Annotated in this window: 51 protein-coding genes, 1 tRNA gene and 1 pseudogene (2 of these 53 cut by a window edge); 30 read left to right on the top strand and 23 right to left on the bottom strand. The window is 62.8% G+C overall.

The window, feature by feature from the left end; translation table 11 throughout:
- A protein-coding gene (locus NKI59_RS14475; protein ID WP_352704926.1) for a Gfo/Idh/MocA family protein crosses the window boundary here: on the bottom strand, positions 1-546 show its 5' portion. Its footprint begins 450 nt before the window's first position; only the first 546 of its 996 coding nucleotides appear in the window; it begins with the start codon at positions 544-546; the stop codon falls past the left edge of the window.
- The gene (locus NKI59_RS14470; protein ID WP_352704924.1) at positions 543-1,514 is read right to left on the bottom strand and encodes a Gfo/Idh/MocA family protein; all 972 of its coding nucleotides are present in this window, start codon (positions 1,512-1,514) and stop codon (positions 543-545) included. The genes NKI59_RS14475 and NKI59_RS14470 overlap by 4 nt, the downstream gene beginning before the upstream one ends.
- Before the next feature lie 97 nt (positions 1,515-1,611).
- Between NKI59_RS14470 and NKI59_RS14465 the strand changes: the two genes are divergently transcribed.
- The 7 genes from NKI59_RS14465 (at position 1,612) to NKI59_RS14435 (ending at position 8,777) form a co-directional block, all read left to right on the top strand.
- Positions 1,612-2,325 (top strand): FadR/GntR family transcriptional regulator, encoded by a 714-nt coding sequence (locus NKI59_RS14465; protein WP_352704922.1) that lies wholly within the window; start codon positions 1,612-1,614, stop codon positions 2,323-2,325.
- A gap of 32 nt (positions 2,326-2,357) precedes the next feature.
- Entirely contained in the window at positions 2,358-3,938 is a 1,581-nt protein-coding gene (locus NKI59_RS14460; protein WP_352704920.1) for an ABC transporter substrate-binding protein, read from the top strand.
- 66 nt (positions 3,939-4,004) lie between these two features.
- Complete coding sequence (locus tag NKI59_RS14455; RefSeq protein ID WP_023678169.1) at positions 4,005-4,964, top strand: ABC transporter permease; 960 nt, start codon at positions 4,005-4,007, stop codon at positions 4,962-4,964.
- A complete protein-coding gene (locus tag NKI59_RS14450; protein ID WP_502901061.1) occupies positions 4,961-5,866 on the top strand; it encodes an ABC transporter permease in 906 nt (301 codons plus the stop codon). Before NKI59_RS14455 ends, NKI59_RS14450 begins: the two co-directional genes overlap by 4 nt.
- Before the next feature lie 18 nt (positions 5,867-5,884).
- Positions 5,885-6,802, top strand: a complete 918-nt coding sequence (locus NKI59_RS14445) for a dihydrodipicolinate synthase family protein (RefSeq protein ID WP_352704916.1) — start codon at positions 5,885-5,887, stop codon at positions 6,800-6,802.
- Entirely contained in the window at positions 6,799-7,809 is a 1,011-nt protein-coding gene (locus NKI59_RS14440) for an ABC transporter ATP-binding protein (protein WP_352704996.1), read from the top strand. Before NKI59_RS14445 ends, NKI59_RS14440 begins: the two co-directional genes overlap by 4 nt.
- Complete coding sequence (locus NKI59_RS14435; RefSeq protein WP_352704914.1) at positions 7,809-8,777, top strand: ABC transporter ATP-binding protein; 969 nt, start codon at positions 7,809-7,811, stop codon at positions 8,775-8,777. The genes NKI59_RS14440 and NKI59_RS14435 overlap by 1 nt, the downstream gene beginning before the upstream one ends.
- A 15-nt stretch (positions 8,778-8,792) precedes the next feature.
- Here the strand turns inward: NKI59_RS14435 and NKI59_RS14430 are convergent, their stop codons facing one another.
- Genes NKI59_RS14430 through NKI59_RS14420 form a run of 3 tightly spaced genes read right to left on the bottom strand, consistent with a single transcriptional unit; the run spans position 8,793 to position 10,304 of the window.
- Positions 8,793-9,683 (bottom strand): haloacid dehalogenase type II, encoded by an 891-nt coding sequence (locus NKI59_RS14430; RefSeq protein WP_352704912.1) that lies wholly within the window; start codon positions 9,681-9,683, stop codon positions 8,793-8,795.
- A complete protein-coding gene (locus NKI59_RS14425) occupies positions 9,680-10,000 on the bottom strand; it encodes a DUF167 family protein (protein WP_352704910.1) in 321 nt (106 codons plus the stop codon). Before NKI59_RS14425 ends, NKI59_RS14430 begins: the two co-directional genes overlap by 4 nt.
- Before the next feature lie 13 nt (positions 10,001-10,013).
- Complete coding sequence (locus NKI59_RS14420; RefSeq protein WP_023678162.1) at positions 10,014-10,304, bottom strand: YggT family protein; 291 nt, start codon at positions 10,302-10,304, stop codon at positions 10,014-10,016.
- Between the two features lie 165 nt (positions 10,305-10,469).
- Between NKI59_RS14420 and NKI59_RS14415 the strand changes: the two genes are divergently transcribed.
- The 4 genes from NKI59_RS14415 (at position 10,470) to NKI59_RS14400 (ending at position 16,123) form a co-directional block, all read left to right on the top strand.
- Positions 10,470-10,545: transfer RNA gene (locus NKI59_RS14415), tRNA-Ala, on the top strand.
- A 239-nt stretch (positions 10,546-10,784) separates the two neighbouring features.
- On the top strand, positions 10,785-11,243 hold the full coding sequence (locus NKI59_RS14410) for a hypothetical protein (protein WP_352704908.1): 459 nt from the start codon (positions 10,785-10,787) through the stop codon (positions 11,241-11,243).
- Positions 11,244-11,363: 120 nt separating this feature from the next.
- On the top strand, positions 11,364-14,561 hold the full coding sequence (locus tag NKI59_RS14405; protein ID WP_352704906.1) for an AfsR/SARP family transcriptional regulator: 3,198 nt from the start codon (positions 11,364-11,366) through the stop codon (positions 14,559-14,561).
- 224 nt (positions 14,562-14,785) lie between these two features.
- Positions 14,786-16,123 carry an LGFP repeat-containing protein gene (locus NKI59_RS14400; protein ID WP_352681853.1) on the top strand — a complete coding sequence of 446 codons (1,338 nt, stop codon included), beginning with the start codon at positions 14,786-14,788 and terminating at the stop codon, positions 16,121-16,123.
- A gap of 381 nt (positions 16,124-16,504) precedes the next feature.
- Here the strand turns inward: NKI59_RS14400 and NKI59_RS14395 are convergent, their stop codons facing one another.
- From NKI59_RS14395 to NKI59_RS14370, 6 genes are all read right to left on the bottom strand, one after another.
- Complete coding sequence (locus NKI59_RS14395; RefSeq protein WP_352704904.1) at positions 16,505-18,559, bottom strand: M3 family metallopeptidase; 2,055 nt, start codon at positions 18,557-18,559, stop codon at positions 16,505-16,507.
- An 89-nt stretch (positions 18,560-18,648) separates the two neighbouring features.
- Positions 18,649-19,059, bottom strand: coding sequence for a nuclear transport factor 2 family protein (locus tag NKI59_RS14390; RefSeq protein ID WP_352704902.1), 411 nt, complete (start codon positions 19,057-19,059; stop codon positions 18,649-18,651).
- 10 nt (positions 19,060-19,069) lie between these two features.
- Positions 19,070-19,714, bottom strand: a complete 645-nt coding sequence (locus NKI59_RS14385) for a carbonic anhydrase (RefSeq protein ID WP_352681849.1) — start codon at positions 19,712-19,714, stop codon at positions 19,070-19,072.
- Between the two features lie 169 nt (positions 19,715-19,883).
- The gene (locus tag NKI59_RS14380; protein WP_352594108.1) at positions 19,884-20,909 is read right to left on the bottom strand and encodes a transporter; all 1,026 of its coding nucleotides are present in this window, start codon (positions 20,907-20,909) and stop codon (positions 19,884-19,886) included.
- Between the two features lie 86 nt (positions 20,910-20,995).
- Positions 20,996-22,600 (bottom strand): inorganic phosphate transporter, encoded by a 1,605-nt coding sequence (locus NKI59_RS14375; protein WP_352704900.1) that lies wholly within the window; start codon positions 22,598-22,600, stop codon positions 20,996-20,998.
- A 144-nt stretch (positions 22,601-22,744) separates the two neighbouring features.
- Positions 22,745-23,281 carry a TetR/AcrR family transcriptional regulator gene (locus tag NKI59_RS14370; RefSeq protein WP_352704898.1) on the bottom strand — a complete coding sequence of 179 codons (537 nt, stop codon included), beginning with the start codon at positions 23,279-23,281 and terminating at the stop codon, positions 22,745-22,747.
- 149 nt (positions 23,282-23,430) lie between these two features.
- Between NKI59_RS14370 and NKI59_RS14365 the strand changes: the two genes are divergently transcribed.
- Together NKI59_RS14365 and NKI59_RS14360 are read left to right on the top strand one after the other, a co-directional pair.
- A complete protein-coding gene (locus tag NKI59_RS14365) occupies positions 23,431-24,708 on the top strand; it encodes an efflux RND transporter periplasmic adaptor subunit (protein ID WP_502901060.1) in 1,278 nt (425 codons plus the stop codon).
- Positions 24,705-27,839 (top strand): efflux RND transporter permease subunit, encoded by a 3,135-nt coding sequence (locus NKI59_RS14360; protein ID WP_352704896.1) that lies wholly within the window; start codon positions 24,705-24,707, stop codon positions 27,837-27,839. Before NKI59_RS14365 ends, NKI59_RS14360 begins: the two co-directional genes overlap by 4 nt.
- 47 nt (positions 27,840-27,886) lie before the next feature.
- On the opposite strand, the gene NKI59_RS14355 is transcribed toward NKI59_RS14360, so the two are convergent.
- The gene (locus tag NKI59_RS14355) at positions 27,887-28,351 is read right to left on the bottom strand and encodes a L,D-transpeptidase (RefSeq protein WP_352704894.1); all 465 of its coding nucleotides are present in this window, start codon (positions 28,349-28,351) and stop codon (positions 27,887-27,889) included.
- A 600-nt stretch (positions 28,352-28,951) separates the two neighbouring features.
- Here NKI59_RS14355 and NKI59_RS14350 point away from each other — a divergent pair.
- On the top strand, positions 28,952-29,119 hold the full coding sequence (locus NKI59_RS14350) for a hypothetical protein (protein WP_352451255.1): 168 nt from the start codon (positions 28,952-28,954) through the stop codon (positions 29,117-29,119).
- A 77-nt stretch (positions 29,120-29,196) separates the two neighbouring features.
- Here NKI59_RS14350 and NKI59_RS14345 read toward each other — a convergent pair whose 3' ends face one another.
- Positions 29,197-29,883, bottom strand: a complete 687-nt coding sequence (locus NKI59_RS14345) for a winged helix-turn-helix domain-containing protein (protein WP_352704892.1) — start codon at positions 29,881-29,883, stop codon at positions 29,197-29,199.
- A 46-nt stretch (positions 29,884-29,929) separates the two neighbouring features.
- Here NKI59_RS14345 and NKI59_RS14340 point away from each other — a divergent pair, with 46 nt between their 5' ends.
- Complete coding sequence (locus NKI59_RS14340) at positions 29,930-30,709, top strand: response regulator (RefSeq protein WP_198023578.1); 780 nt, start codon at positions 29,930-29,932, stop codon at positions 30,707-30,709.
- Positions 30,710-30,755: 46 nt separating this feature from the next.
- Entirely contained in the window at positions 30,756-32,843 is a 2,088-nt protein-coding gene (locus tag NKI59_RS14335) for a PAS domain S-box protein (RefSeq protein ID WP_352704890.1), read from the top strand.
- Between the two features lie 90 nt (positions 32,844-32,933).
- Here the strand turns inward: NKI59_RS14335 and NKI59_RS14330 are convergent.
- A pseudogene (locus tag NKI59_RS14330) lies at positions 32,934-33,337 on the bottom strand (hypothetical protein).
- A 421-nt stretch (positions 33,338-33,758) separates the two neighbouring features.
- Here NKI59_RS14330 and NKI59_RS14325 point away from each other — a divergent pair.
- Entirely contained in the window at positions 33,759-34,961 is a 1,203-nt protein-coding gene (locus NKI59_RS14325; RefSeq protein ID WP_352704888.1) for an aromatic ring-hydroxylating oxygenase subunit alpha, read from the top strand.
- A gap of 12 nt (positions 34,962-34,973) precedes the next feature.
- On the opposite strand, the gene NKI59_RS14320 is transcribed toward NKI59_RS14325, so the two are convergent.
- The 3 genes from NKI59_RS14320 to NKI59_RS14310 all read right to left on the bottom strand — a co-directional run bounded on the left by NKI59_RS14320 (position 34,974) and on the right by NKI59_RS14310 (position 36,948).
- A complete protein-coding gene (locus NKI59_RS14320) occupies positions 34,974-35,741 on the bottom strand; it encodes a DUF429 domain-containing protein (protein WP_352704992.1) in 768 nt (255 codons plus the stop codon).
- Between the two features lie 62 nt (positions 35,742-35,803).
- The gene (pdxY, locus tag NKI59_RS14315; protein ID WP_352470715.1) at positions 35,804-36,688 is read right to left on the bottom strand and encodes a pyridoxal kinase PdxY; all 885 of its coding nucleotides are present in this window, start codon (positions 36,686-36,688) and stop codon (positions 35,804-35,806) included.
- 8 nt (positions 36,689-36,696) lie between these two features.
- Positions 36,697-36,948: a hypothetical protein gene (locus tag NKI59_RS14310; protein ID WP_023678142.1), complete on the bottom strand. Its 252-nt coding sequence runs from the start codon at positions 36,946-36,948 to the stop codon at positions 36,697-36,699.
- 161 nt (positions 36,949-37,109) lie between these two features.
- On the opposite strand from NKI59_RS14310, the gene NKI59_RS14305 reads away from it, so the two are divergent.
- The 6 genes from NKI59_RS14305 to ppa all read left to right on the top strand — a co-directional run bounded on the left by NKI59_RS14305 (position 37,110) and on the right by ppa (position 41,579).
- Positions 37,110-37,754, top strand: coding sequence for a LemA family protein (locus NKI59_RS14305; protein WP_352569494.1), 645 nt, complete (start codon positions 37,110-37,112; stop codon positions 37,752-37,754).
- Positions 37,755-37,921: 167 nt separating this feature from the next.
- On the top strand, positions 37,922-38,764 hold the full coding sequence (locus NKI59_RS14300) for a TPM domain-containing protein (protein ID WP_352704885.1): 843 nt from the start codon (positions 37,922-37,924) through the stop codon (positions 38,762-38,764).
- A 76-nt stretch (positions 38,765-38,840) separates the two neighbouring features.
- Positions 38,841-39,659 (top strand): TPM domain-containing protein, encoded by an 819-nt coding sequence (locus NKI59_RS14295; RefSeq protein ID WP_502901062.1) that lies wholly within the window; start codon positions 38,841-38,843, stop codon positions 39,657-39,659.
- A gap of 10 nt (positions 39,660-39,669) precedes the next feature.
- Positions 39,670-40,308 (top strand): TPM domain-containing protein, encoded by a 639-nt coding sequence (locus NKI59_RS14290; protein ID WP_352618232.1) that lies wholly within the window; start codon positions 39,670-39,672, stop codon positions 40,306-40,308.
- Between the two features lie 117 nt (positions 40,309-40,425).
- A complete protein-coding gene (locus NKI59_RS14285; protein WP_023678138.1) occupies positions 40,426-40,932 on the top strand; it encodes a GNAT family N-acetyltransferase in 507 nt (168 codons plus the stop codon).
- A 116-nt stretch (positions 40,933-41,048) separates the two neighbouring features.
- Entirely contained in the window at positions 41,049-41,579 is a 531-nt protein-coding gene (ppa, locus tag NKI59_RS14280; protein ID WP_352451245.1) for an inorganic diphosphatase, read from the top strand.
- A gap of 17 nt (positions 41,580-41,596) precedes the next feature.
- On the opposite strand, the gene NKI59_RS14275 is transcribed toward ppa, so the two are convergent.
- Complete coding sequence (locus NKI59_RS14275; RefSeq protein ID WP_352569497.1) at positions 41,597-42,187, bottom strand: hypothetical protein; 591 nt, start codon at positions 42,185-42,187, stop codon at positions 41,597-41,599.
- 98 nt (positions 42,188-42,285) lie between these two features.
- A complete protein-coding gene (locus NKI59_RS14270) occupies positions 42,286-42,891 on the bottom strand; it encodes a TetR/AcrR family transcriptional regulator (RefSeq protein ID WP_352704880.1) in 606 nt (201 codons plus the stop codon).
- 82 nt (positions 42,892-42,973) lie between these two features.
- Here NKI59_RS14270 and NKI59_RS14265 point away from each other — a divergent pair, with 82 nt between their 5' ends.
- Positions 42,974-44,257, top strand: coding sequence for an MFS transporter (locus NKI59_RS14265; RefSeq protein ID WP_352704878.1), 1,284 nt, complete (start codon positions 42,974-42,976; stop codon positions 44,255-44,257).
- A 280-nt stretch (positions 44,258-44,537) separates the two neighbouring features.
- Positions 44,538-46,112 carry an alkaline phosphatase D family protein gene (locus NKI59_RS14260; protein WP_352704876.1) on the top strand — a complete coding sequence of 525 codons (1,575 nt, stop codon included), beginning with the start codon at positions 44,538-44,540 and terminating at the stop codon, positions 46,110-46,112.
- A gap of 46 nt (positions 46,113-46,158) precedes the next feature.
- Here NKI59_RS14260 and NKI59_RS14255 read toward each other — a convergent pair whose 3' ends face one another.
- Positions 46,159-46,440 (bottom strand): hypothetical protein, encoded by a 282-nt coding sequence (locus tag NKI59_RS14255; RefSeq protein ID WP_352704874.1) that lies wholly within the window; start codon positions 46,438-46,440, stop codon positions 46,159-46,161.
- Positions 46,441-46,638: 198 nt separating this feature from the next.
- On the opposite strand from NKI59_RS14255, the gene typA reads away from it, so the two are divergent.
- Together typA and NKI59_RS14245 are read left to right on the top strand one after the other, a co-directional pair.
- On the top strand, positions 46,639-48,468 hold the full coding sequence (gene typA / locus NKI59_RS14250; protein ID WP_023678130.1) for a translational GTPase TypA: 1,830 nt from the start codon (positions 46,639-46,641) through the stop codon (positions 48,466-48,468).
- Positions 48,469-48,484: 16 nt separating this feature from the next.
- On the top strand, positions 48,485-48,694 hold the full coding sequence (locus tag NKI59_RS14245; RefSeq protein ID WP_352474675.1) for a hypothetical protein: 210 nt from the start codon (positions 48,485-48,487) through the stop codon (positions 48,692-48,694).
- Between the two features lie 46 nt (positions 48,695-48,740).
- Here the strand turns inward: NKI59_RS14245 and NKI59_RS14240 are convergent, their stop codons facing one another.
- Entirely contained in the window at positions 48,741-49,367 is a 627-nt protein-coding gene (locus NKI59_RS14240) for a DUF1062 domain-containing protein (protein ID WP_352704872.1), read from the bottom strand.
- A 394-nt stretch (positions 49,368-49,761) separates the two neighbouring features.
- Between NKI59_RS14240 and NKI59_RS14235 the strand changes: the two genes are divergently transcribed.
- On the top strand, positions 49,762-50,376 hold the full coding sequence (locus NKI59_RS14235; protein WP_352618209.1) for a LysE family translocator: 615 nt from the start codon (positions 49,762-49,764) through the stop codon (positions 50,374-50,376).
- Positions 50,377-50,385: 9 nt separating this feature from the next.
- Here the strand turns inward: NKI59_RS14235 and NKI59_RS14230 are convergent, their stop codons facing one another.
- Entirely contained in the window at positions 50,386-50,709 is a 324-nt protein-coding gene (locus NKI59_RS14230) for a YciI family protein (RefSeq protein ID WP_023678126.1), read from the bottom strand.
- A 137-nt stretch (positions 50,710-50,846) separates the two neighbouring features.
- Positions 50,847-51,410 carry a peroxidase-related enzyme gene (locus NKI59_RS14225; RefSeq protein ID WP_352681815.1) on the bottom strand — a complete coding sequence of 188 codons (564 nt, stop codon included), beginning with the start codon at positions 51,408-51,410 and terminating at the stop codon, positions 50,847-50,849.
- A gap of 130 nt (positions 51,411-51,540) precedes the next feature.
- Between NKI59_RS14225 and NKI59_RS14220 the strand changes: the two genes are divergently transcribed.
- Positions 51,541-56,361, top strand: coding sequence for an NAD-glutamate dehydrogenase (locus tag NKI59_RS14220; RefSeq protein WP_352704869.1), 4,821 nt, complete (start codon positions 51,541-51,543; stop codon positions 56,359-56,361).
- A gap of 189 nt (positions 56,362-56,550) precedes the next feature.
- Positions 56,551-57,204, top strand: the 5' portion of a protein-coding gene (locus tag NKI59_RS14215; protein ID WP_352451235.1) for an MFS transporter. The gene runs 723 nt beyond the window's last position; 654 of the gene's 1,377 nt are visible here — the first part of the coding sequence; the start codon lies at positions 56,551-56,553; its stop codon lies beyond the right edge, outside the window.

The following is a 57,204-nucleotide window of genomic DNA, read 5'->3' as shown; positions in this document are numbered from 1 at the left end:
ATCGACCGCGTGGATGCCGGCCGTCAACAGCATGCCGCCGCCGGTCGCCTTACGCAGATGCCAGTCGCGGCGATTGTGCTCCATCCACAGCTTGATGATCCAGCTCGATCCGGCGAGCGGCCGGCCGAGCTCGCCTTCCTCCAGAATTTGGCTGGCCGCCATGCAGGGCAGGGCGAAATGCATGAGGTGGGCGACCATCAGCTTGACGCCACCCTTGGCCACGGCGGCGTTGATCGCATCGCAGGCAGCCACCGTCGGCGCCATCGGTTTTTCGAGCAGGATATGCTTGCCGGCCTTTGCCGCGCCGATGGCCATTTCGGCATGGAGATGGTGCGGGCTGGCAATGAGGACCGCATCGACCTCCTTGTCGTCCAGCAGCCTTCGCCAGTCCGCGTAGCCGCGGCCGCCATGTTCAGCGGTGAATTGCTGCAGTGCGTCGGCATTTCCTCGAGATGCGGCGACGAGGCGAATGCCGCCAATCTCACGGATTGCCCGCGCATGGGCTGCGCCGAAATCGCCGGCGCCGATAATTCCTATTCCAATCATGGTCCTGCCTTTTGATAAGCGGCGTCGATCAGCGACATCGCCGCAACATAATCTTCGATGGACACCGGCGGAGGCGCCTTTCTGGCCAGCCGGTCAAGCGTATCGCGCATGAACAGACGATAGCGCGTTGCCGGCAGTTCGACCGGCAAGTCGACGATTGCCGCGTCGTCGAGCGTTGCGCAGATAACATGGTCGCCATGATCGATGAGGGTGGCATTGGCACTGACGATGCGCCACTCGAAGTCACCGCCGGGGCGCATCGAAGCAAAGGTGTAACCGGCCTCGACGATGAACAGCGCGCCGGCCTCGTCTTCCAGCACCAGAAGTGCGTGATCCTCGACCGGGCCGGGATGGATGCGGTTCGCGATCGAAACGCTTTTCAGTCCGAGCTTGCCGGTTGCGAGGCTGAGTGCCGCGTCGACGCCGTGTATGCCGAGATTCCTCAACGCACCCCCGCCACCAACCGCCGGGTCGAGCACCCAGGCGACACCGTCGGCGATGTAGCGTTGCGGCGGGCCGTTGACCAGCCGGAACTGGCAATGCGCCACGGGGCCGGCGCGACCTTGCCGGCGCAGCCGTTCAAGGCCGGCAACGGCCGGCCCGAAACGGTTGGGCAGGGGAACAGCGACAAAACCCTGGTACTGCCTGGCAAGGTCGCGCAGCGCCATCAGTTCCCTCGTATGGCTGGCCGCCGGCTTCTCCAGGATCAGCGGTATCCTTGCCGCGATGATCGCACGTGCCCGCGCCGGCACCATCGAAGGGTGCCCCATCAACAGGATCACATCCGGCGGGCTGGAGAGTATCTCCTTGAAATCTTCGATAAACGGCAGGTCGTGGTGCGCGGCGAACGCTTGCGCTTGGCCAGGATCCTCGTCCCAGATACCGGCGATCTCCGTGCCGTAAAAGCGTGCGGCGTCGAGGTGTATTTCGGCGTGCCAGTGGCTCGAGCCGGCGAGGGCAATCTTCATTCGGAGGCAGCAGGTTTGTTATGGGCTTGCAGGATATCCTACAAGTGGCTATACGACAAGCGGCGGGCAAGCTTCAGCGGATGATGAAAGCAGTGGGATGGCGGAACTGAAGTCGATCGAACCGTTGAGCAGACCGCCGCTGCTTCACGTCACCGTGCAGGAAAGCCTCAGGGCCTATATCGAAAGCAACCAGCTCAAGGCAGGCGATCCCCTGCCGCCGGAGACGTTCCTGGCGCAGCGGCTCGGCGTCGGCCGCAACTCCGTGCGGGAAGCCATCAAGGCGCTGGAATCGATCGGCATCCTGGAGACGCGACGCGGCATCGGCGTGTTCGTCAAGGAGTTCTCGTTCAAGCCGCTGCTGGATAACTTGGCCTACGGTTTGCAGGATTCGCTGCGCGATGTCGAAGAGCTGCGCGAAATCCGTCGCGTGCTGGAAACCGGCCTCATCGCCAAGACGATCGAGATGATCAGTGCCGAGGACATCGAGGAGCTGCGCCAGTTGACCGAGCGCATGCGGCAACGTGCCGAGCGCCATGAGAGCTTCGCCGAAGAGGACCAGCAATTCCATCAGCTGCTGTTCCGCTGCCAGAACAATCACATGCTGAGCGCGCTGATCGACATCTTCTGGACGGCGTTCAACAAGGCCTCGAATTTCACCAATCTCGATAATCCGACGCCGCTGGCGACATGGCGCGACCATCACGAGATCGTCGAGGCTGTCGCCGCCAAGGATGTCGACCAGGCGCGTCGGCGGCTCGACGACCATTACCGGGGGATCCAGCAGGTTATCGCAAAAAACCGAACAAGCTGAAGAACAACCTGACTATGCCAAGGGAGGAAACCATGCGTATCAGGACCATCGCATTCTCAGTCGTCGGGCTGCTGCTCGCCAGCATTGCCCCATTGACCAGTGTCCAGGCACAAAGCGCCAAGACCATTGCGGGCGGCTTCGACGTCGGCCCCGGCGGTTTTCCCAAGAACTTCAACCCGCTGGTGGCGACCGGCGGCTACACCTGGCTCAGCACCTATTTTGAACCGCTGGTCATCTACAATGCCGGGCTGGCCGATATCGAAGGCGACCTCGCCAAGGACTACAAGATCAGCGACGACCAGCTGAGCTATACGTTCAACCTGGTCAACGAGACCTGGCATGACGGCAAACCGTTCACCTCGAAGGACGTTAAGTTCACCCTCGAGCTTGCCAAGAACAAGGCCTCCGGCAGCCTGTTTGCCGCCCGCCTCGCCAACATCGCCTCGGTCGATGCCCCGGATGACCACACCGCAGTGGTGAAGCTATCGAAACCGAACGGCTCGTTTCTATCCATCCTCTCGCAGCTGATGATCCTGCCGGAGCATGCCCTGGCCGCTCTGCCGCCGGAATCGCTGGCGACAAGCACCTGGTGGTCGACCACTCCGGTCGGCACCGGCCCGTTCAAGTTCAAGCGCTACGTGACCGACCAATATGTCGAACTGGCAGCCGATGACGATTATCGCGGCGGCAAGCCGAAGATAGACGTGCTCATCAACCGCTATTTCGAGTCGCCGGCGGCGGCCGTTGCCGCGCTCCGTGCCGGCGAAATCCAGTTCACTTATGTCGAGCCCGACGATGCGGCATCGTTCAAGAGCGACAGCAATTTCAAGGTGATCGAAGGTGCCTCGTACGTGGTCAACTATATCGGCCTGAACCAGAAGGTCGACCTGTTTAGGGATATCCGTGTCCGCCAGGCGATCATGTACGCGATCGATCGCAACGCCATCATCGACAGCCTCTACGGCGGTGCCGCCGAGCCAGCCAATTGCGGCTATGTCGCGCCGCATCTCGTTCCCGCAGGCCTCGAACCCTATGCCTACGATCCGGCAAAGGCCAAGGCGCTGCTGAGCGAGGCCGGCTGGGACAAGATCAACGGCGACAAGCCGATCACCTTGCTGACCTATTATGGCTCGCCGCAAGCGGCCAATGTGATGGCCGCTGTCCAGTCGATGCTGGCCGAGGTCGGCATCAATGTGGTGCCGCGGGTCGTCGATACGCCGACCTACAACGGCATCGTCTACAAGCAAGGCACGCCGGACTGGAACGCCTTTCCGATGGTCTATGCCGGCCTGCAGAACGGCCCCAACCCGGCCAGCCTCAATCCCGGCCTCAACAAGTCGCAGATCCCGCCGGCAGGCTTCAACACCATGCGCATCGAGTTCGACGATCTGAGCACCGCATTGGACGCCGCGCTAGGCCAAACCGATCCGGCCAAGCTCGATCAATCCTGGCAGGGGGTCTGCAAGGTCATGAACAAGGAGCTACCCTGGGCGACGTTGTGGGTGGCCAACCGCTATGGCGTAGCCTCCAACAAGCTGCATGACTTCGTCTGGACGCCGGCGCCGGGCGGCGGCCCCTACGCAGCTCACCCCGAGCGCTGGGACATCCAGTAAGAAACCCGCAACCAAGCGAGCAGGCGGGACCACTTTGGCGCCGCCTGCCACCGCCACGGAAAGCCCATGTTGAGCTTCATCGCCCGCCGCAGCGCCACAGGATTGCTGATGCTGGTCGCGCTCAGCGTCCTCATCTTCATCCTGTTGCGGCTGGCGCCGGGCGATCCGATCGACGCCTATATCAACCCATCGGTCCCCATGTCGGCTTCCGACCTCGAGGGCCTGCGCGAACGGCTCGGGCTCGATCGGCCGCTTCCCGTGCAATATCTCGCCTGGCTGCGCGCGGCGCTGAGCGGTGACTTCGGCTATTCGATCCAGCGCAGCGGCGTTGCCGTGCTGCCACTGGTCATGGAACGCATCGGCCCGACGGCGCTGCTGATGGGTACGGGCCTGGCGATCGCCATCGTGCTCGGCATTTCCGCCGGCATTTTCAGCGCGGTGCGCCGTAACGAACCATCCGACATCGCGCTGTCGGTGCTGTCGTTTATCGGTATCTCCAGCCCGGCTTTTCTGACAGCGCTGCTCGGTCTCTATTTCTTCTCGGTGCTGCTGCGCTGGGCGCCGTCCGGCGGCATGCAGACCGCGGGTGCGCCGTTCTCGGCGACGGATGTGCTTGCGCACCTCGTCCTGCCCGCCTGCCTGCTGTCCGTCGGCCATGCCGCGCTGATCATGCGTTACATGCGCGCCTCGCTGCTGGAAGTGCTCAACCAGGATTACGTGCGGACGGCGCGTGCCAAGGGCGTGCGCGAGTTCTGGGTGATCATCAAGCACGCGACCCGCAATGCGCTCTTGCCGGTCATTACCTTGATCGGCTCGACTGTCGGCATCGCCATCGGCGGCGCCATCTTCCTGGAAAGCGTGTTCAACTGGCCGGGCATGGGACTGCTTCTGGTCAACGCCGTCGGCACCCGCGATTACCCGGTGATCATGGGCGCTACCCTGGTGATCGGCGTTTGCGTCATCCTGGTCAACCTCTTGACCGACGTCGTCTATGCCGTCGTCGACCCGCGCATTCAGGTGGCATGATGGCAATCACGGCGCCGGATCCTACAGTTGACCCGACAGCCGTGCCGCAAACCAAAGGCCCGCTTCGCCGCGCGCTCGACCGCTTTTTTGAAAACCGCGCGGCGCGTGCCGGGCTTTTGATCGTCATCCCGATCCTGCTGGCTGTTTCGACCTATCCTTTGTGGTGGCCGTTCGGTCCTAACACCATCGACCTCCGAGCAATGAACAAGGCGCCGTCGGCCATTCATTGGCTGGGCAGCGACGGCGTCGGGCGCGACGTCATGGCCCGGTTGCTGCAAGGCGGGCGGATCTCATTGCTGGTCGCCGTCTGCTCGGTCACCATATCGACCGTCATCGGCTTCCTGATCGGCGCCGTCGCCAGCTTTGGCGGGCGCCTCGTCGACGGCACGGTGATGCGCCTGGTCGACCTGGCGATGACGCTGCCGCCGGTGATCTTCCTGCTGGTGCTGGCTTCGATCGCCGGCACCGGCATCGCCCCGACCATCCTGGTGATCTCGCTGCTCTCCTGGCCGGTGCTGTCGCGCATGGTGCGTGCCCGGCTGCTCGAACTGCGCGAGCGCGACTTTGTCGTCGCCGCCCGCGGCATGGGGGCAGGGCTGCCGCATCTGCTGTTCCGGCACGGCCTGCCCAATTGCATCGATATCCTGGTCGTCTACGCCACCTTGCAGATCGCCAACGCCATCCTGCTCGAGGCCGGCCTGTCCTTCCTCGGCCTCGGCATCGCACCGCCCGAAGCCAGCTGGGGCAACATGCTCAATCTCGCCCGCTCCACCGTCGTGCTTGAAAATTACCCCTGGCAATGGATGTTCCCGGGCGCCGCACTGGTGCTCACCGTGCTCGCCATCAATTTCATCGGCGACGGCTTGCGCGACGCATTCGACCCTCGCTCCGATCTCAACTGACCTCAAAGGTTCATCAAAATGCCCCTGTTTACCGGCGTCGTGCCACCTGTCGTCACCCCGCTCAATGCCGATTTCAGCATCGACTTCCCGTCGTTCACCCGCACTATCGAGAACCTGCTCGACGGTGGTGTTCACGGGCTGTTTGTGCTCGGCTCGACCAGCGAGGTGGTCTTCCACGACGAGGCGGGCCGCAGGGCCATCCTCGAGCACGCGGTCAAGGTCAATAACGGCCGGGTTCCGATCTTCGCTGGGGTCATCGACCCGACTACCGACCGCGTCATCAACCACGCCCGGATCGCCAGATCGGCCGGCGCCGACGCCATCGTCGTCACCGCGCCGTTTTATACCCGCACCAGCCAGCCAGAGATCGGCGACCACTTCCGCTATATCAAGGATGCGATCGACATTCCGGTCATCGCCTACGATATCCCGGTCTGCGTTCACATCAAGCTGGAGCGCAAGACCACGGTCGGCCTCGCCAGGGAAGGCGCCATCGCGGGCATCAAGGATTCCAGCGGCGACGACGGCAATCTGCGTTACGTGCTCAAGGACATGGCCGACGACCCCGGCTTCTTCGGCATGACCGGCTCCGAGATCCTGGTCGACAGCGTGCTGGCCATGGGTGCGCACGGCGTCGTGCCGGGGCTCGCCAATGTCGATCCGCACGGCTATGTCAGGCTGTGGAAGCTGATGCAGGCGGGCCAGCATGCCGAAGCCCGCCTGGAGCAGGAGCGGTTGTTGAAACTGTTCGAGATCGTCTGGATCTCGCTCGGCAGGACCAGCGCCGGCTCGGCCGGCGTCGGCGCCTTCAAGGCGGCGATGAAGAGCCTCGGCATCATCGCCTCGAACACCATGGCGCGGCCGCAACGCAGCCTGAACGAGGAGGAAACCGCGAAGGTCGACATGATCCTTCGCGACGTGGGGCTGCTCCGCTGAGTGTCGCGCCGATCCTCTCGATTTCCGGCCTGCGCGCGGTGTTCCGCATCGCGGGGCGCGACATCGCGGCGGTAAGGGATGTCGACCTGACGATCGGCTCCGGCGAGACGGTGGCGCTCGTCGGCGAATCCGGATCCGGCAAGTCCGTCACCAGCCTGTCGATCATCGGCCTGTTGCCGAAAAGGGTCGGACATATTGCCGAGGGATCGATCGCGCTGCGGCGCAAGAACGGCACGGTCACCGAGCTGACCAGCCTCGATGGCGAGTCGCTGCGCAAGATACGCGGCAACGAGATCGGCATGGTGTTCCAGGAGCCGATGACCAGCCTCAACCCGGTCTACACGATCGGCGAGCAGATCGCCGAACCGATCCGCATCCATCTCGGCAAATCGCACCGCGAGGCAGAAGCAGACGCGGTGCGGCTGCTGGAACAGGTCGGCATTCCCGATCCGAAGCGGCGGGCGCGGCAGTATCCGCACGAGCTGTCAGGCGGGATGCGCCAGCGCGCTACCATCGCCATGGCCCTGTCCTGCGATCCGGGCTTGCTGATCGCCGACGAGCCGACAACGGCATTGGACGTCACGATCCAGGCCCAGATTCTCGCTCTTTTGGCCGAGCTGCAGGCGCAGCGCGGCATGGGTATCCTGTTCGTCACCCACAATCTCGGCGTGGTCGCCGAAATCGCCGACCGGGTAGCGGTGATGTATGCCGGGCGTATCGTCGAAACAGGTCCGGTGAGCGAAGTGTTCACCCGTCCGCGTCATCCCTATACGGCAGGGTTGATGCGCTCGGTGCCGCGGCTCGGTGAGGCCACGTCACTGAAGGTGGCGGGGACGCCGCTGCCGACCATTGCCGGCAATGTTCCCTCGCTCGCCTTGCTGCCCAAGGGCTGTTCTTTCGCGCCGCGTTGCCCGATGGCCATCGCCGCCTGCCGTGCCGCGGTGCCGCCATTGTTTGCGGCGACGCCGACCCAGCAAAGCCGCTGCCTGCGTTGGGAGGAGCTCTGATGGCCGACGTTCCCTTCCTCTCGGTCAAAAACCTGACCAAGCATTTTTCGCCGACTGCATTCTCGCGCGGACCCGTCGTTAGGGCGCTGGAGGATATTTCCTTCGATATCAGGCGCGGCCAAGTGGTCGGCCTGGTTGGCGAATCCGGGTCCGGCAAGACCACGATCGGCCGCTCGGTGCTGCGTCTGATCGAGCCGACATCCGGCCAAATCAACTATGACGGCACCGATATCACGAGGCTGAGTGCCGCCCAGTTGCGCCGCCAGCGCCGCAAGATGCAGTATATTTTCCAGGACCCCTTCGCCAGCCTGTCGCCGCGCATGACGATAGGGCAGATCCTCACCGAAGGCCTGGACATTCAAGCCATTGGCAAGAAATCCGAGCGGCGGGCGAGGGCAGAGAAGGCACTTGCTGCGGTCGAGTTGCCGGTCGATGCCTATGAGCGCTACGCCCATGAATTCTCGGGTGGCCAGCGCCAGCGCATCGGCATCGCGCGGGCGCTGACGCTCGAGCCGGAATTCATCGTCGCCGACGAGCCGGTCTCGGCACTCGACGTCTCGATTCAGGCGCAAATCATCAATTTGTTGCGCGACCTGCAGCTCCGGCTCGGCCTGACTATGCTGTTCATTTCGCACGATCTGGCTGTCGTCGAGTACATCTGCGACACGGTCATCGTGCTCTATCTCGGGCGCATCATGGAGGTTGCGCCGGCGGCCGAGCTTTATACCCGGCCGCAGCATCCCTACACGCGCGCGCTGCTGTCGGCCATTCCGTCGCTCGATCCGCTGGCCAGGCAAGACCGACAAGTGCTCAAGGGCGATATTCCAAGCCCGGCAAACCCGCCGTCGGGCTGCGTTTTCCGGACCCGTTGCCCGTTCGCGCTGGAGGCTTGCGCCGGGGCTGTACCGCCACTGAGGGCGACGGCCGAGGGCCATCTGAAGGCCTGCATTCGCGACGACATCGCTTAGGTTGCTGGCCTCTGCCTACGGGAGGACTTGGGCGAGATGGACAAGGTCGTCGGCCAGGAAGTCCCAGCTCTCAAGAGGCGAGAGGTCGGTCGTCTGCGCCGGGCCATGCTCTTTTGGCCGAGCAACAAAGGCGGTTCCGATGCCGCATTTTCGTGCCGCGGCCAGGTCGTCATTATGCGCGGCGACTAACACGGCCTCCGAAGGTCGCACCACCAGGATCTCCACTGCGCGGAGATAAGCCTGCGGCGCAGGCTTGTAGGTGCCGAACACATCCGAGCCAAGGACGGTGTCCCAAGGCAGGCCGGCGCGCTTGGCCATATCCAGCAACAGCCGGGTATTGGCCCCTGACAAGGGCACGATGATGAAGCGTTCCTTTAGCCTCGCAAGGCCTTTCAGCGAATCGGGCCACGGCTCCAGCCGGTGCCAGGCGAGGTTGAGTTCCTCAAGTTCGGCGGTCGGCAGCTCGGATGGGGCCAGCCCGAACTGGACGAGGGTGGCGTCCAGATTCTCCCTGTTGATCACGTCAAGTGAAACGAAAGGCCGGTGCCCCGTCCGCACCGCCTCGGTCGAGGCGTCGTAGCGCGACGCCCACGCATCGGCGAATTCACCGGGATCGACCTGCTGTACACCATTTCGCGCGAGGAAGGCGCCGGCCTCCCTTGCGATACCGCTGCGCCAGTCAACGACGGTTCCCAGAACATCGAAGAATAGAACTCGAGTAGTGGTCATTGAGCTTTCCTCCGACCTCATTGAAACGTCGCCGACGCCAACCCATATGCAATTGGCGTCGGATGTTTCCTCCCATTCGTCCGGCGCGTTCCCCTCTGAAGGTTTTCGACCTTCACATCTGGCCGGGCTTTGCAGCCCGGCCTTTTTTTGCGGGGTAAGTGAGCGAGCCGAGATCATGGCGCAGGGGTGCCCAGCGTATCGATGCGTTTCGCCAGCGCCGCGGGATCGCCAAGCACGCGCAGCGTCTTCAGCCGAGCTGTGCCGCCGGCGGCGATCGAGACGGCCGATGCCGGCACGCCAAGCGCCTTGGCGACCAGCCTTTCCAGCGCTCGATTGGCGGCTCCGTTTTCCGGCACGGCGCGGACGCGGGCTTTTAGATAGCTTCGCCCATCCACCGATGTTTCGATGCCCTCCAGCCTGTCCATCGCCGCTTTCGGCGTCAGCCGGACGAACAGGTCGATGCCGTCGGCGCGCGTCCGGAACGGCGCACTCATGGACGCCCTGGGCTCAGACGACCAGCGAAAGCACGGTGGTGAGCAGGAACTGCCGGATGAAGAACAGGATCAGCAGCAGGATGATCGGCGAGATGTCGATGCCGCCGAGGTCGGGCATGAAGCGGCGGATCGGCCGAAGCGCCGGCTCGGTCAGCCGATAGAGCATGTTGCTGATGGTGTCGACGAACTGGTTGCGAGAGTTGACGACGTTGAAGGCGTAGAGCCAGGAAAATATCGCCGAGGCGATGATGATCCACCAGTAAAGGTCAAGCGCCATGACAATGGTCTGAATGAGGGCGATCATGCCGGTCTCCGATTGCTGCCGACATGTAGCCACTGTAGGTGAAAGCGGCAAGAGCCGTCTTCCGCCGCATGGGCGAGGGCGCACGAACGGCCGAACGGCATTTCGGCAGCAAGCGCAGCCTTGACAGGAAACCGCAGCGGCCGATAAAAGCCCCATCCGCTGGACGGGGCTGTAGCTCAGCTGGGAGAGCGCGTCGTTCGCAATGACGAGGTCAGGAGTTCGATCCTCCTCAGCTCCACCAGCGGATTTTTAGAATCCCTTGCCTGGTTGCATGCCGTAGACCCGCTTGGAGTCCATGGCTATCCTCAGCTGAAGCAACCGAATGCATCGCGGGCCTCTGCCGGCTTGGCACTATCGTTGCCGGGTGGATTCACATCGGCGACGTAAAGACCCTCTACACCAGTAGCGTATGCGGCCTATTGCCACTGCGCCTCGTCCTTGCCAGACTTGGTCCGTCTTCAAAACCGAGGGGAATTCACCATGACCAGCACGACAAGGCGTGATTTTGTAGGTCTTACAGGAATGGCAGCGACTGCCCTGGCCGGTGCTGTTGCAACACGAGCTACCGCTGCGGAAAGCGACGTATCGCCATCGTTCGATGACGTTCTTCAAGAGTACAATCAAAACAACACAGAAAGGACTAGATCAAAGCTGGCGATCTATGTGGTGCTTTCTCATCTGCACGCCAGTCTCGAGGACGAATTTAGCGACCTTGGGCTAGAGCTGCCTTTAGGGAAAAAAGCGTTGCCATCGAACCTGCCGGCCAATTTCGCGGACGCGCAGGTTGCACCCCTTCCTTGGCTCTTCAAGCCCTCGGAAGTTACCGACCACGAACGAAACGGCTATGCGACGATTGCAATGCGAATGAACGCAGTAATGGCAAGACACACCGCCGACGTGAGTGTCGGGGTTTCGCATATCATGTCGCACAAGGGATAGCCGCGACCTTGCCGGCGAGCACGGCACGTCAGGCGAGCACAACGCCGGCCGGCGATTTGTTGTTGCGGGCGAACCGATTGCCTGTTTTCGCGAGGCGACTGCGCTGCGGGAGTCCTCACAATGGATAAATCGTTCCGGGACGCGCCGCGCGAGATAGCAAAGCTCTCGGCACCCCGGCCAGTGGGAATTGTCAGCCGTCCGCGCGTAGTGGCGCTGCTTTCGCAGGCCCTCGACAGTGGTGCATGCTGGCTGGCTGCGCCTGGTGGATACGGCAAGACCACCGCGGTGATCGACTTTCTGGAACACGGCGGGCTGAAGCAAGGCGAATCGGCGTACAACTGGTATCGGGTCGACACCGAGGACCAGGACGTTGCGCGCCTTTTCCACTATCTGACGCTGTCGCTCGACGGCATGCATGCCGGCATGCCGGTGTTTGGTCCGGAATATGCCGACAATTCCGACGATTTCGCGCGGCTGTTCTTCCGCACCTATTTCTCGCGGCTTGATCCCGGCACGATCCTGGTCCTCGACGATCTGCATCGTGCCGATGCGCCAGGCTTTCGCCGGACGCTGGCGATCCTGTTGCGCGAACGCCCCAACACCGTCCGCTGCATCTGCACATCGCGGATGCTGCCCGAGGGCGATGTCGCCGACCTCGTGCTGTCGGGACAGTTGCCGGTCCTCAACCAAACGCTGCTGGAGTTTTCGCCTGCGGAGGCTCGCAACCTCGTCACCGCCCGCTCGCAATCGCCGTCCGAGGTCGGCGACATTTCGGAGGCGCGCGGCTGGGCGGTGGGCCTTCTCCTGCTGGCCAACGCCGGAATGTACTACCCGCTCTCGCAGTCCGGCCTTGCCGGAGGCGCCGGCCTTCGGGAGATTGTCGGACGTTATTTCCTGCGCGACATCGCGCCGGAGGACCAGGATCTGCTTATCAGGCTCAACGTTCTGCCGGAGATCAGCACGGAGCTTGCCGATGCGTTCCTGGGCTCGCCGCAGGCTGCTCGCCTGCTGGTGCGGCTGCAGCATCGCCAGCTGCTGATCACGCGCGACGGTCCGGGCGGCGCCGCCTTCCAGCTGCATGACTTGTTGCGCGAATACCTTGCCGGCCTACTGGACCGGCGCGTGACGGAAGCGGACCGTTCCAGGCTGCGCGAGCAGGCAGCAAAGGTCCTGCACGAGGCAGACAAAACCGACGCGGCAATCGTGCTGGCGTTGCAGGCGGGCGCCTGGCCGCTGGCACGCCAGCTCATTCTGGAGTGCGCTAACGGCGTTCTCTCGCAAGGGCGCAGGGCCAGCTTCGTCGAATGGTGCAACAGGCTGCCCCCCGACCAGATGGACGGGTGGGTCCATTATTGGCTGGGCGTCGCCTTCGCATCGGACGATGCGAAGGCCGAACCGCACTTCTCCAAGGCATGGCAAGCATTCGAGAACACCGACATGCGCGGCCAATGCCTGACGGTCGCGCGGGCGGTCGTAGTCAAGACCGCCAGCTGGCGTACGCATGAGGGGCTGGCGGATTGGACGCGCCGAGCCTCACAGGTTCTTGCCAGGGGATTGCCGGAGTTGGATCCGGAGGAACTCATGATGGTCAGGCTCGGCATCCTGCGGGCCGTCGATTTCGCCGAACCTGGCGAATTCGACGCCCATGACGCGAAGCGCCTCGTGAATGATATCCAGCAGCGCCTGACACATCTGCCGATCGAGGATTCGGTCGAGTTGCGCCTGCTGGCAAGCGAAGCGCTCATCGACTACGCGACCTCGTCGGGGCAGCGCGACATTTTTGCCAATGCCGTGGACAGCGTTGCCGCCGATCTCGAAAATCCGGATATCCCGCCGCTGGTGCTCGGCATGTGGCTGGTGTCCTTTGGCTCGGCCAGCGGCCGTTACTTCCCCTATTCGCGGCGCGGTTTTGTCTATGCCTCGGCCGAGGATGCGTTGCGACGCGCAACGGCGATAGGCGAGCAGCACGCCTTACGGGGCGTCGAGTTCAGCGCCCTCTATCAGCTTCAATTGCTGATGAAGCTTCACAACAGGTTCTCGGAATTCAATGCGCTTGTCTCCCGGCTGGGCGAGATCGCGGACAGCAGGTTCACAACCCAGGTCGCTGTAGTCGCCGACTGCCACGCGGCGATGCACACGCGCAACGGCGACTTCGTCAAGGCTTATCTCGACTGCGATGCCTTCATGGATGCGATCGAGCGGGCGAATGAGCCGATGATCGAACGCTGGCCGCATTACGTCACCAAATACCAGGTCCTGCTGGCCGATCGGCGTCCAGCGGAGGCCATTGCGCTACTCCAGGAGATCGTCGAAAGGCTGAGCGGCGGCCCTCGCCAGCGCGTCGAACTCAACATTCTGGCCGCTCAGGCCCTGGAGCAGAAGTGGAACGGCGGCGCGTCCTATGGCACTCGTCTGGCTGAATTCATGGAGGCGTTGCGCCAGGTCAACCCCTCCGCAATCCTGCTCAACCTGCCGGACCTATTGGCCGATCTGGTCGCCGATGCGCTGGAGCGAAAGATCGACATCGATCTCTGCCGCCGCGTCGTTCGGGCGCGATATCTGGTCCCGCCCGCTGGCCGACCCGCCCAGTGGCCTTGGCCGCTCAGGATCCACTTGATGGGAGGCTTCCGCCTCGAAATCGATGGTGCCGAGGTCGCGCCCGGTGCCAAACCTACCCGCGCGCTCGACATATTGCGCATTATCTGCCTGTCGAGGGACCAGGTCTGTTCGGTGGAAACCCTGCAGGATTGGCTCTGGCCCGACCTCGACGGCGACCAGGCCAAAGCGGCCTTGGAGCAGGCGCTGCATCGTCTGCGCAAATTGCTCGGGCAAGGCGAACTCGTAACGCTGAGAGAAGGCCGTTTGCGGCTCGCTGCCGACAAGGTCTGGATCGATCTGCAGGATTGGGAAGACCGGCTGAAACCCGTTCTGTCGGGCCAAAGAGACTGCGCAATCGAGGAGCAGGAGATGCTGCTGGAAGGCTTTGTCGGCCCGCTTTTCTCGAATGCCCCGATGCCCGCCTGGTCGAATGCCGCGGCCGACCGGGTGCGGGATGGGTTTGTGGAGCTTGCCGTGCGGATCGCCAAACACTGGCAGAGCCAAGGCAACGCGGATCGGGCACGCCAGGCGTGCCGGCGTGCGCTCGATTTCTACCCGGAATCGGCCAAACTCCATGGCACGCTCATCCAGGAGAGCCTCTCCAGGAACGACCATGCCGGCGCCATCGAGGATTACCGGCGCTATGAACGCGCGCTCGCTTCGACCGGCGATGACGAGCCCTCGCCTTTGCTGCGTTCGCTCGTGCGCCCGTTTCTCTAGACCGGTTCATCGTTTCACGGAAACGCCGAACCGCTCTATCTCTTTATTTTTGCGCAATTCCGGACGGAAAACCGTTCCACACTTTTCCTGGAATTGCTCTGGCGCAGCTCGGAACTCCGTAAGCCGTCCGTAAGTCGCGGTCTGGGAACCTCGGCCCGTCGATCAAAACCGATCGCCGGAGGCCTGAAGCCCCCGATACCAACACTCACAGGAAGGAAAAGGTCATGCCGTATACTGCCAGAGCAACTTCGAGAGTGCGTGCCGGCACCATCCGCGCTGGAGCCACAAGACTTTCCGACCAGCTCAGGATCGGGCCTTGGTCGCTCCTCTCGCCCGAAGCTGTCATACAGCAAAAGTACAACTCCCTTGGAGGCGCCGGCTTCGCTGAGATCGACAGGAAGGACACTGGAAAAGCCTGGTATCTCAAGAACGGCTCATGCATTTGTTACAACGATGCCATGCACGACGCCTTTGAGATCCATGGCGAAATCTACAGGAAGTGGATTGCGCTTGGCGGTCTCGCGTGGGGCATTCCCTGCACCGACGAAAGCGGAACTCCCGACGGCGTCGGCCGATACAATCACTTCAACAACAATACCGCTTCGATCTACTGGACACCGAATACCGGTGCTCAAGCGATTTGGGGGGCAATTCGCGGCAAATGGGCAGCAATGGGCTGGGAGCGCTCGGTTCTCGGCTATCCGGTCACCGACGAAACCGGAACTCCCGACGGCGTCGGGCGCTACAACCATTTTGCCAATGCCGGCTCGATCTACTGGACACCGAACACAGGAGCCAACGTGGTGTACGGTGACATCCGCAAGAAGTGGGAGAGCCTGGGCTGGGAACAGTCATATCTGGGCTATCCCACGACCGACGAGACCGAATTTGCCGATGGTGGCCGTGCCAATCTGTTTGAAAACGGTGGCATATACTGGTGGCCCGACACCGGCGCGATCGACCTTCGAGATGTCGTCGTCCACTATACCGGCCTCCATTGCTTCGGCGAAACCGACTGGGATCAGGGATCGAGTGCGGACGAACCCTATGTCATCGTCAGCGTGACAACGCCGCAGATCGCCGACACCAGGCGCAGCCAGGTCTATGGCGACGTCGATGCCGGAGATACGAGACCCGACCTTATGGAAATCTATCGAGGCAAGCCCTACGGCATCAATATCGGCACGGTGCTGATGGAAAACGATTTTGGCGACCCCAACAAATACAAGGACGAGGTGCAGAAGATCGTCATGGGCGTCCATACGGCGGGCACGCTGGCTTTGGGCCTCATTCCGGTGGCAGGACCTATCATTGCCGCGATAGCCGGCCCCGCCCTGGGATCCTTGATGCCATCGATCGGCGGCGCCATCAGCGATCTCTTCGATTGGGGCGATGACAGGATCGGGAGCGCGACAGTGACCATCTCCGCAAAGCAGATGGTGTTGCTCGCGGCACGCACGAACAATACCACCTTCAGCGGGATTGGGTTCAAAGTGGAAACGCCCCTGATTTCCGGCGAGGGGGCTTCCTACAAAGCCTATTTTGGCTTTGTGCCTGCCTAGGCCAATCGCCCCGGCAAAAAAGCTTGCCGGGACAATCAACTTACCAGCCCCGCCTTCCGTTGGCGGGGCTGACGTTCGCGACTGAGAGATTTATTTCCGTAGCGGTCGTCGCAAGGCGCGGTCCGGATGCGGCAGCGGCCGATCAGCATAGCGGGCAAGCTGTCGTTGCCTAACCCCGCACAGCCCGTAGTGCCGCCATGAACGCGGCTCCTTCGGCCGGAACGATGGAGACCGCATTAAGTGCAGTCACCTCAACGACGCGACCGGCCAACGGGGCCGAGCGGGATCGGCGGAAACCGGATCAGGCGGTGCGCAACCCGCCGCCATGACAGCCGAGATCAATCAGGATGGAAAGAGAACGGTGACAAGAGCGGGCATGCATCACACCAGTCCGCGCTTGGCCATCATCGCTTCCGGGGAAGGCATCTTGCCGCGGAAGGCGGTGTAAAGTTCTTCGGGGTCCTTCGAGCCGCCGGCGGCGTAGATGTTCTTGCGCAGCCGCTCGGCCAGCGCCGGGTTGAAGGGATCGCCTGTTTCCTCGAAGGCGGCGAAAGCATCGGCGTCAAGCACTTCCGACCACATGTAGGAGTAATAGCCGGCAGAATAGCCATCGCCGGCAAAGATATGGCCGAAATGCGGGGTGCGGTGACGCATGGCGATGGTGTCGGGCATATTGAGCTTTTCGAGCGTTTCGGCTTCGAAACGAAGCGGCTGGTCCGGCGCATCCGGGTGTGCGTGATAGGCCATGTCGACCAACGCCGAGGCGGTGAACTCGACCGTGGCGAAACCGGCGCCGAAGGTGCGCGCCGCCAGCATCTTCTCGACCAGCGCCTTCGGTATCGGCTTGCCGGTCTTGACGTGCAGCGCATGTTTTTCCAGCACCGCCGGCACCGTCAGCCAGTGCTCGTAGAGCTGCGAGGGCAGCTCGACGAAATCGCGGCTGACCGAGGTGCCCGCGACCGACGGCCAGGCGACGTCGGTCAGCATGCCGTGCAGGGCATGACCGAATTCGTGGAACAGGGTCTTGGCCTCATCGACCGACAGCAAGGCGGCCTCGCCGGCCGGCGGCTTGGCGAAATTCATGATGTTGTAAATGACCGGCTTGGAGCCAGGACCAAGCTTGTAGCCGGATTTCAGCGCGCTCATCCAGGCGCCGGAGCGCTTCGAGGGTCGCGCGAAATAATCGGCGAGGAACAGGCCGCGCTCGCTGCCGTCGGCATTCTTCACCACGAAAACCCGAGCGTCCGGGTGCCACGTGGCAATGCCCTTCTTTTCCTCGAAAAAAATGCCGAACAATCGTGTTGCCACGTCGAAACAGGCGTCGATGATGCGGTCGAGCTGCAGGTACGGCTTCAGCTCGGCCTCGTCGAAGGCGAATTTCTCTGCGCGCAGCTTCTCCTGATAGAAGCGCCAGTCCCAGGCAGCGAATTTCTCGTTGCTGCCGGCCTCGGCCGCCAGCCGCTGCAATTCGGCCTGGTCGCTTGCGGCCTTTTCCACCGCCTTTTCCCAGACCGGATCGAGCAGCGCGTGCACCGCCTTCGGCGTCTTGGCCATGGTATCGTCGAGCTTCAATGCGGCGTAGGAAGCATAGCCGAGCAGCTTCGCCTTCTCGGCGCGCAGGCGCAGCATGTCGCGCACCACTTCCGTGTTGTCGGTAGCGCCGCCATTCTGACCACGCATGATGAAGGCGCGGAACGCTGTCTCGCGCAGGTCGCGGCGCTCTGAGAAGGTCGAGAACGGCTCGTAGATCGAACGCGACAGAGTGACGGCGTAGCGGCCCTTCTGGCCGCGCATCTCGGCGGCTTCCGCCATTGAGCTTTTCAGGAATTCCGGCAGGCCGGCAAGGTCGGCCTCGTCGAGGAACAACGCCCAGTCGCGCTCATCGGCAAGCACGTTCTGGCCGAAATTGGTGCCGAGCGACGACAATTCCTCGTTGATCGAGGCCAGCCGCTTCTTGCCTTCGGCGTCGAGCCTGGCGCCGGAGCGGACGAAGTTTTTCCAGGTCTTTTCCAGCACCCGCAGCGTTTCGGCATCGAGCTTCAAAGCCTCGCGGCGCTGATAGAGATCGTCGATGCGGGCAAACAGTCGCTCATTCATTGAAATCGCCGAGAAGTGCCGCGACATCTTTGGCGAGATGTCGCGCTCCAGCGCCTGGATCGCTTCGTTGGTGTGGGCGCCGGCGCGGCACCAGAAGATCGAGGAGACATGGTCGAGCGCCTCGCCGGCAAGCTCGAGCGAGGCAAGCGTGTTTTCGATGATCGGCGTCCCGGTGTTGCCGGCAATCGCCTCGATCTCGGCCTCATGCGCCTTCAGGGCCGCGTCGAAGACCGGAGAAAAATCGCCGTCGCCGATGCGCGTGAAATCGGGCAGGCCGAGCGGCCCTTGCCATGCGGTCAGCGGATGGGCGGCGAGGTCGACGGTGGACGGCATGGGCAAACTTTCGCTGAGTGGCGGGAGAAGCGGATCGTCACCGATGTAAGGCGCCGGCCGGTTGCGCGCAACAGCGGGTCCCGTTCATGGTTCCGTCAGTAGCTGTCGCAGTTTTCGGCGATCGCGGCCTGCGAACTGGCGGTGATCTGGTCGTTGGCGACCGCAAAGGTCTCCTGCATCAGCATGTCGTTGCTGGGAAAATCATAGCAGGCGATGACAGTGGTGACGCCGCCCTCCGATTTCTCGATCCGATGGCGGATTTCGGCCCCGGCGACGGCGCCTTGCCACTCGGCGATCGAGGCGATGAATTCCTGCTTGCTTTGCACGACGCCGAGGTCGTCGAGCTTGATGCGGACGTTGTCGGCGAGCAGGTCCGACAATTCGCTGCGGTCGGCGACGAGGAGTGCCGAATACCAGCGATCGATGATCGCGCTATCGTCGGCACGGGCGAAATCTGCCGAGCACAGCAGTGCCGCAGCCGCGAACGCGTCCCGAAGTCGCGTCATGCCTTGTCTCCTACTCCATCTCCGGCCGCTCGAAATCGCCGGTGTCCTTGTTCATCACCCAAAGCTCGCCGGTCGAAATATCGAACCAGGCGCCGTGCAGCGACAGCCGCCCCTTGCCTTCGAGGATCGAGACGCAAGGGAAGGTACGCAGATTGGCGATGGAATAGCGGATCGAGATGCGCTCCAGCGCCGTCTGGCGCTCGGTCGCGGTCATGAAGGTGCTGGACGATACGGTCTCGGCTGCGGGCGCGATCAGGCTCATCCACTTGCCGATGAAATCGCCCGGCGACAAGGGTGCGGCCGTGGTGTCAAGCGCCGCTCGGATGCCGCCGCAGCGGCCGTGGCCCATCACCACGATGTTCTTGACCTTGAGGCTCTGCACGGCAAATTCGAGCGCCGCCGATGTCGAGTGGAACTGATCGTCGGGCGCATACGGCGGCACCAGATTGCCCACATTGCGCAGCACGAACAGCTCGCCGGGCCCGGCATCGAAGATCGCTTCGGGCGCGGCCCGCGAATCGCAGCAGGCGACGATCATCGTTTCCGGTGCCTGGCCCTCCCGCGCCAGCGAGCGATAACGGCCGCTTTCGGTGAGATAGCGGCCGCTCATGAAACTGCGGTAGCCGGTGAGAAGATGCTCGGGAAGATGGGGCATGGGCAGCGGCGGGAGCCTTTCCGGGTTGAAGGCAGCTCGGTTCAATCCCGAAAGGCTCTAGCGCATCGGCCTGAAAATCGGAACCGATTTTCGGAAGGCGGGATGGCGTGGTTTCGACGTGCCAGCCCGTATTTTGACACAGGTGAACGAACGCCGCCATTAATCGGGCTCAAAACCGCAGATTGGCGCCGGCGCGTAGCAACAGCCAGTAGAACAGGCCGGTCGCGCCGACGGCGAGCAGCATCGCCAGGAAGAAGCCGCTGGGACTCTCGGCAAATGGCAGTCCGCCTGTGTTCATGCCGAAAATGCCGACGATCAGGGTTCCTGGCAAAAGCAGCGCGCTCATCACCGCCAGCGCCTTGAGGCTACGGTTCGATTCGTCGGCAAGCTCAGCCGCAAGCTCCTCCTGCAGCAGCCTTGCCCGGTCGTTGATCATGACGACCTCGCGGTCGAGCCGTTCAAGGCGCGCAGCAAGCCGGCGCAGAACTTCATGTGCGCCGGCGGAAAGGTTCCAGGCGGAACGGTCTTCGTCCTGGAAAAGCGCTGCCAGGGCCGAGATCGGCCGATGCAGGGATACGGCAAGGCGGCGCACATCCTTCAGCTGCCGTTTTTCGTCGGCAAGCCGCTCGGTCACGAGATGATCCTCGACTGCATCCAGCCGCTTCGTTGCCGCGGCGAGCCGCAGGCTGGTGGTCTTGCAAAAAGCCATGACTAGCATTTCGAACAGCTCGAATGCCGTGGCCGGCCGCAGCCCCGCGGCAAGGGCCGTGTGCACTTCCTCCACTGCCGCCAGCGGATGCCGGCGGCCGGTGACCAGCAGCCGTTCCGAGACCGCAAAATGCAATCTGCCGATGGTCGTCGACTGATGGGTGATCTCGCCATGCAGATCGGCCGAAATGCCGTGGACGACGCCATTCTCATGCGCCAGCACTAGGCTGTCCTCATGTCCTTCGAGGATTGCATGAGCCGACGCCGGCAACGCGCAGGCATGGCTGACCCAGGAATGGGCGCGCCGGTCGACAAGGTCGACATGCAGCCAGACCCAGCCGCCCGCTGAGGCCAGCGCGGCCTCTATGTCTCGGGGCGCCAGCGGTTCGGGAGCTTTGCCGGGAGCGGCATGATAGGCCCAGACCAGCCCGGGAGCATGATGCTGGTCGTCCGCGGCAAGCAATGTCAGATGCGATGCGTCATTCATGGCCGCCGCCGAAACGATGCACGTTCAGGTGATCAGGGCGGCGCCGGGGCCGGTGCCGCGACATTCTGGTCAAACCCTGCCCCCGCTCAGAACACCTGGCGGAAGATGACGAACAACACGAAGGCAAGACAGATGGAGACCGGAAGGGTCAGTATCCAGGCCATCAGCATGTTGCGCACCGTCGACCATTGCAGGCCCGAGCCGTTCGCCGCCATGGTGCCGGCAACGCCCGAGGACAGCACATGGGTGGTTGAGACCGGCAGGCCGAGATAGTCGGCCGATGCGATCGTCGCCATCGCGACAAGCTCGGCGGACGCACCCTGACCGTAGGTCAAATGGCTTTTGCCGATCTTCTCGCCGACGGTGACGACGATGCGCTTCCAGCCGACCATGGTGCCGAGGCCGAGCGCCAGCGCGATGGCGACCTTGACCCAGAGCGGGATGAACTTCGTCGCGTTGTCGACCGCCTTATGGTAGGTCGTCACCGCCTTCAGGTCGTCTGCCTCCATCGGCAGCAGCTTCTTCTTGTCGATCAGCTTCAGCGCTTCACCGATAAGATAGATGTTGTTGCGGGCGTTGCTGACCAGCGTTGTCGGCAGCTTTTCCACGGACGGATAGGGCGACAACATGGCGCTGGTGTCGTGGATGAAGCTCTGCAGGGCAGGCGTGGTCTCGTCCTTCCAGGTCTTGGTGCGAACGGCGTCGCCGACCGCGGTCGCCGCGTCAGTCACGACGACGCCGGGCTTGACGTATTTGCCGAGTACCGTTTCGACTTGCGTCGCCGCCGATTTGTAAGCTTCGAGATAGTTCACGTCCGGTGTGCGGTTGAGCGCGAACGCGGTCGGCACGACGCCGATCAGGATGAGCATGATGAGGCCCATGCCCTTTTGCCCGTCATTGGAGCCGTGGGCAAAGCTGACGCCGGTGCAGGTGAAAATAAGCAGCGCCCGAATCCACAGCGGCGGCGGCGCGCTCGACTTGGGCGCCTCGTAGAGCTCGCGGTTCCTGACCAGCAGCTTCATCACCAGAAGCAGCAGTGCAGCCAGGCCAAAACCGACCAGCGGCGAGATCAGGAGCGACAGGCCGACATTGGACGCCTGCGACCAGTCGACGCCGCTGGTGACGGAGCCGGCCGGGGCCATGAACTGGTTGGCGAGACCGACGCCGATGATCGAACCGATCAGTGTGTGCGAGCTCGAGGCAGGCAGGCCGAGATACCAGGTTCCGAGATTCCACATGATCGCCGCGACCAGCAGCGCGAAGACCATGGCTAGCCCCGCGCTCGATCCGACCTGAAGGATCAATTCGACCGGCAGCAGCGATATGATGCCGAAGGCGACCGCCCCGCTGGCGGTAAGCACGCCGAGGAAGTTGAAGAAGCCGGACCACATCACTGCAAGCTCGGCCGGCATGGAATGCGTGTAGATCACCGTTGCCACCGCATTGGCAGTGTCGTGAAAACCGTTGACGAATTCGAAGCCGAGCGCGATCAGCAGCGCCAGCCCAAGTAGGATCCACGGCACCGCGACGGTGCTGGTCAGGTCCTGGCTGAGCGCGTAGCCGACATAGGCAAGGCCGCCCAGAATGATGACGGCAAAGGCCGGCAGAAACCATTTGCCGGTGCCGTTTGGCCGGTCAAGCGGATGCTCCGGCCTTGGAATTCCTGCTTCGCCTGAAACAATATCGACCATACCCCACTCCTCCTGCGTTGCAGCAAAGAATGGGAGGACGCTATGTCGGCACAATGAAGCCTGTGTGACGGCAGGCACTTTGGGTTGACGCAACGGGCGATCGAAGCGACCGAGGCAATTGAACCCGGCCCGCGCATTCCTAGACTATTCCGCGATGTCCAGCAGGGTCGATATCAGCAGCCGGCGCTCTTCGGCGGAGAGAATGTCCGAACCGAACAGGTTCATGCTGCGAAGCCCTTCGATGGCGAGATAGCAGACCAGCAGCGCCTTGAGATTCGGCGTCTCCTCCTTCAGCCGCTCGAACACCTGCCGCCTGAACGATTTTATCGGCGTCAGGAAGTCGGGATCCTCGGCAATCGCCGAAAATATCCAGGACGCCGACGGTTTCGATTCCTCGGCATGCTCGGCCGAAAGCTTGATGTAAGTTGCAAGCGGGCTTTCGCCGCTGACGCCGGCTGTGCGGGCGGACTCCAGCGCCTGCTCGAAGGCGCGCAGGTAATCCTCGACCAGCGCCTGCATCAATTTCGCCTTGGTCGGAAAATTGTACAACAAGCCGCCTTTCGACACGCCGGCACGGCTCGCGACCGCATCCAGCGACAGGCTGCCAGGACCCGTCTCGCGCGCCACGGCGGCGGCGGCGGCGAGAATCTTCTCGCGCGAATTTGCTCTGCGGGCCTTCATCAAGCGTTCCCCATTCATTAGCTTAGGCGGAATTGACAAGACCGTCCAGACGGTACAGTAAGATCGCCGTCATTTGAAATTGGGACCAGGCACAGGTATGTGTTCCGGTCATCCGACCGTTATGCTGGGCCGTGGCCGAGGGACTGTTCGTGATCAAGCGCTTCATCATCGCCTTCATTCTGCTCGTGCTGGTGTGCGGCGGCATCGTCGGCTTCAACCTGTTTCGCGACAATGCGATCAAACAGTTCTTCGCCACCATGAAGCCGCCGGCCGCGACCGTGTCGACGGTCATCGTCAAACCGATGTCCTGGACGCCCGGCATCGAGGCGATCGGCACTGTCAGTGCCGTACGCGGCGTCGACCTCACCGTCGAAACCGCGGGCATCGTCAAGGACATCCTGTTCCATGCCAATCAAAAGGTCGCCGCCAACGCCGTGCTGCTGCAGCTCGACGATGAAGTCGAGCGGGCCGACCTCGTGGCATCGAAAGCGCAAGCCACATCCGACCAGACGACGCTGATGCGCGCTCTTGAGCTGCAGAAGCGCGGGGTCGGCACCGACGCTACGCTCGACACGGCGCAGGCAGCAGCATCGGTCTCCGCCGCGCAGGTAAACAAGCTGCAAGCGGTGCTCGACCAAAAGCAGTTGACGGCCCCCTTCAAGGGTACCGTCGGTATTCCGAAAATCGACCTTGGCCAGTATCTCACACCTGGCACCGCTGTGGTGACCTTGCAGGACATGGATACGATGCGTGTCGATTTCACCGTGCCGGAGCAGCAGCTTCCGCAGCTGAAGATCGGACAGACGGTGCGGTTGGGCGTCGGCGGCGGCGACATGCCGTTCACCGGCAGCATCCGCGGCATCGATCCGAAGATCGACCCGACCAGCCGGCTGGTGACGGTAAGGGCGGAGGTCGGCAATCCCGAAGGCAAGCTGACGCCCGGCCAGTTCGTCCAGGTGCGCGTCGAACTGCCCGAGGAGAACGACGTGCTGGCGCTGCCGCAGACGGCGCTGACTTCCAGCCTGTACGGCGACTTCGTCTTCGTGGTGCGCCCGGCCAAATCCGCCGAAGCCAACGGCGCGGCGCCCGAGGCAAAGCCGGAAGAAAAGCCGGCTGCAGATGCTGCCAAGCCCGCGGCCGAAGCACCCGCGGCAAAACCCGACGAAAAGCCGGCTGCTACCCCAGCCAAACCGGCAGAGGAGGCCAAGCCGGCAGCGGAAGAACAGAAGCCGCAGCTCGTGCTCGCCCAGGTGTTCGTCAAGCCAGGCCGCCGCAACGCCGGCCTGGTCGAGATCCTGGAGGGCATCGCGCCCGGCGACGAAGTCGTTACCGCCGGCCAGAACCGGCTCTCCAACGGCATGTCCGTTGCCGTCGACAACACGATCGATCCGAGCAAGCCGGGGAACCAGCAGGCAGCCCAGCAATGAGCTTTTCCGACCTCTTCATCCGCCGCCCGGTCCTTTCGACCGTGCTTGCCTGCATGATCCTGCTTCTGGGTTTCCAAGGCATCTTCAACCTTTCGATCCGGCAGTATCCAGAGGTTGAAGAAACGGCCATCACCATCACCACTGCCTATCCCGGCGCCAGCGCCGACCTGATCCAGGGGTTCATTTCCGCGCCGATCGCGCGTGCCGTCGCGTCGACCGAAAACATCGATTATGTCACGTCGGCGAGCCGGCCGTCATCCAGCACCGTGACAGTGCAGATGAAACTCGGCTCCGACCCCGACGTGGCGCTGAACGAAGTCTTGTCGAAGGTCCAGAGCGTGCGCGGCGATCTGCCGGACGAAACCAAAGACCCGGTGATCGTCAAGGGCACCGGCCAGCAGTTCGCGATGATGTACATCTCGATGCAGAACCCGAACATGACGCCGGAACAACTCACCGAATATATCGAGCGCGTCGTGCGGCCGCGTATCTCGACGGTCGAAGGTGTTGCCGACGTGCAGATTTTCGGCGCCGCCGAATACTCGATGCGTGTCTGGATCGACCCGATCAAACTGGCGGCGCGCGGCGTGACGGCGGCGGAAGTGCTGACCGCCATCAACGAATCGAATTTCCTCTCCGCGCCCGGCGATACCGAAAACGAATATGTGGCTTCCTCGATCACGGTTCGCTCGACCCTGCAGACGCCGGAGGCTTTCGCTGCCCTTCCGCTCCGCTCGAAGGACGGCAATGTGGTGAGACTGCGCGACGTGGCCCGCGTCGAGCTCGCCGCGGCGAACACCGACACCAGGGTCACCTTCAACGGCAAGCCCGGCATCTTTCTCGCCATCTTTCCGACGCCGGCCGCCAATCCGCTGACCACCGCGGCGGCAATCCACAAGATCGTGCCGACCATCCAGGAGACGCTGCCGCAAGGCATGACGATGGAGATCGTCTACGATTCAACCGAGCAGATCAGTGCGTCGATCGAGGAGGTGTTCAAGACCATCGGCGAGGCGGTCGCCATCGTCATCGTTGTTATCCTGCTCTTCCTCGGCTCGTTCCGCTCGGTGCTGATGCCGATCGTGACCATTCCGCTGTCGCTGATCGGCGTCTGTTTCCTGCTGTTTTCGGTGGGCTATTCGATCAATCTTTTGTCGTTGCTGGCCATGGTGCTGGCGATCGGCCTCGTCGTCGACGATGCCATCGTGGTGGTGGAAAACATCCACCGCCACATGGAGGAAGACGGCTTGTCACCGATGCAGGCAGCCTTCAACGGCATGCGGGAGATCTCTTCCGCCGTCGTCGCCATGACGATAACACTGGCCGCCGTGTTCGCGCCGCTGGCCTTCACCGGCGGCCTGACCGGCGCGCTGTTTCGCGAATTCGCGGTGACGCTTGCCGGCTCGGTGGTGCTTTCGGGTGTCGTCGCCCTCACCATCACGCCGATGATGTCGGCACGTATCCTTAGGTCCGGCTCGCACAGCCGCTTTCAGCGCATTGTCGACAATACGTTCGGGCGCTTCGAACACATCTATGAGCGGCTGGTCACCGGTTCATTGAACTATCGCCCGGTGACGCTGATGATCGTCCTCGCGCTGGTCGCCACGACCGGTTTCATGTTCACCAAGACCTCGAGCGAACTGGCGCCGGAAGAAGACCAGGGCTTCTTGCTGTCTATTGTGAATGCGCCGCGCTATGCGACCTCGGACTACACCGAGACCTATGTGAACCAGATTCTCGGGCTGGTGAATGATATCCCCGAAACCAGGGCGCGGTTCTCCGCCGTCGCGTTCCAAGGCCCGACGAACAGCGCTTTCGTCGGCTTTGCGTTCAAGGACTGGGCCGAGCGCGCGCGCAGCTCGAAGGAACTTCAGGAAGACATCACTGCCCGCCTTGCCAAGGTGGCAGGCGTCGATGCTTTCGTCTTCGCGCCGCCGACGCTGCCCGGCTCGGGCGGCGGCCTGCCGATCACAATGGTGGTGCGCTCGACCGGCGAGGCCTCCCGAGTGTACGAGGCGGCCGAGGACATCAAGAACAAGGCGCAGGCCTCCGGTCGCTTCCTCGCCGTGCAGAATTCAATGTCCTACGACGCGCCGCAAGTGACGGTGACGATCGACCGCGACCGCGCCGCCGCGCTCAACCTGCCGATCGCCGACATCGGCCGGACGCTGACGCTTCTGGTCGGTGGTGCCGAGGTGGCGCAGTTCGACCGCGAATCCAACAGCTACGACATCATCCCGCAGGTGCCACAGCAATTCCGCGACAACCCTGAAAAGCTGGGCGAGTATTTTGTGCGCAGTGTGTCTGGCGAGATGGTGCCGCTCTCGGCGGTGGTGAAGATCTCGACCAACGCGTCGCCTGCTGTGATCGAGCAGTTCAATCAGTTGAATTCCGCAACAATCTCCGCCCTGCCGCTGCCTGGCGTCACCACCGGCGACGGCTTGAAAGCAATCGAGGATATCGCCAAGGAGAGCCTGCCGGACACTTTCTTTATCGATTATTCCGGCCAATCGCGCCAAGAGAAGGAACAGGGCAACACCATCCTGATCGCCTTCGCGGCGGCGGTGCTGGTCATATACCTGGTGCTGGCCGCGCAGTTCGAAAGCTTCCGCGATCCGCTGATCATCATGATGTCGGTGCCGCTCTCGATCTTCGGCGCCATATTGCCGCTCAACATGATTCCGAATCTCAATTTGATTTTCATGATCAGCGGCTTGCAGTTCAGCATTCCACCCGCGACGCTCAACATCTACACGCAGGTCGGCTTGATCACGCTGATCGGCCTGATCACCAAGCACGGCATCCTTCTGGTCGAGTTCGCCAACCAGCAGCGTGAAATGCACGGCATGCGGCGGCGCGATGCGATCATCGCGTCGGCCAGGGTGCGGCTGCGGCCGATCCTGATGACGACGGCGGCGATGGCGCTCGGCGTGGTGCCGCTGATCATCTCCAGCGGCGCTGGTGCGGCGGCACGCTATTCGATGGGCTTGGTGATCTTCACCGGCATCCTGGTCGGAACCATGTTCACGCTGTTTGTGGTGCCGATGTTCTACACCTTTATCGCCAGCAAGGACCTGCCGCATCACGCCGAAAAGCCGGATCCGAACCTGATGCCGGTAATGCCGGATTAGACTGCGCTAATTTCCGGCCCTTTCCTGAGAGCGACGAGAAGCATCGCTCATTTAACGATGACGATGCTGGTGTTGGCCGGGCCGAAGACCTCGACGAGCTGGTAGAAATCGGCGGCGTTGTCCGGATGCAGACGCACGCAGCCATGCGAGGCTGGCTGGCCGAGGCGTTTGATGGCGCTTGTCGCATGTACGGCGTAGCCGCCGCTGAAAAACACCGAATGCGGCATCGGGGCGTTGTCGTATTTCTTCGAATACCAAATTTCATGCATGCGGGTCGGCTTGAACGAACCGGTCGGCGTGACGTGCGTCCTGTCGCCGGTCGAGACCTTCCAGGCGAATGTCGGCCGGCCGTCGACCAGGATTTCCATGGTCTGCTGTGACAGTGATACACGCGCGACGATCTTGTTGGCGGCGGCGTGGGCTGCGCCGTTGCCGGCACTGACAAGCAAGGCAGCACCGGTGATGACGGCGGCGGCGATGTTGATGAGCTTGGCGGAAATGGCAGTGTACATGATGTCTCCCCTATTCTGCCGGTCGGGGCCGGCTCTATTCGATGACCGGCTTATCGGGGCGTCATGTTTCAAGCCGATTTCGCTACGTGCTCGTTAGTGTTTCGATTCTGTTTCCCCTGGTTAACAGAAAAGGTCCGAGCAAAGCGGCTTGCAGTTGTGCAACGTCGTCTTGGCGGTGGCGTGTTTGCCTAAGCAGATCGGCCAAACCGCGGCGCGAACACGCGATTGCCTTTCGTTTGATAGGAATTCACCTGACTCCGAAACCGAGCTGCAACAAAGCGCAGCCTCGGCGGCATGATCCGGATACAGCGAACAGGCAAAGTTGACCTATCGAAAACAGCCGGCAACGAACGATCGGAAGCCAACACTGTTTTCGCTACGGTCTGGATTGGTCTGGACAGTTTCCAGCCTGCGCGTCGACCGGCTCAAGCCCCTCTGGCGGGGGCGGCTTAGGGCCGTTGAGGATGCGCGGCGCCTCCGGCAACTTGCAGCCGAGAGGACCGAAGGCCCGCGCCGCAACGGGGGGCTCCGCTTGCGGCGCGGGCGCTTCGGGGGTTCCCCTGAAGTGCCCGTAAATTCCAATTTTGAGGAACGAACAGGATGAAAACGAAATTCGCCGCTTCCGTGCTTTCCGCCCTGCTTTACGTCCAGGGCCTGCTCGGCATTGCCGGCCTCGCCACCGTGCTGCTGAAGGAACGTGCCCATGCCGGCGAGGTCAGTACGAACAGTGACATGCTGTCAGGTCCGTCGCTTCTCGTGGTGCGCTGAAGAGCATCGGACCCCAAAATGGAAACCGGTTTTGGGAAAACCCGATGCTCAAGACAAGAGGGGTGGCCGTCCTGCCTTCAATCGGCGAATTGCGTCGGCGGATCGAACCGGTAACCCGCACCCCGTATGGTGGTGATGGTTTCGGTATCGAGCTTGCGGCGCAGCCGCACGATGCGCGAATCGATCGACCGATCGAAGGCTTCGGCATTTTCGGCGGGCGCGGCGGCGATGATGTCGTCCCGCGTCAGCACCTTGCGTGGGCTGGCCAGGAACAGCCTGAGCAGCGCCACCTGCCCGGGGGACAGCTGTTCTTCCCTGCCCGAGCGGTGCATGACGATGGCCGATCGGAGATCGACGGTCGCGTTCTCCAGCACGATCAGTTCCCCGGCGCTCCTGCCGCGCCGAGCCAGAAGGCCGCCTACGCGAGCGGCAAGCTCCCTGACATTGAGCGGGCTTTCGACGACGTCGGCAGCGCCGAGTTCGAGCGCCAGAACCTTGTCGACCAGATCGGCCGGGCGGCAGATCAGGATGAAATCCGGTCCACCTTCGCCGCCATGTCGCCTGAGCAGGTCGCGCCCCTCTGCCTGGCTGACGCTGTCGCCGACAACCACGACATCGATTCCCTTTTCCGAAAGCAGCGATTCGGCCTCCCACGGCTGTCGCGCCGCGCGGACGTCATGACCGCGCCGCTCGAGATGATCGGCGAGATCGGTCGCAATTACTTCAGCGACGGAAACAAGCGCGATAACGGATCGTGCGGCCATGTTTTTCTACCCCGCATACGGCAACCCAAGAAGAGTGCTGGACATCATGTTTATACCCAATCTACTTTCCGCTGAAAGCGGGAGCGAAAGCATCGTGCGGGCACGAATTGTCATTGTCGAGGACGAGCCCGACCTGAGGGATGCGGTCGCCGAGTATCTCGGCGCCAGCGGCTATGATGTGGCCACGGCCGAAAGTGCGGCGGCGGCGCGCGACCTTTTGGAAACCCAGTCCTTCCATCTGGCCATTCTCGACATCGCCATGCCGGGCGAGGACGGCCTGTCGCTCGGCCGCTGGATGCGGTCGAAAATGCCGATCGGCATCATCTATGCGACGGCGGCCGGTACCGCGCTCGACCGCATCGTCGGACTGGAGCTCGGCGCTGACGATTACATCGTCAAGCCTTACGAATTGCGCGAAGTGCTGGCCAGGGTGCGCAGCGTGCTGCGTCGCGTTCCTGAGCCGACCGAGCCACAAAAGGCCAAGGCTGAAACATCCGGCGGCCGCCGGTCCGTGAGCTTCGGACCCTTTCACGCCGATCTCGACGGCAGGCTCGTCACCGGCGCCAACGGCGCGGTCATCGACATGGCCAAGAGCGAGTTCGACGTGCTGGAGGTGTTCCTGACGCGCGCCAACCGGCTGTTGACGCGGGCGGCGATCTCCGAGGCGATCGGTTTCGTCGAGGACCCGGAGTCGTCCCGCGCCGTCGACATCCGCATCATGCGGCTGAGAAAGAAGATCGAAGCGGACCCAGCCAACCCGAAATTCCTGCGCACGGTGCGCGGCGAAGGCTATATCTTCTCGCTGCCAGTCGGGGAAAACAACTAAGGCCCGGCGGCTTGAGCGAGCCACGGCCAGGAAATGACGGCTGACTATGACGGCTGAAACAGCACGCGCGGACACGCAGGGCGCCAGGCAGGGCGCGGCGATGGTGGCCGTGCATGTGGTTCGCCGGCTGCGCGAAGCCGGCGATTGGCAGCGCGAGATGGAAGGTATTCTCCAGACGCTTTGCGAAGCCATGGATTGTCACCGCGGCATCCTGTTTCGCCTGCGCGAACTGCCCGGCCAGGGCTTCGCCCAGTCGGTCGCCGCTTATTGGATCGCTCCCCGGTTTGGCGGCGAACTGGCGTCACCGACCGTCATCATGCAGTCGGTCGTCGATTCCGACCCATTGCTGGAACGGCTGGCGGAGGACGAGCGTCAAGGCAAGATCTTCGCCGGGCACACACGCGATCTCGAAGGCTTTCTGCGGACCGATTTCGAAAAGCAGAACATCAAGTCGTTCCTGTCGGTGTCGGTCTTTTCGCACGGCAATTTGTGGGGCACGCTGGCGGTCAACGACTGCGTTAACGAACGCGAATGGACCGACCAGGAAGAGGCGGCGCTGCACATGGTGGCACTCGCCATCGGCGATGCCATCGAACGGTCGCCCTCCGACGCGCATGCCAGCGACGTCATTCGCCGCACCATGCTGCAGGCCTCTCTCGACGCCATCATCGTAATCGACGAGACCGGCTCGATCATCGAATTCAATCCGGCCGCCGAGAAGATGTTCGGCTATCGGCGCAGCGATATCCTCGGCAAGGACCTGCTCGATACGGTCGTGCCGGAATATTACCGCAAGGGCTATGCGTCCGGCGCCGAATATATGTCGGGCCGCGGCGCGCCGATGGTCGGCCAGCGGCTCGAAACGGTCACCCAGAACGCCGCCGGCGAGGTTTTTCCGATCGAGTTGACGGCAACCGAGATGCGGGTCGCCGATCGCCAGCTGATCTTCGGCTCCATCCGCGACCTGCGCGACAAGTTGCGGGCCGAGGAGGAAATCAACCGCCAGCGCGAAAAACTGCACCAGAACGAGAAGATGGCGGCAATGGGCTCGCTGCTTGCCGGCGTTTCGCACGAGCTCAACAACCCGCTGGCCGTGGTCGTCGCCCAGTCGACGCTGCTGCATGAATTTGCCGCCGATCCGCAGACCAAGGTGCGCGCCGAAAAGGTGCGTGCCGCTGCCGAGCGCTGCGGCCGTATCGTCAAGAGCTTCCTGTCGATGGTCCGCCTGCACCCGGCCGCACAGGCCGAAACCGACCTCAACCAGGTGATCCGCGCCGCACTCGAAGTGACCGCCTATGGCGCACGGTCGAGCGGCATCATCATCGACACCGATTTCGCCAGCGGCCCGTTGCTGGCCATGGCAGATGCCGACCACGTGACGCAGGTGGCCGCCAACTTCCTCATCAACAGCCAGCACGCCTTGGCCGGCATTGCCGGCGACCGCCGGATCAAGGTCCGGACGTTTCGCAGCGACCGCGGCAATCCCGGATTCTCGGTCGAGGACAACGGACCAGGCGTGCCGGAAGCGATACGTTCACGTATATTCGAATCCTATTTCACCACTAAGCCGGTCGGTGTCGGTACCGGCATCGGCCTGTCGATCTCGAAATCGATCATCGAGCGGCACAATGGCAATATCTGGTTCGAGGAGGTTTCGCCGAGAGGTGTGCGTTTTGTCGTGCAGCTGCCGGCGATCGCTGCCGGCGCGGCCGCCGCCGGCGAAGCTCCGTCGCGGTCGAGCGGCTTGCGTCACGCGCTGATCATAGACGATGAGCCGGATGTCGCCGCGTCGCTGTCCGATATTCTGGAGCTGATGGGCATCAAGTCGCGGGTCGTGCCGGCCTGGGTCTCGGCCGCCGCGACGCTGAGCGGCCATGTGCCGCCGGACATCGTGTTTTCCGATTTGCGCATGCCCGGCACCAGCGGCATAGCCGCCTATCGCGAGCTACTCGCCGAAATGCCGGGTCTGGCGCGGCGCTTCGTGCTTGTCACCGGCGATCTGATCGGCGCGAAAGGCGAGATCGAAGCGCTGCCGGCGCAGCAGCGACCGCCGATCCTCGAAAAACCGTTCAGCACCCTGGACGTGCGCGGCGTGCTCTCGGCCATTGCCGAGCAGGCCGCTCTGGGCGGCTAGACTCCGCGATCTCGCCCCGGAAGAAAAAGGCTCCCGGCCGACATTGCGGCGGGAGCCTGACTGGAGTGCTGGAGGGCGCTCGCAAAAAAATCAAAAAACGTTCGGCGTATCAGCCAGCGGGGCGGCATTGGCGATCATGCGGACCGGCCGTGCCTTGCCCGACTGGGCAGCGATGACGCGCAGGCATCCAGGCTCTCGGCGCCCCAGGCCTGCCCCTTGCAGGCAAAATCGATCTCCGGAATCGGCAGGCGCGCAGTCTTGGTGGTGGTTGTCGCGCCATCGATGAGGTTGGCCGGCGGGTTCAGTGAGGCGAAGGCCGGACCGACGGTCGGCGTCAACGCCATGCCGGCAAATGCGGCAGCCGCCAGCAGCATGAACATCGCCATCGGATGATCACTGGCGCGCTGGCGCAGCGCCAGCTTCGGGCGCCGGTCGTTACGCTGGGGACCCTGCTGGCGAAGGTCGGTATCGGTGATCTGGATTTTCGTACGCATCGTCGTTTCCTTCGGTCTTCTTCTTTTCCCTGTTGAAACGAACTTAATCGCACCTTGTAACCGGCCAACGATGATGGATTAACGATTGTGTAACCGGCATGAAACCAAGCCCGCGGCCATTCCCGGGCAAACCGATCCGGCGTAGCTGGCAGCACCGGTGGCATTCTGTGCTCGTTTTCCGCTACCCACGGCACCAGATCCACGTCGCCTTTCCAGGCCCACGGAGCGTCGGGCGCTTAACAAGTGTTAAGGGGATTAACGTCTGGAATTCCCGGGATTTTCCCGGCTTCGATCGTTCGGACTGGGCTCTCGAATCCCGCTCAATTTCCCGTCGAGAATTCGCCCCATTTTCCCAAACCATTGCATTTCAACGGAAAATATGCTTTTATTGAACGATCATTCAATAAATAAAGAGCCTTTAATGAACCCGCATCTGCGTGACGTGGCAATCCCCAACGATTGGGATCGGCGGGGGCTGCCGGGCTGGAGCTATCATTCCGACGCCTTGCTCGAACTCGAGAAAGAGCACGTCTTCCGCAACCATTGGCAGATCGCCGGCCATGTCTGCGACGTGCCGAATGCCGGCGACTATCTGACGATGGATGTGGTCGGCGAGCGGGCGCTGATCGTGCGCGGCAAGGATGGCGTCGTGCGCGCCTTCAACAATATGTGCCGCCACCGCGGCAGTCGCGTCGTTGCCGACAGCCAGGGCACTTGCAAGAATGCGCTGGTCTGCCCCTTTCATGGCTGGGTCTACAATCTCGACGGCACGCTGCGCGGTGCTGCCCGCCCCCGTTCCTTCCCCGACCTCGACAAGACCGAATTCGGCCTGATGCCGCTCGAGCTCGAAATCTGGATGGGCTTCATCTTCATCCGTTTCCGCAAGGGTGGGCCGCAGCCATCGGTGGCCGAGCTGTTGAAGCCGATCGAAGCCGAGATTGCCCATTACGGCGTCGCCGAGATGGTGCCGTCCTGGGGCATCTGGACCCAAAAGACGCCGGTCAATTGGAAGTCGGTGCGCGATGTCGACAATGAAGGCTACCACGTCGCCATGGCGCATCCGGCGCTGCAGGACCTTTACGGTGCGACCTATTTCGACGAGCCGTTCGTCAACGGCGTGTCGCGCTCGTTCGCCACCTACAATCCGCATGCCGGACGGCGCTGGAGCGTCGCGCAGTACATCAAGCTCGCACCCAAGGCGAAGCACCTGCCGGAACACCTGCGCAAGGCCTGGATCTACTACGGCATCTTCCCGAACAACGTGCTGTCGATCATGCCGGAATCGGTGCAGTTCTATCAGGAATTTCCGCTGTCGACGGGTGAGACGCTGCTGCGCGGCGCCATCTACCGCTATCGCGACGAGACCAGGGAACAGGCGGCAGCCCGCTACCTATCCTACCGCATCGACCGCGACACGCTGGCCGAGGATGTACAGCTTTCGATATGGTCCAACGAATCCATGCTGTCCGAAGCCTTCGGAGGTTTTTACCTCTCCGATCTCGAATATGGCGTGCGCACCCACCACGACCATTTGCGTAAGCAAGTTCCCGTGCTCGGATTGGAGACCGCGCCCGAGGAGAAGGATATGTGGGCACTCAACGAGGCGCTCAGATCACGCTCCTGACGCCCCCGGTCCTCAGGCCCAAATGGCGACCGGAATGCCGAAACGATCGGCGAGCGGCGGATCCGGAAACGGCATTGCCTCGCCTCTGACGATGCGTCCGGCAACCACCATCATCGCCGCAGCATCGAGGAAATCGTCGGCGGCCGCGCCGCGCGGCGGCGTCTGGTCGAGAAAATCCTGGCTATAACCATGTCGGGCAAGCAGCGCCTTGCGTTCGGCCATGCCGGCCGGATTGATGTTGCCCCTGATCTTCTTTTGCAGGCGCATCGCCCGGTCGCCGTTCAGTTTGCAGAAGGCAACTTCCGGATGCGATTCGAACACGCGGCTGCGTAGTTCGGGGCGCGCGATCAGCAGCGAATCGATCTCACGGATCTTGGCGAAGATGCCGAAGGCCTGGATCGAGACACCGCGCGGCGGATCTGAGGTCGTCTTGGCCACCTCACTTGCCTTGCGATGTGCGGCGTACCAGGCGTCGACCGTGGTGAAGGCTTCGATCTCCGCGTAGAGCGCGGTGCGGGAGGGGATGGCAAAGACACTGGACTGCCGGGCCCCAAGCAGCGGCCGCACCAGCGCCTCCGGGCCGCGACCGCCTCTTTGCGAGAAATCGGGCAGGCCGATTGGCATATCGACCGCTACCAACGAGTCGGCGGGCAGTCGGTCGAGCAACGCCGCGAAGCTTGGGAAAACGGCTGTCGACGGTGCCGCACCGGGATCGCGGCGGACGGCTATCCAGCCGGCCTTGCAACCGTCGACGCCGACAAGCACAACACCCCAGGGCATAACATCGTCGGGCGCAACATCCTTGGGCGCACCATCCTGGGGCACGGCGTCTTCGGCCTGCGTCACGCCCGGCGGTCCCGTTCCGGATGCAGGAGATGGCGAAGCTGCACCATCGCCATCGGGTGCGACAGGCTCTGGGCATCGGTCTCGAGCTGCAACTCGTCGCCGCCGCGCTTGGCGGTGCGCGCCAGGATCTCGTAGACCGCCGCCGTGGTCGATTGCAGCGCCTTGGCGGCCGGCTGGCCGGACAGGATCCGCGCCAGGTAGACGGCCGCCGTCAGGTCGCCGAGCCCATTCGGCGGCTTGTCGATGAGCCGGTGTTCGGCAAGCAGTGCCTCTCTGCCGGCGAGCAGTAAATTGCCGGTGCCGCCGGCCATCATCGCCGGCGCCGATGTGACCAGCATGGCCGGTGGGCCGGCCTGCAGGGCTGCAGCCATTGCCGATTTCAAGTCGGGCAGCGGCGCTCCGGCCATCCATTCCAGCTCGTAGCGGTTGGGCGTGGCGATATCGGCGATCGGCATCAGCCGGTCGCGCATGGCGATTGCGGTCGGCTCAGGTACGTAGAGCCCGCCCGAATCGCCCATCACCGGATCGCAGATATAGAGGGCGTCCGGCGTCTTCGCCTTCACTGCGCCGACCAGCGAAGCGACGGCTTCGGCCTGGCCAGCCTCGCCGAGATAGCCGGACAGCACGGCGCCGACCTCGCCCAGCCACGGCGCGCGCTCGAGGTCGGCCATCAGCGCCTTGAACTGGTCCAGCGGCGGCACAATGCGGGTGGCCCGGCCATGGCCCGGATGCCAGGGCAGGATGACGGTCGGTACCGCCCAAACCGGAAAGCCGAGCGTCTCCAGCGCAAAGACGGCGGCACGGTTGCCGACCGAGCCACGGGCGACATGACTGGAGACGACGATGACCGCGCGCGGCGCGTCGGTTTTTTCGGCACTCATTGATTTTCCTAACTGCCCCTGGTGACGAAAAGCACGAGCCAGATCAACAGGCCGATGGCAATAAGCAAGCCCGCTGCCCGACCGATGCGGGTGCCCCAATATTCGATCGGGTCCGACCGGTCGGCATCGGCCGCGGTGACGTGGTCGCGCGCGCCTTTAGTGGTTCGTGCAAGGAACGAGGTGCCCCCCGGGTCGGTCTCGCGCGCCACCCGTTCGATGATGCGGCGCGATTCCGCGTCGCTGTCGTGGCGTTTCGCCATGGTGATGTCCCGTTTTATGCTGAGCTTAACCCGTTCGCCTCGTCTGTCACAGGGCCCGACGGCGAATGGCAGAAACCAGTAACACTTCTCGGCCGAAGTCATTTTCTTACGCAAGGATTGTGCTAATGCTTCGCCTGCCAATGCTATCGAGGGGACTTATCATGCTTGCCCAGCGCCTTTCTTCGCCGCCAATCTTTCGTAATCTAGCTACGTTCCTGGTCATGGCCGTCATGCTGCCGCTGCTTGCCGGCTGCGGCTACAACACCATTCCGACGGCTGAGGAAAACGCCAAGGCCGCATGGAGCGAGGTGTTGAATCAATACCAGCGCCGCGCCGATCTCATCCCCAATCTGGTCAACACGGTCAAGGGCTACGCCGCGCACGAGAAGGACACGCTCGATGCCGTGGTCGAAGCGCGCGCCAAGGCGACGCAGGTGACCGTGACGCCGGAAACGCTGAACAATCCGGAAGCCTTCAAGAAATTCCAGGACAGCCAGGCCGGCCTGACCAGCGCGCTGTCGCGCCTGCTGGCGGTGGTGGAGAACTATCCCGATCTCAAGGCCAACCAGAACTTTCTGGCGCTGCAAGCACAACTCGAAGGCACCGAGAACCGGATCACGGTCGCCCGCCGCGACTATATCCAGGCAGTGAGAGAGTACAATCTGACGCTGAGGACCTTCCCGTCGGTGATCTGGGCGACCTTGTGGTTCCGCGGCAACCAGCCGTTTGCGAATTTCACCATCGAGGAGGATAAGATGCAGCCGCCGAAGGTCGATTTCGGCACCAACACCACGCAAGGCGGGTGAATAACAGCCGGTGAGCGTGGTTCCTATTGGCCTTGCACTCCGTAGCACCCCCCTCTGCCCTACCGGGCATCTCCCCCTCAAGGGGGGAGATTGGCAGCTTTGGCTTCACCGCCCATCCTGCAACGTTGGAGATTGGCGAAAACAGCCGTGACAGCCGATCTCCCCCCTTGAGGGGGAGATGTCCGGCAGGACAGAGGGGGGCGCGACAGAACGCCTGCCTGGCCTTCCTACTCGTCTTCCAAAGCCTTCTCCTCCTCCCTGTCATCGCCTTCGCCGCCGACCTGCCAACCCTCACCGGACGGGTCGTCGACAATGCCGGCATCATCGATGCCGCGACCGAGGCGGCGCTGACGCAGAAGCTTGCCGAGTTCGAGACCAAAGGGTCCGACCAGATCGTCGTCGCGACCATCCCCAGCCTCGACGGCGAGGAGATCGAGCCTTACGCCAACCGGCTGTTCCGCGCCTGGAAACTGGGCCAGGCGAAGGAGAACAACGGCGTCCTGCTTCTGGTGGCGCCGAACGACCGCAAGATGCGCATCGAAGTCGGCTATGGGCTGGAAGGCACGCTGACCGACCTGCACACCAAGCTGATCATCGAAAACGACATGGTGCCGGCCTTCCGTGCCGGCGATTTCTCCGGTGGTATCAGCAAGGCCGTCGACGACATGATCATGGTGCTGGAAGGCAATCCCGAAGAACTGGAGGCGCGCGGCGAACGCAACCAGCAGCCGCCGTTCAACAGCGACGATCTGTTCTTCACGATCTTCATAGCCATCTGGGCAATCATCTTTTTCGGCGGCCTCGCAGCCTCCATCCTGCCGCCGATCTTCGGCCAGAAGATCGGTCCCGGCCGCTATCGCTGGCTGGGCATGACCTTCGAGCCAAACCGGCGGTCGTCCGGCGGCTGGTCGGGAGGTTCCGGCGGGGGATGGTCGTCGGGTTCAAGCGGTGGCGGGTTTTCCGGCGGCGGCGGTTCGTCCGGCGGCGGCGGCTCCTCGGGAAGTTGGTGACGAGATGACAAGACACGCCATCAGCCCGGTGGAATCCGGCCGTTTCATCAAAATAATCGGCACCGCACTGTTGGCCATGGCGGTGCTGCTGGTCGGCTTCGCGGCATTCGCCGCCGCACTGCCGGCGCTGACCGGACGGGTCGTCGACAATGCCGGCATCATCGATGCCGCGACCGAGGCGGCGCTGACGCAGAAGCTTGCCGAGTTCGAGACGAAAGGGTCCGACCAGATCGTCGTCGCGACCATCCCCAGCCTCGACGGCGAGGAGATCGAGCCTTACGCCAACCGGCTGTTCCGCGCCTGGAAACTCGGCCAGGCGAAGGAGAACAACGGCGTCCTGCTTCTGGTGGCGCCGAACGACCGCAAGATGCGCATCGAAGTCGGCTATGGGCTGGAAGGCACGCTGACCGACCTGCACACCAAGCTGATCATCGAAAACGACATGGTGCCGGCCTTCCGTGCCGGCGATTTCTCCGGTGGCATCGGCAAGGCCGTCGATGACATGATCATGGTGCTGGAAGGCAATCCCGAAGAGCTGGAGGCGCGCGGCAAGCGCAATCCGGCGAATGACAATCCTGTCGATCCCATCTTCATGCTGTTCATTGTCCTGTGGGCGACGATGTTCTTCGGAGGCTTGGCAATGGCGTTCCTGCCGCCGATCTTCGGCACGAAACTGTCGCCGGGCGTGTACAAGTGGCTGGGCATGACGTTCCGCTACGGCCGCGGGCCAGGTTCGTCATCCTCCGGTGGCGGTGGCTGGACGTCTGGGAGCTCGTCCGGCAGTGGCTGGTCGTCTGGAAGTTCCGGCAGCGGTTGGTCGTCCGGAAGTTCGGGCGGCGGGTTTTCAGGCGGCGGCGGTTCGTCCGGCGGCGGCGGTTCTTCAGGAAGCTGGTGAGACATCAATCATGGCAACACGACCGATCAGCCCCGAGGATCATGAGCGCATCGCCGGTGCGATCCGCGCTGCCGAATCAAAGACCGACGGCGAGATCTACTGCGTCGTGGCGCATGCCAGCGACGGCTATTTCTTCCCGGCCGCTTTCATGGCGATGCTCGGCATGCTCGTCGTCAGCCTCGCCGTCGGTTATGGGCTGGAAGCCTGGTGGCTGTCGATCCGCTTGCCGCATTTCGTCATCGCCGAGCTTCTGGCGCTTGCCAGTGTGCTCATCCTGTTGTGGGCATTGCCGGCATTGCGCATCCATCTGGTGCCGAGGCGGCTGCGCTACCAGGCCGCCCACGCCAATGCGATGAAGCAGTTCCTCGCCCGCAACGTCCACCGCACCACGGCGCGCACTGGCGTGCTGGTGTTCGTCTCGATCGCCGAGCGCTATGCCGAGGTGGTCGCCGACAGCGGGATCGATTCTCGTGTCGGCCAGCATGTCTGGGACGGTGTCGTCCGCGACCTTACGGCGCATGCCGGCGACGATCGGCTTGCCGAGGGGTTCGTCAAGGCGATCCAAGCAGTCGGTGCGGTACTGGCCGAGCATTTTCCGGTCTCGACCGGCGACAGCAACGAACTGGACGACCATCTGGTCGAGATTTGATCTCGCCAAAAGCGGTTTCGCAGCGTCTCAAGGACGCACCGTCCGGCTGTGTGAAAGCATCGCGGCGGTTGACCGGACTCTTGCAATCGGGCGCGGCGGGTTTATGGTTAACCAATCATGAATACGCTGAGCATCGACATCAGGAAAGCCGAACCGCGCGATGCGGCCGCCATCGCCGACGTGCATCTCGAGGCCTGGCGCGGCGCCTATTCGGGCATCATCCCGCACCGCACGCTGACATCGATGATCAACCGCCGCGGCGCCGACTGGTGGGCGAATGCCATTCGCCGCGCTGCCACCGTCCTGGTCGTCGAAATCGGCGGCAAAATTGCCGGCTATGCGACGATCGGCAAGAACCGCGCCCGCGAACTCAGGCAGCAGGGCGAGATCTACGAACTTTACCTGCGGCCGGAATATCAAGGCATCGGGCTCGGCAGCCGGCTGTTCTCGGCCGCGCGGGCACGGCTGGCCGACCATGGCCTGAAAGGCATGGTGGTCTGGGCGCTGGAAGACAATCAGAACGCACTTGCCTTCTATGCCGGCGCCGGTGGCCGCGATGTTGCCGAAGGCGTCGAGATATTCGAGCAGAAGGCGCTGAAGAAGGTCGCTTTCGTCTGGGAATGACGGCCAGCGCATGATCCGGCCGGTTTTCGGTTCGGACGATCTCCCCGTACCATTCGCCGCATTGCACCATTCGCCGTCGCCCGCTATCGATCTCCAATCGAGAGAGGGATAAAGCGATGCGTATCGAAGCGATTGCCAGCGGAAAGAACCCGCCCGAGGACGTCAACGTCATAATCGAGGTGCCGATCGGCGGCGAGCCGATCAAGTACGAGATGGACAAGGAAGCCGGCACGCTGTTCGTCGACCGCTTTCTGCACACCTCGATGCGCTATCCCGGCAATTACGGTTTCGTACCGCATACGCTGTCGGGCGACGGCGACCCGATCGACGTGCTAGTCTGCAACACGCGCGCGCTGGTGCCAGGCTGCGTCATCAATGTGCGGCCGATCGGCGTGCTGGTGATGGAGGACAATGCGGGCCAGGACGAGAAGGTGATCGCGGTGCCTTCACCCAAGCTGACCTTGCGTTACGAGGACGTCCACGAATACACGCAATTGCCCGACATCACCCGCCAGCAAGTGCAGCACTTTTTCGAGCACTACAAGGATCTCGAACCCGGCAAATGGGTCAAGATCGAAGGCTGGTACGATGCGGCCTATGCCAAGAAGATGATCGTCGAGGCAATCGAGCGGGCCAGGCGCAAGTAATTGTCGGGCGCAAATAATCAGTTGTCGACGCGGCCGAAAGCGGGCGCGTCGCCAAGCACCTCACGCTTGTCCTTGCCGCAGGCGAAGGTGCGTGCCTTCTCGTCGGCAAGCTTGCGCGCCTGATCGTTGGCGGCGGGATTGCCGGTGGCGAGCACAAGGCCGATCGTGCAGCCTTCGTGGGCGTCAGGCTGGGCAACCTTGGCGACGATCAGCACTTCCGTCGACTTGTTCTCGCCCTCGGTATCGCTGATCGAGCGACGATGAATGACGGCGAAGGGAATGGCAGTTTTGCCGTTGGTTTCGATCCGCCACTCGACTTTGGGTCCAGCCGAATTGAGGCCGGAAAAGCTTTCCCAGACCGTGGTCATATCGCCAGGTGGAAAGCCGTAGAACAGCGATTCCCGCGCATCGTCGTAGGAAACCAGCACCGGGTAACCGCGATAGCCCGAACAGGCGAGATCGGCCCAGTCCCCGTCGCCTTCTTCCGCTTGGGCATAGGTGACGCAGTCCTTCTCCCAATCGAGATCGGTATAGACGCTGGATATGTCGCCGGCCCGGGCCGCCTGGCAGAAACCGGCGAGGGCAAGCGGGATCAAGAGAGCGCGCATGGCGGAACAACTCAGTTCGGGGGGCGCAGCGTACCGTCAAATTTAGCAGCAGCCTAGAGGAAGTCGGGCTGCGCACAGTGGTCTGGTAAAACGGAACACTATTTCTTCAAACTTGCCTCTATCAGAAGATCGGCGTTGCGGGCCACCGACTGCGCCGGCCCGCCGACACCGAACAGCTGGCCGCTGATATAGGCGCCTTCGATCAGCAGCAGCAGCCCGTCGCCCAACGTGTCGGCGTCGCCGGCGCCCATCTCTGCCGCCATGGCGCGCAGGCGCTGGCGCAGTTCCTGCTTGTTGGCCTCGCTCACGGCGCGGGCCGGATGGCCATGTTCGGGATATTCGACCGCGGCATTGGTCATGCCGCAGCCACGATAATCGGGCTTTTGCGTGCGCTTGCCGACGCGGGTCAGGAAAGCGACGATCTGCGCGCGCGGATCGCCGGGATGGGCATCCACCGCCTCGTCGAAACGCTCCCAGAATTCGAGGTCATAGTGCCGGAGGTAGGATGCGGCCAGCTCATCCTTGGACGGAAAGCTGCGGTAGAGGCTGGGCTTGGTGACGCCGGCACGCCGCACGATCTCGTCGACGCCGATCGCCCTGATGCCTTGCCGGTAGAACAGGTCTCGCGCCACCTGGAGAATCCGTTCGGCGGCGCGAGGCGGGGGTGCGTCATTCGCCTTGATCGTTGGTTCAATGCTTTTCATGCCTGGTCTGCCGGTTAGCTGGTTGACAATGTTACCGGTCGGTACGTATGTTTCGCGCTCCTGCAACGTACCGGTCAGTAACATGATAGCTCAATCCCGCCCGTTTGGCCAGCGCTACGCTTTCGTCGTGGTCGCCGTCATCTTCCTTTGCCTGCTGATCGCAGCGGGCCTGCGTTCGGCGCCGGCAGTCATGATGCTGCCGCTCGAGAACAGTTTCGGCTGGCGGCGCGACGTGGTGTCGCTGGCGGCGGCCACCGGCATCTTCCTCTATGGCCTGACCGGGCCGTTTGCCGCGGCGCTGATGGAGCGGATCGGGCTGCGCCGCACCTTGCTTGCCGCGCTGCTGTTGATGTCGGGATCGACCGCGCTCAGCCTGTTGATGACCAAACCGTGGCATCTGCTCCTCACCTGGGGCGTGTTTTCCGGCGTCAGCTCGGGCGCCGTCGCCACCGTGCTCGGCGCGACCATCGTCAACCGCTGGTTCAAGACCAATCGCGGCTTGGTGATGGGACTGATGTCGGCGTCCAGTGCCACCGGGCTGCTGGTCTTCCTGCCGCTGCTCGCCTCGCTCGCCCAGTCGGGCGGCTGGAAGCCGGTCGCCATCGCCATTGCCGTGGCCACCGCCGCCTTGGTGCCGCTGGTTTATATGCTGGTGCCGGAGCGGCCAGCCGCGATCGGCATGGTGCGCTACGGTGCCGAGGCCGACGACGTGCCGCCGGCGCCGCCGGCCGCGCAAGGCAATTTCCTCGCGCATACGCTGAGCACGTTGCGCCGCGCCGCCGGTACGCGCGTGTTCTGGTACCTGTTCGCCACGTTTTTCGTTTGCGGCTTCACCACCAACGGGTTGGTCGGCACGCATCTGATCGCCTTTTGCGGCGATATGGGCATCGGCGAAGTGCAGGCCGCAGGCCTGCTCTCGATGATGGGCATTTTCGACCTTATCGGCACGACGCTATCGGGCTGGCTCACGGATCGCTTTGATCCGCGCAAGCTGCTCGGCGTCTATTATGGCATTCGCGGCCTGTCGCTGATCTATCTGCCCTATTCCGGCTTCTCGGCGACCAGCCTGATCATCTTCGCCGTGTTTTACGGACTGGACTGGATCGCGACGGTGCCGCCGACGCTCAGGCTTTCCAACGAGGCGTTCGGCGACCGCAGCGGGCCGATCGTCTTCGGCTGGATCGTCGCCGGCCATCAGGTGGGTGCGGCAACCGCCGCTGCCTTCGGTGGCACCATGCGTGAGCTTCAGGGCAACTATCAGCTTGCCTTCCTGATCGCCGGCATGACGGCAATAGCCGCCGCCTGCATCTCGCTGCTGATCAACACCAGCCGCCCGGCGTTTGATCCGGAACCGCAGGCGGCGTAGGGCGCAATCGGCCGTGCTAATCTCCCCCCTTGAGGGGGAGATGGCCGCGAAGCGGCCAGAGGGGGTCGGTCCGACTGGGCTCGGCCCCTTATCGCCGATGCAAGAGGTCGGTGCTCCATGCGAGACGACCCCCTTCTGTCGCCTTCGGCGACATCTCCCCCTCAAGGAGGGAGATTCGCCAGCCTGTTCACTGTTATCAAACCTTCATCGTTTCGAAATGTGCCTGAAACATTGAAGCTGGAGCTTGGTGGCGACGTTCAATGCCATCCAGGAGACAGCCATGAACAAGATTTCGATGACGCGGCGCGCTTTCGTCACGTCGGCCAGCGCCGTTGGCCTGGTCGGCGCCGCGGGCCTCGCCCTTCCCTATTACTCGCGCGCCAATCAGCGCCCGGCTTTCACCCATGGCATCCAGTCCGGCGACGTCGACGCCACCAGCGGCATGGTCTGGACACGCACCGACCGGCCGTCGCGCGTCATGTTCGAGGTGTCGCCGACCGAAAGCTTCACCAATGCCGTCCGCCTGGCGCCGCTCGATACCTCGCCGGCCAGCGATTATACGGTGAAGCGGCTGCTTACCGATCTCGCCTCCGACCAGGACATCTTCTACCGCATGGTCGCGGCCGATCTTGCCGACATCAACGCCGTTTCCGAGCCGGTCGTCGGCCGCTTCCGCACGGCACCTGCCTCGAAGCGCGACATTCGCTTTGCCTGGTCGGGCGACACCGCCGGCCAAGGCTGGGGCATCGACGAGACCGGCATGAAGACCTACGCCACCATTGCCAAGCACACGCCCGACTTCTTCCTGCATTCGGGCGATACGATCTATGCCGATGGTGCGATGAAGGACGAGGTCGACCTGCCCAACGGCGGCAAGTGGAAAAACAAAGTGCTGATCGACGAGAAGCGCAAGGTTGCCGAGACGCTGGACGAATACCGGGTGCAGTGGAAATACAACATGATGGACAGGCATGTGCTGGCGCTCAGCGCCATCTGTCCGACCTTCTATCAGTGGGATGACCACGAGGTGCTGAACAACTGGTCGGACTCGAAGGACCTGAGCGCCGACGATCGCTACACTGAAAAATCCATTCATGTGCTGGCGGCACGTGCGGCGCGCGCCTTCCACGAAATGACGACGATCCGTTACGAGCCGTCGGAGCCCGGCCGCGTCTACCGCAAGATCGCCTATGGTCCGCTGCTCGACGTGTTCTTCCTCGACATGCGTTCCTATCGCGGCCCCAACGGTCCGAATATGCAAGAGACGATGACGGCGCAATCGCGCATCCTTGGCGAACAGCAGACGAAATGGCTGAAGCGCGGACTGGCGAATTCCAAGGCAACCTGGAAAATCATCGCCGCCGACATGCCGCTCGGCCTCGTCGTCTGGAACGACGGCACCAAGAAGGTAGGGGCCGAGGCGGTCAGCAATGGCGACAATGGCCCGGCCAAAGGGCGTGAGCTGGAAATTGCCGACCTTCTTCGCTATATAAAGAATGCGGGTATCAGCAACACTGTTTGGCTCACCGCAGACGTGCATTACACAGCTGCGCATTACTACAATCCGGACAAGGCGCAGTTCCAGGACTTCAATCCGTTTTGGGAATTCGTTTCGGGTCCGATCCATTCCGGCACGTTCGGGCCTAATGGTTTCGATATGACATTCGGCCCGGAGCTGAAGTTCATAAAGGCACCAACTGCCGAACAGGGTCAAAACCTGGCGCCTTCGGCCGGCCTGCAGTTCTTCGGGCTCGTCGAGATCGATGGCGCCACCGAGCAGTTGACGGTGCGGCTGATGGATCGTGACGACAGCGAACTCTACAAGGTCACGCTCGATCCGGTGCGGTCGGCGTGAGCGACGCCGCCACTACCCTCGGGCCAGGCCGAGGGTAGGACGTATATCAATCGGGATAGCAGACGACGGGAATGTTGGGCCAGACGGCGCTGTCGCATCCGGCATTTTGCTGCCGCTGCTTGAAGACGGCGCTTACCGGCCCGGTCACCACCGGATCGACGCCATCGGGAGCATCGGCAAAAAGCTGCTCCGCCGACGGCTTGTCGGACGGCAAAGCAGACCGCGTCTCCTTGAACGACGCCGCCGACTGCGCCGCGCCGGCCGCGAGGAGGACGGCGAGCGCGGTACATGCCAAAATCGGCCGGAGTTTGATGCCTATCTCGATCATGAAATTCGAACTGTCCGGACCATGAAAGGTTCCGCCTTGGTTAATAATTCCACTTCACACCAAGACATTTAAGATTTGGTGACTTTATTTGGTGGCTCGCCTCCTCTTTCGCAATTGCGAAAAACCCTGTATGAGCCGCCCAACCGAAAGAGGCAGCGCCTTTTGGCCTGCTGCCTGCAACGCTCCCGAGACCGAAACATGAAAATCCGCAATATCGCGATCATCGCGCACGTCGACCATGGAAAAACCACCCTCGTCGACCAGCTTCTGAAACAGTCCGGCTCGTTCCGCGACAACCAGCGCGTCGCCGAGCGCGCCATGGATTCGAACGACCTCGAAAAGGAACGCGGCATCACCATCCTGGCCAAGGCGACCTCGGTCGACTGGAAGGACACCCGCATCAACATCGTCGACACGCCCGGCCACGCCGACTTCGGCGGCGAGGTCGAGCGCATTCTGTCGATGGTGGATTCGGCCATCGTGCTGGTCGACGCCGCAGAGGGGCCGATGCCGCAGACCAAATTCGTGGTCGGCAAGGCACTCAAGGTTGGACTGAAGCCGATCGTCGTCATCAACAAGATCGACCGGCCAGATGCCCGCCACGTCGAAGTGGTCAACGAGGTGTTCGATCTTTTTGCAGCACTTGACGCTACCGACGAGCAGCTCGACTTCCCTATCCTTTACGGTTCAGGCCGCGACGGCTGGGTCTCGGAAAACCCCGAAGGTCCGAAGGACCAGGCTCTGGCGCCGCTGTTCGACCTCGTCATCAAGCACGTGCCGGCGCCGACCGTTCATCCCGGCCCGTTCCGCATGATCGGCACCATCCTGGAAGCCAATCCGTTCCTCGGCCGCATCATCACCGGCCGTATCGAATCCGGCACACTGAAATCCAACCAGGCGGTCAAGGTGCTGCACCATGACGGCACCCAGGTCGAAACCGGCCGCATTTCGAAGATCCTCGCTTTCCGCGGGCTCGAGCGCCAGCCCATTGACGAGGCGCAGGCGGGCGACATCGTCGCTATTGCCGGCCTGTCGAAGGGCACCGTCGCCGACACGTTCTGCGACCCGTCGGTGACGGAACCGCTGCATGCGCAGCCGATCGATCCGCCGACCGTGACGATGTCGTTCCTGGTCAATGATTCCCCGCTGGCCGGCACCGAAGGCGACAAGGTGACCAGCCGCGTCATCCGCGACCGCCTGCTGCGCGAGGCTGAAGGCAATGTCGCGCTGAAGATCGAGGAATCGCCGGACAAGGATTCGTTCTTCGTCTCCGGCCGCGGCGAATTGCAGCTGGCCGTGCTGATCGAGACGATGCGCCGCGAAGGTTTTGAGATCGCCGTGTCGCGGCCGCGCGTCGTCATGCAGAAGGGCGACAGCGGCGAATTGCTGGAGCCGGTCGAGGAAGTCGTCATCGACGTCGACGAGGAGCATGCCGGCGTCGTCGTGCAGAAGATGTCGGAGCGCAAGGCCGAGATGGTCGAGCTTCGCCCTTCGGGCGGCAATCGCCAGCGCATCGTCTTCCACGCACCGACGCGCGGGTTGATCGGCTACCAGTCGGAACTGTTGACCGACACGCGCGGCACCGCTGTGATGAACCGGCTGTTCCATGCCTATGAACCTTACAAGGGTGAGCTGCCGGGCCGTACCAACGGCGTGCTGATCTCCAACGAACAGGGTGAATCGGTGGCGTACGCCATGTGGAACCTGGAAGACCGCGGCCCGATGGTCATCGACCCCGGCGTCAAAGTCTATCAGGGCATGATCATCGGCATCCATTCCAGGGACAACGACCTCGAAGTCAACGTGCTCAAGGGCAAGAAGCTGACCAACATCCGCGCCGCCGGCAAGGACGAGGCGGTGAAGCTGACACCGCCGATCCGCATGACGCTGGAACGCGCGCTGGCCTGGATCCAGGACGACGAGCTGGTCGAAGTGACGCCGAAGACCATCCGCCTGCGCAAGCTCTATCTCGATCCGAACGAGCGCAAGCGTTTTGAGAAGTCGGCGAAAGTGGTCGGCGCGGCATAAAGGGCAATACCGCGCAATGAGCGGTAAACTCGTCACGGCTGTCATATACGACAATCGACCCGAGGCCGAAGTTTGCGTGTCGATGCTCGACGCGTATGGAATTTATGCTCTCGCGAATTATCTTCTCGACACGGGCAGGCTTGGCTTGATCCATGTGCAAGTCGCCGACAGCGATCTCGATGCGGCCAAGGGTTTGATTGGCTCGGCCTCCAAAGAGGGCGACTGACCCCTGGCCGCAACTGTCTCTGACTACGGATTCCCTTGCCGTCGCCTCATCCACCTGCAGCCGAAATGATTTCGTCCCGGTCTGGTTCGCCAGACAGGTGGATCCGGATCGCCGTTCCCGCCCGCGCCGGCCGGCGCAAGGCTTTGGCCCCGTCCGGACCAACCACCAGCAATCGCTTCTCTTCCCAAACCTGTAGCCGCGATCGCGGGACACCGAGTTCGCTGGCCAGCAACCGGTCGAGCCGCAGCGTTGTCGGCATTTCGAGCCAGAGCTGAAGTTCGAGAGCGCTGGTATTTTCCGGCCTGTCCCCGAGCACCTGCTTATGAACGATGGCTTCAGGAAACTCCTCGACGCGCCCGATCCTGCTTCGCAATGCGGCAACATCGAAAGCATGGCGCCGCGCCAGGACCGGATCATTGCTTTCGAGCGCCTGCAATATTGCCGGTTCGATATCGCGGCGGCTGCAGCGCTCCAGAATGCCGAAATTCCAGGAATTGTCGCAGTCGATGCAGCGGTAGATCAACCAGGCGTCAATGCGCTTGCCATTGGCATTGACCCGGAATTTGCCGCTGCAGCGATAGGCTTTCAGGCCGCCGCAGCGATTGCAGTTGAGGTGAGGTCGAGGTGCGGTCTTGGGTGTGATCGCCCAGCGGATACGCAGTATCGAAGGCATGCCGAAAAGCCCTTCCCGTCGGGAAGTTCGTCAGATCGGCGATATCGAGAACCCTTGCGGGCACGGCGTGGCGAGAGACTGCGGCAGTTGGAAATCAGGTGTCGCGGGTGGTTATGCGCGACAGCGGTTCAGCAGTGCCAAACCGGTCTCGAACCGCCACCCGAGGAACACATGATGTGAAAACAGGCATCGCGACTGCGACGCCCTGCTCTGTGTTGGGGGAGTTGACGAGACCGGCGGTTACGTAGGCAAAGTGAAGCTCGGAAAGGATTTCGGAACGACATTTCTAGCCGCGAGGTGCCTGGCCGACAAGCCTTCTTTCCGTGGACGCTACTGTCGTCGGACCAGTTGGGTTATGTTGAACGACCCAAACATTTCAAACGGGATCCGCGTCATGCATTTCACATCGCTTCTGATTTTTGCCGGCGCCCTGCTTGTTGCCGCCGGCTCGCCCGGCCCATCGATCGCCGCTCTTGTGGCGCGGGTCATCGCAAAAGGGTTTCGCGACGTGTTCCCGTTCCTGCTTGCGATGTGGATCGGCGAAGCGATCTGGCTGTCCCTGGCGGTGTTTGGCCTCGCCGTGGTGGCGCAGACGTTCCATTTTGCTTTCGTCGTCGTGAAGTGGGTCGGCGTCGCCTATCTCGCCTGGCTGGCCTGGAAGATGTGGACGGCGCCGGTCGAGGCAAAAGAAGGTTCGCTGCCGCGCGAAGATTCGCCCACCAAGCTGTTCTTTGCCGGCATGGCGGTGACGCTCGGCAACCCGAAGATCATGATGTTCTACCTGGCGCTGCTGCCGACCATCATCGACCTCGGTTCGGTCAGCATGATCGGCTGGGTCGAGCTGACCGCGACCATGGCCGTTGTCCTGGTCGCTATCGATTTGACCTGGGTGCTCGCCGCATCACAGGCGCGCAAGCTGCTCAAAAGCAAGCGGGCGATGAAGATTGCCAACCGCGTCAGCGCCGGAACCATGGCCGGCGCTGCGGCGGCTATCGCGGCGCGGTCCTGAGCCGGCGCGTCAACCCATTTCGATTATCGGCGCAATCTCGACGCTGAAACCCGGGTCCGTCAGGATAGGACAATCCTTGGCTTTGCCGACGGCATCGTCGATGTCTTTCGCTTCGATGATGGTGTAACCGGCGGTCGGATTGCTGCCGCCATTGTTCTCGACCTTGCCGCCAGGCAGCAGGGTCTTCGACATGCCGACTGGATTGCCGCCGTCGACCACCGCTGAGCCAAGCTTGCCGTACCAGCCGTTCCAGGCATCCATCGCTGCCTTCCGTTCGGCCTCCTCGGTCGGCATCTTGCCCGAGCCGTGATAGACGTAGAGAAATTTCGCCATGTTCTCCTCCTTTGATCGGCGGCATCGAACCGGCATGCGGTCATGCCGCATGCCGATCATCGGACCAAACCGGCAAACAAGCAACGAGAATGCGAAGTAGCTAATATAATGTGCGGTTGGCTCGCAACGGCGGTGCCCTATCGCGCCATCGCATGGTATTCATCGTTCGGCCGCATATCGATTGCCGATGCCAGCCGGTTCGACATGTTGAAGAACGCCGCGGTCGAGGCGACGTCCCAGATGTCGCGGTCGGAAAAGCCGACTTGCCGCAGCGCCGCCCGGTCCGCTTCGACGATCTTTGCCGGCTGCCCGGTCAGCTTCACCGCGAATTCGAGCATGGCGCGTTGCCTGTCCGAAAGCTCGGCGGCGCGAAAATTCATCACCATCATCTCGCCGAAGGCCGGGTCGCCGGAAAGCTGGCGCACCGCCGCGCCATGCGCGACCAGGCAATAGTAGCAATGGTTGACCGACGAGACGGCCACCGCGATCATCTCGCGCTCGAGTTTCGACAGGCCGGATTCACCCAGCATCAAATCATTGTACATGTCGGTGAAAGCGCGCAGCTTCTTCTCGTCGAAGGCATAGGCGAGCAGCACATTGGGAACGAGGCCGAGCTTCTCCCGGCACTTGGCGAAATAGGCCTTGGTCGCGTCGCTCAGCTCCGCCGGTGCCAGGTCAAGCGCGGTAATTTTCTCCGTCATGGCGGATTTCTCCTCGTTTTCGCCAGGCTGCCGGTGAATTCCGACATTTCGTCGCAAGCCGTCAAACCTTTGTCGCCAAATACCCGTCATCTGTTAGCATAGCCGCAAAAACATGTGACGGGAGGGACTCATGGCCAGCGTAAAGTCAGCGAGCCGGTTGAAAAAGGCCGGCGTGACGAGGGGTGAAGCCGCGGGTGGCGAAAAGCCCGGCAGGCTTGCCGACTACTTGCTGGCCCGAGCTCCGGCCGAAGATGTCGCCGCCTACGACGTCATCGATCTCGAACGCGCTGCCGAACTCGCCGGCCGCGCAGTGGCCAGGCACAAGAAGGACGACTGCGTCGTTGCCATAGACGTTGATTCCGGTGTCGTCCGCCAGGGCCGGCCGATGACGGTGATCACCGTCGTCAACGACAACATGCCGTTCCTGTTCGATTCCGTCCTCGGCGAGATTACAGAAAGCGCCGGCGAGCCGCTGCTGGTTACCCATCCGGTCATAGTCGTCAGGCACGGCAAGAACGGCGTCGAGGAAATCCTCGGCGATGGCGGTTATGCCAAGGGCGACCACAGCCATGACCGACTGAGCGTCATCCATGTCCATATCGGCCGCCTTTCGGCCGAGCAGGCCGAAGGCCTGGCCGCACGCCTGACGAAGCTGCTCGGCCAGGTGCGAGCCGCCGTCACCGACTGGAAGCCGATGCTTGCCCGCCTCGACCAGGCGATCTCGGAATTCCGCTACTCGCCAGTGCCGCTCGACAAGGCCCATGTCACCGAGGCGATCGCCTTCCTCGAATGGCTGCGCGACGACAATTTCACCTTTCTCGGCATGCGCGAATTCAACTACACTGGCGGCGAGACGAGCGGCATGCTCGAGCGCGCCGAAAAGCCCGGCCTCGGCATCCTTTCCGATCCCGACGTGCTGGTGCTCAGGCGCGGCACCGAAGCGGTGAGCACGACCCCGGAAATCCGTGCCTTCCTGCATGGGCCGGAACCGCTGATCGTCACCAAGGCCAACGCCAAGTCATCGGTGCACCGCCGCATCTACCTCGACTACATTGGCGTCAAGACCTACACCGGCAAAGGCGTGCTTTCAGGCGAGCTCCGTATCGTCGGCCTGTTCACCTCGACTGCCTATACGCGCTCGGTGATGAAAATCCCCTACCTGCGCTCGAAGGCGGAAACCGTCATTGCCAAATCCGGCTTCAATCCAAGCGACCATTCCGGCAAAGCTTTGATCAACGTGCTGGAGAGCTATCCGCGCGACGAGCTGTTCCAGGTTTCGGTGCCGATCCTGCGCAAGCATGCCGAAGCCATACTGGGCTTGATCGAGCGACCGCGCGTCAGGGCATTGGTGCGTGTCGACCAGTTCGACCGCTTCGTCTCCGTGCTCGTCTTCGTGCCGCGCGACCGCTACGACAGCGTCGTGCGCGAGAAGATCGGCACCTATCTGAAGACCGTCTTCGAAGGCCGGCTGTCGGCCTATTATCCGGCCTTCCCGGAAGGCGGGCTGGCGCGCGTCCATTTCATCATCGGCCGCTCCGGCGGCAGGACGCCGAAGGTCGAGCAGGCGACGATCGAGGCGGCGATCCGCGACATCGTACGGACCTGGGACGATGCACTGCGCGAGACCGCGACAGAGACCGGCGCCGATGCGAGACTCACGGCCATCGCCTCGCGTTTTTCGGAAAGTTATCGCGACAGTTTTCCGCCGGCCGTGGCGCTGGCCGACGCCGGGCGCATCGCCAAGCTCGATGCGTCAAATCCGATCGCCATCGACTATTACCGTCACACCGTCCAGAAGCCGCATCAGGCGGCGCTGAAGATCTATCACCATGGCAGCCCGGTGGCGCTGTCGCGGCGCGTGCCCGTGCTGGAAAACATCGGTTTCCGCGTCATCAGCGAGCGCACTTTCGAGGTCGGCGACATTCAATCCGGCATGATCAATAGAGATCAGCCCGGCATGGTCTTCATCCACGACATGGAACTCGAGAACAGCTACGGCAGGCCGATCGACCTCGGCAATGGCGGCGCGCTGTTCCAGGATGCGTTCCTTTCCGTCTGGCGCGGCGATGTCGACAATGACGGCTATAACGGCCTTGCCCAGACCGCCGGCCTGTGGTCGGGCGAGATCACTGTCCTGCGCGCCTATGGCCGCTATCTGCAGCAGGCCGGCATCCCGCAGAGCCAGGATTTCATCGCCGCCGCGCTCAAACGTTATCCCGAGATCGCCCGCGGCCTGCATGCGCTGTTTGTCGCCCGCCTCAGCCCGACGGCCGAGACGGAAGGCGTCGTTCAGGCCAAACATCTGAAAGCCAAGATCACGGATGCGCTGGAAGACGTTCCCAACATTGACGACGACACCATCATCCGCCGTTATCTGAACCTGATCGAAGCCTCGCTGCGCACCAATCATTTCGTTGCCGATACGAAACAGAAAGGCCAATCGCTGGCGATCAAGCTCGATTCGCAATCGGTCGACGGGCTGCCGGCGCCGCGGCCATGGCGAGAGATCTTCGTCTACGGCTCCGAGGTCGAGGGTGTGCATCTGCGCTTCGGCCCGGTCGCGCGCGGCGGCCTGCGCTGGTCGGACCGTGCGCAGGACTATCGCACCGAGGTGCTCGGCCTGGTCAAGGCACAGCAGGTCAAGAATGCGGTGATCGTGCCGGTTGGCGCCAAGGGCGGCTTCTACCCGAAAAAGCTGCCGATGAGCGCCGGGCGCGACGCAATTTTCGAGGCCGGCACGGCCGCCTACAAGAATTACGTTTCCAGCCTGTTGTCGATCACCGACAATATCGGGCTGGACGGCGTCGTCCCGCCAGCCGGCGTCGTGCGGCGCGATCAGGATGATCCGTATTTCGTCGTCGCCGCGGACAAGGGCACGGCGACCTTCTCGGACATCGCCAACGCCATCAGCGAAAGGCACGGCTTCTGGCTCGACGACGCTTTCGCCAGCGGCGGTTCGGCCGGCTACGACCACAAGAAGATGGGCATTACCGCCAAGGGCGCCTGGGAAGCGGTCAAGCGGCATTTCCGCGAGATGAACCGCGACATCCAAACCACGCCGTTCACCGTCGTCGGCGTTGGCGATATGTCGGGCGACGTGTTCGGCAACGGCATGCTGCTGTCGGAGCAGACCCGGCTGATCGCCGCCTTCGATCATCGCGACATCTTCATCGATCCCGATCCCGACATGGCCGCTTCGATGGCCGAGCGCCGGCGTATGTTCGCTCTCGCCCGCTCAAGCTGGCAGGATTACGACAAGACGAAGCTGTCCGAAGGCGGCATCATCGTCTCGCGCAGCCAGAAGTCGATCACCTTGCCGGCCGCCGCGGCTGCAGCTATCGGCCTCGGCAAGACAACGGCCACGCCGGTCGAGATCATGAGTGCCATCCTCAAGGCGCCAGCAGATCTTTTGTGGTTCGGCGGCATCGGCACCTATGTCAGGGCATCGGGCGAGACCAACCAGGACGTCGGCGACCGTGCCAATGACGCGATCCGCATCACCGCGCTCGACCTGCGTGCCAAGGTCATCGGTGAAGGCGCCAATCTGGGCGTCACGCAGTGGGCGCGCATCGAATTCGGATTGAATGGCGGCCGCTGCAACTCAGATGCGATCGACAATTCGGGCGGCGTGAACTGCTCGGACGTCGAGGTCAACATCAAGATCGCGCTGGCTTCCGCCATGCGGAAGGGATCGCTGACGCGGCCGTCGCGCAACAAATTGCTGGCCGAGATGACCGACGAGGTCAGCGCCCTAGTGCTGTCCAACAATTACCAGCAGACGCTGGCGCTGTCCCTTGCTCGCAAGCGCGGCCTTGCCGACATTGCCCATCAGAGCCGCTTCATGGAGGCGCTCGAGGCGCGCGGGCTGCTCGACCGTGCCGTCGAGACGCTGCCGTCGCCGGCGGCTCTTGCCGAGCGCGATGCGCGCGGCGAGCCGCTCACCCGGGCCGAGCTCGGCGTGCTGCTTGCCTATGCCAAGATCGTGCTGTTTTCCGATATCGTCGCCAGCGACGTGCCGGACGATCCGCATTTCGACCGCGACCTGATGGGTTACTTTCCCGACCGCATGGCAAAGAAATATGCGGCGGAAATCCACGGCCATCGCCTGCGCCGCGAGATCATCGCCCGTGCCGTCGCCAATGACCTGGTCAATCGCGGCGGCCCGTCCTTCGTCAACAGGCTGCAGGAAGCGACCGGGCGCAGTGCCGCCGATGTCGTGCGCACCTTCGCCGTGGTGCGGGATGGCTTTGCACTGCCGGCGCTGTATCGCCAGATCGACGCGCTCGACAACCAGATCGACGGACAGATCCAGCTCGACCTCTATCAGGCGGTCAGCCGGCTGATCTATGTGACGAGCGGCTGGTACCTGAAGAACGATGCCGGCACTGCACTGCTCGGGCAGCGGATTGCCGAGTTGCAGGATGCGCGCAAGGCGCTTGAGCCGAAGCTCGTTTCGCTGCTGCCGGCCTTCTCGCGCGAGCGGATCGAGGAGCGGCGGCACAGCCTGTCGAGGGGCGGCGCGCCCGAGAGCCTTGCCGAGCAACTGGCGTTGACCGATGTGGCGGAACTCATCCCCGACATAGCGCTGACGGCGCGGACGGCAAATGCCGGCATCGTCGCTGCCGCCAAGGCGTTTTTTGCAGTCAGCGATGTCTTCCGTATCCCGCGCGTCGAAGATGCGGCGCGCTCGATCACGCCCTCGGATTATTACGATCAACTGGCGCTTTCCCGCGCTACCGACACGATCGGCGCGGCCAGGCGCGGCATCGCGGTGGCGGCGCTGACCGGCCATGCCGAGGCGGCGGATCCGGTGTCGGCATGGTTGGAGGCCGGTGGCGAACGGGTCGGACGCATCCGCGAGCGGCTGCAGGCGCTGACCGAGGGCGGCGACATCACCGTGTCGCGGCTGTCGGTGGCGTCCGGCCTGATGAGTGATCTGACGCAGCTGTGAGACGTCTTCCACATCGCGCGGGATTGCCGGGAAGAACTGCGCTATTGAGCGAACGGCGCCCTGCGTTGGGGGGCACCGGAGCATGATCCCAAAAAGTGACGATCGGCTTTTGGACAAGATCGTGCTCAACAAGAAGACGGAGCGTCATTCCGATTCGATCGGCATGGAGCAAGCTCCAGCGGAGGGGACATGGCTGAGATGGCAGTGCAGCGGGCATCGGGACGCGGCATCTGGGGATGGATGCTGTTCGACTGGGCGGCACAGCCGTTTTTCACGGTCGTTACCACCTTCATCTTCGGTCCTTATTTCGTCTCGCGCATGGCCAGCAATCCAGAGACCGGGCAAGCGGCCTGGGGCTACGGCATTGCCGCCGCCGGCCTCGTCATTGCCGTTTTGTCGCCGGTCCTCGGCTCGATCGCCGATCAGACCGGACCACGCAAACCGTGGATAGCCTTCTTCGCCGCGGTTAAAATCACCTGCCTCACCCTGCTGTGGTTCGCCGCGCCCGGCTCTAATCTTTTTCTGGTCGTGGCGTTGTTCTCGCTGGCGTCGGTCGCGGCGGAATTCTCGACTGTGTTCAATGATTCGATGATGCCCCGCCTGGTGCCGAAGAGCGACATCGGCAGGATCTCGAACATGGCCTGGGGACTCGGCTATCTCGGCGGCATGATCGCACTGATCTTCGTCGTTACCGTCATGGCCGGCTCGCCTGAAACCGGCAAGACCGTCGTTGGGCTCGACCCGATCTTCGGCCTCGACCCCAGGCTCGGCGAGGACGCGCGCGCTACCGGGCCGTTGTCGGCGGCCTGGTATTTCCTGTTCATCCTGCCGATGTTCTTCTTC

This window comes from Mesorhizobium sp. M0598 (assembly GCF_040320865.1).
Classification (GTDB): Bacteria; Pseudomonadota; Alphaproteobacteria; order Rhizobiales; family Rhizobiaceae; genus Mesorhizobium.
This window is presented reverse-complemented; position numbering and strand designations above follow the sequence as displayed.

Coding starts and splice junctions, on each gene's coding strand:
- NKI59_RS14470 (WP_352704924.1), bottom strand. CDS start 1,514: ATGAAGATTGCCCTCGCCGGCTCGAGCCACTGGCACGCCGAAATACAC.
- NKI59_RS14465 (WP_352704922.1), top strand. CDS start 1,612: ATGGCGGAACTGAAGTCGATCGAACCGTTGAGCAGACCGCCGCTGCTT.
- NKI59_RS14460 (WP_352704920.1), top strand. CDS start 2,358: ATGCGTATCAGGACCATCGCATTCTCAGTCGTCGGGCTGCTGCTCGCC.
- NKI59_RS14455 (WP_023678169.1), top strand. CDS start 4,005: ATGTTGAGCTTCATCGCCCGCCGCAGCGCCACAGGATTGCTGATGCTG.
- NKI59_RS14450 (WP_502901061.1), top strand. CDS start 4,961: ATGATGGCAATCACGGCGCCGGATCCTACAGTTGACCCGACAGCCGTG.
- NKI59_RS14445 (WP_352704916.1), top strand. CDS start 5,885: ATGCCCCTGTTTACCGGCGTCGTGCCACCTGTCGTCACCCCGCTCAAT.
- NKI59_RS14435 (WP_352704914.1), top strand. CDS start 7,809: ATGGCCGACGTTCCCTTCCTCTCGGTCAAAAACCTGACCAAGCATTTT.
- NKI59_RS14430 (WP_352704912.1), bottom strand. CDS start 9,683: ATGATCTCGGCTCGCTCACTTACCCCGCAAAAAAAGGCCGGGCTGCAA.
- NKI59_RS14425 (WP_352704910.1), bottom strand. CDS start 10,000: ATGAGTGCGCCGTTCCGGACGCGCGCCGACGGCATCGACCTGTTCGTC.
- NKI59_RS14420 (WP_023678162.1), bottom strand. CDS start 10,304: ATGATCGCCCTCATTCAGACCATTGTCATGGCGCTTGACCTTTACTGG.
- NKI59_RS14410 (WP_352704908.1), top strand. CDS start 10,785: ATGACCAGCACGACAAGGCGTGATTTTGTAGGTCTTACAGGAATGGCA.
- NKI59_RS14405 (WP_352704906.1), top strand. CDS start 11,364: ATGGATAAATCGTTCCGGGACGCGCCGCGCGAGATAGCAAAGCTCTCG.
- NKI59_RS14400 (WP_352681853.1), top strand. CDS start 14,786: ATGCCGTATACTGCCAGAGCAACTTCGAGAGTGCGTGCCGGCACCATC.
- NKI59_RS14390 (WP_352704902.1), bottom strand. CDS start 19,059: ATGACGCGACTTCGGGACGCGTTCGCGGCTGCGGCACTGCTGTGCTCG.
- NKI59_RS14385 (WP_352681849.1), bottom strand. CDS start 19,714: ATGCCCCATCTTCCCGAGCATCTTCTCACCGGCTACCGCAGTTTCATG.
- NKI59_RS14380 (WP_352594108.1), bottom strand. CDS start 20,909: ATGAATGACGCATCGCATCTGACATTGCTTGCCGCGGACGACCAGCAT.
- NKI59_RS14375 (WP_352704900.1), bottom strand. CDS start 22,600: ATGGTCGATATTGTTTCAGGCGAAGCAGGAATTCCAAGGCCGGAGCAT.
- NKI59_RS14370 (WP_352704898.1), bottom strand. CDS start 23,281: ATGAAGGCCCGCAGAGCAAATTCGCGCGAGAAGATTCTCGCCGCCGCC.
- NKI59_RS14360 (WP_352704896.1), top strand. CDS start 24,705: ATGAGCTTTTCCGACCTCTTCATCCGCCGCCCGGTCCTTTCGACCGTG.
- NKI59_RS14355 (WP_352704894.1), bottom strand. CDS start 28,351: ATGTACACTGCCATTTCCGCCAAGCTCATCAACATCGCCGCCGCCGTC.
- NKI59_RS14350 (WP_352451255.1), top strand. CDS start 28,952: ATGAAAACGAAATTCGCCGCTTCCGTGCTTTCCGCCCTGCTTTACGTC.
- NKI59_RS14345 (WP_352704892.1), bottom strand. CDS start 29,883: ATGGCCGCACGATCCGTTATCGCGCTTGTTTCCGTCGCTGAAGTAATT.
- NKI59_RS14340 (WP_198023578.1), top strand. CDS start 29,930: ATGTTTATACCCAATCTACTTTCCGCTGAAAGCGGGAGCGAAAGCATC.
- NKI59_RS14335 (WP_352704890.1), top strand. CDS start 30,756: ATGACGGCTGAAACAGCACGCGCGGACACGCAGGGCGCCAGGCAGGGC.
- NKI59_RS14325 (WP_352704888.1), top strand. CDS start 33,759: ATGAACCCGCATCTGCGTGACGTGGCAATCCCCAACGATTGGGATCGG.
- NKI59_RS14320 (WP_352704992.1), bottom strand. CDS start 35,741: ATGCCCTGGGGTGTTGTGCTTGTCGGCGTCGACGGTTGCAAGGCCGGC.
- pdxY (WP_352470715.1), bottom strand. CDS start 36,688: ATGAGTGCCGAAAAAACCGACGCGCCGCGCGCGGTCATCGTCGTCTCC.
- NKI59_RS14310 (WP_023678142.1), bottom strand. CDS start 36,948: ATGGCGAAACGCCACGACAGCGACGCGGAATCGCGCCGCATCATCGAA.
- NKI59_RS14305 (WP_352569494.1), top strand. CDS start 37,110: ATGCTTGCCCAGCGCCTTTCTTCGCCGCCAATCTTTCGTAATCTAGCT.
- NKI59_RS14295 (WP_502901062.1), top strand. CDS start 38,841: ATGGCGGTGCTGCTGGTCGGCTTCGCGGCATTCGCCGCCGCACTGCCG.
- NKI59_RS14290 (WP_352618232.1), top strand. CDS start 39,670: ATGGCAACACGACCGATCAGCCCCGAGGATCATGAGCGCATCGCCGGT.
- NKI59_RS14285 (WP_023678138.1), top strand. CDS start 40,426: ATGAATACGCTGAGCATCGACATCAGGAAAGCCGAACCGCGCGATGCG.
- ppa (WP_352451245.1), top strand. CDS start 41,049: ATGCGTATCGAAGCGATTGCCAGCGGAAAGAACCCGCCCGAGGACGTC.
- NKI59_RS14275 (WP_352569497.1), bottom strand. CDS start 42,187: ATGCGCGCTCTCTTGATCCCGCTTGCCCTCGCCGGTTTCTGCCAGGCG.
- NKI59_RS14270 (WP_352704880.1), bottom strand. CDS start 42,891: ATGAAAAGCATTGAACCAACGATCAAGGCGAATGACGCACCCCCGCCT.
- NKI59_RS14265 (WP_352704878.1), top strand. CDS start 42,974: ATGATAGCTCAATCCCGCCCGTTTGGCCAGCGCTACGCTTTCGTCGTG.
- NKI59_RS14260 (WP_352704876.1), top strand. CDS start 44,538: ATGAACAAGATTTCGATGACGCGGCGCGCTTTCGTCACGTCGGCCAGC.
- NKI59_RS14255 (WP_352704874.1), bottom strand. CDS start 46,440: ATGATCGAGATAGGCATCAAACTCCGGCCGATTTTGGCATGTACCGCG.
- typA (WP_023678130.1), top strand. CDS start 46,639: ATGAAAATCCGCAATATCGCGATCATCGCGCACGTCGACCATGGAAAA.
- NKI59_RS14245 (WP_352474675.1), top strand. CDS start 48,485: ATGAGCGGTAAACTCGTCACGGCTGTCATATACGACAATCGACCCGAG.
- NKI59_RS14240 (WP_352704872.1), bottom strand. CDS start 49,367: ATGCCTTCGATACTGCGTATCCGCTGGGCGATCACACCCAAGACCGCA.
- NKI59_RS14235 (WP_352618209.1), top strand. CDS start 49,762: ATGCATTTCACATCGCTTCTGATTTTTGCCGGCGCCCTGCTTGTTGCC.
- NKI59_RS14230 (WP_023678126.1), bottom strand. CDS start 50,709: ATGGCGAAATTTCTCTACGTCTATCACGGCTCGGGCAAGATGCCGACC.
- NKI59_RS14225 (WP_352681815.1), bottom strand. CDS start 51,410: ATGACGGAGAAAATTACCGCGCTTGACCTGGCACCGGCGGAGCTGAGC.
- NKI59_RS14220 (WP_352704869.1), top strand. CDS start 51,541: ATGGCCAGCGTAAAGTCAGCGAGCCGGTTGAAAAAGGCCGGCGTGACG.